Annotated in this window: 53 protein-coding genes (2 of these 53 running past the window's edge); 18 read left to right on the forward strand and 35 right to left on the reverse strand. The window is 44.6% G+C overall.

Annotated elements, in window-relative coordinates:
- The 10 genes from sps_RS06695 to yceD form a co-directional block, all read right to left on the reverse strand.
- Positions 1–395 carry the 5' portion of an acyl-CoA thioesterase gene (locus tag sps_RS06695; RefSeq protein ID WP_077751827.1) on the reverse strand. It extends 85 nt beyond the left edge of the window, so 395 of the gene's 480 nt are visible here — the first part of the coding sequence; its start codon is at positions 393–395; the stop codon falls past the left edge of the window.
- 105 nt (positions 396–500) lie between these two features.
- The gene (locus sps_RS06700) at positions 501–869 is read right to left on the reverse strand and encodes a hypothetical protein (protein ID WP_077751828.1); all 369 of its coding nucleotides are present in this window, start codon (positions 867–869) and stop codon (positions 501–503) included.
- Positions 870–1,083: 214 nt separating this feature from the next.
- A complete protein-coding gene (gene fabF / locus sps_RS06705; protein ID WP_077751829.1) occupies positions 1,084–2,322 on the reverse strand; it encodes a beta-ketoacyl-ACP synthase II in 1,239 nt (412 codons plus the stop codon).
- Positions 2,323–2,492: 170 nt separating this feature from the next.
- The gene (gene acpP, locus sps_RS06710) at positions 2,493–2,726 is read right to left on the reverse strand and encodes an acyl carrier protein (RefSeq protein ID WP_012324673.1); all 234 of its coding nucleotides are present in this window, start codon (positions 2,724–2,726) and stop codon (positions 2,493–2,495) included.
- Between the two features lie 270 nt (positions 2,727–2,996).
- On the reverse strand, positions 2,997–3,743 hold the full coding sequence (gene fabG, locus sps_RS06715; RefSeq protein ID WP_077751830.1) for a 3-oxoacyl-ACP reductase FabG: 747 nt from the start codon (positions 3,741–3,743) through the stop codon (positions 2,997–2,999).
- A 9-nt stretch (positions 3,744–3,752) separates the two neighbouring features.
- Positions 3,753–4,679 (reverse strand): ACP S-malonyltransferase, encoded by a 927-nt coding sequence (gene fabD / locus sps_RS06720; protein WP_077751831.1) that lies wholly within the window; start codon positions 4,677–4,679, stop codon positions 3,753–3,755.
- Positions 4,680–4,752: 73 nt separating this feature from the next.
- Complete coding sequence (locus sps_RS28025; RefSeq protein ID WP_149027233.1) at positions 4,753–5,712, reverse strand: beta-ketoacyl-ACP synthase III; 960 nt, start codon at positions 5,710–5,712, stop codon at positions 4,753–4,755.
- A 9-nt stretch (positions 5,713–5,721) separates the two neighbouring features.
- On the reverse strand, positions 5,722–6,750 hold the full coding sequence (gene plsX / locus sps_RS28030) for a phosphate acyltransferase PlsX (protein ID WP_149027234.1): 1,029 nt from the start codon (positions 6,748–6,750) through the stop codon (positions 5,722–5,724).
- Positions 6,751–6,765: 15 nt separating this feature from the next.
- Positions 6,766–6,936 (reverse strand): 50S ribosomal protein L32, encoded by a 171-nt coding sequence (rpmF, locus tag sps_RS06730; protein ID WP_077751832.1) that lies wholly within the window; start codon positions 6,934–6,936, stop codon positions 6,766–6,768.
- Positions 6,937–6,953: 17 nt separating this feature from the next.
- Entirely contained in the window at positions 6,954–7,478 is a 525-nt protein-coding gene (yceD, locus tag sps_RS06735) for a 23S rRNA accumulation protein YceD (RefSeq protein WP_077751833.1), read from the reverse strand.
- A 337-nt stretch (positions 7,479–7,815) separates the two neighbouring features.
- Here yceD and sps_RS06740 point away from each other — a divergent pair, with 337 nt between their 5' ends.
- Both sps_RS06740 and sps_RS06745 read left to right on the forward strand, forming a co-directional pair.
- On the forward strand, positions 7,816–8,406 hold the full coding sequence (locus sps_RS06740; RefSeq protein ID WP_077751834.1) for a Maf family protein: 591 nt from the start codon (positions 7,816–7,818) through the stop codon (positions 8,404–8,406).
- Positions 8,407–8,979: 573 nt separating this feature from the next.
- Entirely contained in the window at positions 8,980–10,335 is a 1,356-nt protein-coding gene (locus tag sps_RS06745) for a sensor domain-containing diguanylate cyclase (protein WP_077751835.1), read from the forward strand.
- 73 nt (positions 10,336–10,408) lie between these two features.
- Here the strand turns inward: sps_RS06745 and sps_RS06750 are convergent, their stop codons facing one another.
- Together sps_RS06750 and rluC are read right to left on the reverse strand one after the other, a co-directional pair.
- Complete coding sequence (locus sps_RS06750; protein ID WP_077751836.1) at positions 10,409–11,089, reverse strand: HAD-IIIA family hydrolase; 681 nt, start codon at positions 11,087–11,089, stop codon at positions 10,409–10,411.
- Positions 11,086–12,045 (reverse strand): 23S rRNA pseudouridine(955/2504/2580) synthase RluC, encoded by a 960-nt coding sequence (gene rluC, locus sps_RS06755; protein WP_077751837.1) that lies wholly within the window; start codon positions 12,043–12,045, stop codon positions 11,086–11,088. The genes sps_RS06750 and rluC overlap by 4 nt, the downstream gene beginning before the upstream one ends.
- Positions 12,046–12,633: 588 nt before the next feature.
- Here rluC and rne point away from each other — a divergent pair.
- Together rne and sps_RS06765 are read left to right on the forward strand one after the other, a co-directional pair.
- Complete coding sequence (rne, locus tag sps_RS06760) at positions 12,634–16,212, forward strand: ribonuclease E (RefSeq protein ID WP_077751838.1); 3,579 nt, start codon at positions 12,634–12,636, stop codon at positions 16,210–16,212.
- A gap of 128 nt (positions 16,213–16,340) precedes the next feature.
- On the forward strand, positions 16,341–17,897 hold the full coding sequence (locus sps_RS06765) for a SulP family inorganic anion transporter (protein ID WP_077751839.1): 1,557 nt from the start codon (positions 16,341–16,343) through the stop codon (positions 17,895–17,897).
- An 89-nt stretch (positions 17,898–17,986) separates the two neighbouring features.
- On the opposite strand, the gene sps_RS06770 is transcribed toward sps_RS06765, so the two are convergent.
- Entirely contained in the window at positions 17,987–18,883 is an 897-nt protein-coding gene (locus sps_RS06770) for a bifunctional methionine sulfoxide reductase B/A protein (RefSeq protein WP_077751840.1), read from the reverse strand.
- A 302-nt stretch (positions 18,884–19,185) separates the two neighbouring features.
- On the opposite strand from sps_RS06770, the gene sps_RS06775 reads away from it, so the two are divergent.
- Both sps_RS06775 and ylqF read left to right on the forward strand, forming a co-directional pair.
- Positions 19,186–20,025, forward strand: coding sequence for an isopenicillin N synthase family dioxygenase (locus sps_RS06775; protein ID WP_077751841.1), 840 nt, complete (start codon positions 19,186–19,188; stop codon positions 20,023–20,025).
- Positions 20,026–20,135: 110 nt separating this feature from the next.
- The gene (ylqF, locus tag sps_RS06780) at positions 20,136–21,074 is read left to right on the forward strand and encodes a ribosome biogenesis GTPase YlqF (protein ID WP_077751842.1); all 939 of its coding nucleotides are present in this window, start codon (positions 20,136–20,138) and stop codon (positions 21,072–21,074) included.
- Positions 21,075–21,165: 91 nt separating this feature from the next.
- Here ylqF and sps_RS06785 read toward each other — a convergent pair whose 3' ends face one another.
- Entirely contained in the window at positions 21,166–21,642 is a 477-nt protein-coding gene (locus sps_RS06785) for a low molecular weight protein-tyrosine-phosphatase (RefSeq protein ID WP_077751843.1), read from the reverse strand.
- A 223-nt stretch (positions 21,643–21,865) separates the two neighbouring features.
- A complete protein-coding gene (locus tag sps_RS06790) occupies positions 21,866–22,723 on the reverse strand; it encodes a DNA ligase (RefSeq protein ID WP_077751844.1) in 858 nt (285 codons plus the stop codon).
- Positions 22,724–22,974: 251 nt separating this feature from the next.
- Between sps_RS06790 and sps_RS06795 the strand changes: the two genes are divergently transcribed.
- The 3 genes from sps_RS06795 to sps_RS06805 all read left to right on the forward strand — a co-directional run bounded on the left by sps_RS06795 (position 22,975) and on the right by sps_RS06805 (position 25,047).
- The gene (locus sps_RS06795; RefSeq protein WP_077751845.1) at positions 22,975–23,346 is read left to right on the forward strand and encodes a diacylglycerol kinase; all 372 of its coding nucleotides are present in this window, start codon (positions 22,975–22,977) and stop codon (positions 23,344–23,346) included.
- Between the two features lie 403 nt (positions 23,347–23,749).
- Positions 23,750–24,628 (forward strand): DUF481 domain-containing protein, encoded by an 879-nt coding sequence (locus tag sps_RS06800; RefSeq protein ID WP_149027391.1) that lies wholly within the window; start codon positions 23,750–23,752, stop codon positions 24,626–24,628.
- A 239-nt stretch (positions 24,629–24,867) separates the two neighbouring features.
- Positions 24,868–25,047, forward strand: coding sequence for a hypothetical protein (locus sps_RS06805; protein WP_077751846.1), 180 nt, complete (start codon positions 24,868–24,870; stop codon positions 25,045–25,047).
- A gap of 63 nt (positions 25,048–25,110) precedes the next feature.
- Here the strand turns inward: sps_RS06805 and sps_RS06810 are convergent, their stop codons facing one another.
- Positions 25,111–26,337: a nucleoside recognition domain-containing protein gene (locus sps_RS06810; protein WP_077751847.1), complete on the reverse strand. Its 1,227-nt coding sequence runs from the start codon at positions 26,335–26,337 to the stop codon at positions 25,111–25,113.
- A 187-nt stretch (positions 26,338–26,524) separates the two neighbouring features.
- On the opposite strand from sps_RS06810, the gene rsmF reads away from it, so the two are divergent.
- On the forward strand, positions 26,525–27,961 hold the full coding sequence (rsmF, locus tag sps_RS06815) for a 16S rRNA (cytosine(1407)-C(5))-methyltransferase RsmF (protein WP_077751848.1): 1,437 nt from the start codon (positions 26,525–26,527) through the stop codon (positions 27,959–27,961).
- 197 nt (positions 27,962–28,158) lie between these two features.
- Here the strand turns inward: rsmF and sps_RS06820 are convergent, their stop codons facing one another.
- From sps_RS06820 to apbC, 8 genes are all read right to left on the reverse strand, one after another.
- Entirely contained in the window at positions 28,159–28,947 is a 789-nt protein-coding gene (locus sps_RS06820; RefSeq protein WP_077751849.1) for a TatD family hydrolase, read from the reverse strand.
- A gap of 141 nt (positions 28,948–29,088) precedes the next feature.
- On the reverse strand, positions 29,089–29,415 hold the full coding sequence (locus tag sps_RS06825) for a PilZ domain-containing protein (RefSeq protein ID WP_077751850.1): 327 nt from the start codon (positions 29,413–29,415) through the stop codon (positions 29,089–29,091).
- A 7-nt stretch (positions 29,416–29,422) separates the two neighbouring features.
- On the reverse strand, positions 29,423–30,337 hold the full coding sequence (holB, locus tag sps_RS06830) for a DNA polymerase III subunit delta' (RefSeq protein WP_077751851.1): 915 nt from the start codon (positions 30,335–30,337) through the stop codon (positions 29,423–29,425).
- Positions 30,337–30,969, reverse strand: coding sequence for a dTMP kinase (gene tmk, locus sps_RS06835; protein ID WP_077751852.1), 633 nt, complete (start codon positions 30,967–30,969; stop codon positions 30,337–30,339). The genes holB and tmk overlap by 1 nt, the downstream gene beginning before the upstream one ends.
- Entirely contained in the window at positions 30,966–31,973 is a 1,008-nt protein-coding gene (mltG, locus tag sps_RS06840) for an endolytic transglycosylase MltG (RefSeq protein WP_077751853.1), read from the reverse strand. The genes tmk and mltG overlap by 4 nt, the downstream gene beginning before the upstream one ends.
- Positions 31,970–32,797, reverse strand: a complete 828-nt coding sequence (gene pabC, locus sps_RS06845; protein WP_077751854.1) for an aminodeoxychorismate lyase — start codon at positions 32,795–32,797, stop codon at positions 31,970–31,972. The genes mltG and pabC overlap by 4 nt, the downstream gene beginning before the upstream one ends.
- A gap of 237 nt (positions 32,798–33,034) precedes the next feature.
- The gene (gene udk, locus sps_RS06850) at positions 33,035–33,670 is read right to left on the reverse strand and encodes a uridine kinase (RefSeq protein ID WP_077751855.1); all 636 of its coding nucleotides are present in this window, start codon (positions 33,668–33,670) and stop codon (positions 33,035–33,037) included.
- A 9-nt stretch (positions 33,671–33,679) separates the two neighbouring features.
- Complete coding sequence (gene apbC, locus sps_RS06855; protein WP_077751856.1) at positions 33,680–34,795, reverse strand: iron-sulfur cluster carrier protein ApbC; 1,116 nt, start codon at positions 34,793–34,795, stop codon at positions 33,680–33,682.
- Between the two features lie 160 nt (positions 34,796–34,955).
- Between apbC and metG the strand changes: the two genes are divergently transcribed.
- Entirely contained in the window at positions 34,956–37,040 is a 2,085-nt protein-coding gene (metG, locus tag sps_RS06860; protein ID WP_077751857.1) for a methionine--tRNA ligase, read from the forward strand.
- A gap of 89 nt (positions 37,041–37,129) precedes the next feature.
- Here the strand turns inward: metG and sps_RS06865 are convergent, their stop codons facing one another.
- The 6 genes from sps_RS06865 to sps_RS06890 form a co-directional block, all read right to left on the reverse strand.
- Positions 37,130–38,023 carry a sulfurtransferase gene (locus sps_RS06865; protein WP_077751858.1) on the reverse strand — a complete coding sequence of 298 codons (894 nt, stop codon included), beginning with the start codon at positions 38,021–38,023 and terminating at the stop codon, positions 37,130–37,132.
- Between the two features lie 72 nt (positions 38,024–38,095).
- Positions 38,096–38,548: a GNAT family N-acetyltransferase gene (locus sps_RS06870; RefSeq protein ID WP_077751859.1), complete on the reverse strand. Its 453-nt coding sequence runs from the start codon at positions 38,546–38,548 to the stop codon at positions 38,096–38,098.
- Between the two features lie 40 nt (positions 38,549–38,588).
- Complete coding sequence (locus sps_RS06875) at positions 38,589–38,906, reverse strand: YciI family protein (RefSeq protein ID WP_077751860.1); 318 nt, start codon at positions 38,904–38,906, stop codon at positions 38,589–38,591.
- A gap of 370 nt (positions 38,907–39,276) precedes the next feature.
- Positions 39,277–39,789 carry a CreA family protein gene (locus sps_RS06880; RefSeq protein ID WP_237158010.1) on the reverse strand — a complete coding sequence of 171 codons (513 nt, stop codon included), beginning with the start codon at positions 39,787–39,789 and terminating at the stop codon, positions 39,277–39,279.
- Positions 39,786–41,171 (reverse strand): molecular chaperone, encoded by a 1,386-nt coding sequence (gene yegD / locus sps_RS06885; RefSeq protein WP_077751861.1) that lies wholly within the window; start codon positions 41,169–41,171, stop codon positions 39,786–39,788. Before yegD ends, sps_RS06880 begins: the two co-directional genes overlap by 4 nt.
- A 293-nt stretch (positions 41,172–41,464) precedes the next feature.
- Entirely contained in the window at positions 41,465–42,001 is a 537-nt protein-coding gene (locus sps_RS06890; RefSeq protein WP_077751862.1) for an aminoacyl-tRNA deacylase, read from the reverse strand.
- Positions 42,002–42,206: 205 nt separating this feature from the next.
- Between sps_RS06890 and sps_RS06895 the strand changes: the two genes are divergently transcribed.
- Entirely contained in the window at positions 42,207–43,652 is a 1,446-nt protein-coding gene (locus sps_RS06895) for an NfeD family protein (protein ID WP_077751863.1), read from the forward strand.
- Positions 43,652–44,446: a slipin family protein gene (locus sps_RS06900; protein ID WP_077751864.1), complete on the forward strand. Its 795-nt coding sequence runs from the start codon at positions 43,652–43,654 to the stop codon at positions 44,444–44,446. The genes sps_RS06895 and sps_RS06900 overlap by 1 nt, the downstream gene beginning before the upstream one ends.
- Positions 44,447–44,578: 132 nt before the next feature.
- On the opposite strand, the gene trhO is transcribed toward sps_RS06900, so the two are convergent.
- Positions 44,579–45,565 (reverse strand): oxygen-dependent tRNA uridine(34) hydroxylase TrhO, encoded by a 987-nt coding sequence (gene trhO, locus sps_RS06905; RefSeq protein ID WP_077755578.1) that lies wholly within the window; start codon positions 45,563–45,565, stop codon positions 44,579–44,581.
- A gap of 258 nt (positions 45,566–45,823) precedes the next feature.
- On the opposite strand from trhO, the gene sps_RS06910 reads away from it, so the two are divergent.
- Positions 45,824–46,474, forward strand: a complete 651-nt coding sequence (locus sps_RS06910; RefSeq protein WP_077751865.1) for a glutathione S-transferase — start codon at positions 45,824–45,826, stop codon at positions 46,472–46,474.
- Between the two features lie 238 nt (positions 46,475–46,712).
- On the opposite strand, the gene sps_RS06915 is transcribed toward sps_RS06910, so the two are convergent.
- A complete protein-coding gene (locus sps_RS06915; protein WP_077751866.1) occupies positions 46,713–47,321 on the reverse strand; it encodes a LysE family translocator in 609 nt (202 codons plus the stop codon).
- Between the two features lie 187 nt (positions 47,322–47,508).
- Here sps_RS06915 and sps_RS06920 point away from each other — a divergent pair, with 187 nt between their 5' ends.
- The 4 genes from sps_RS06920 to ilvN all read left to right on the forward strand — a co-directional run bounded on the left by sps_RS06920 (position 47,509) and on the right by ilvN (position 53,229).
- Positions 47,509–48,879 (forward strand): aminotransferase-like domain-containing protein, encoded by a 1,371-nt coding sequence (locus tag sps_RS06920; protein WP_077751867.1) that lies wholly within the window; start codon positions 47,509–47,511, stop codon positions 48,877–48,879.
- 440 nt (positions 48,880–49,319) lie between these two features.
- Complete coding sequence (locus sps_RS06925; RefSeq protein WP_077751868.1) at positions 49,320–50,558, forward strand: multidrug effflux MFS transporter; 1,239 nt, start codon at positions 49,320–49,322, stop codon at positions 50,556–50,558.
- A 455-nt stretch (positions 50,559–51,013) separates the two neighbouring features.
- The gene (locus tag sps_RS06930) at positions 51,014–52,735 is read left to right on the forward strand and encodes an acetolactate synthase 3 large subunit (protein WP_077751869.1); all 1,722 of its coding nucleotides are present in this window, start codon (positions 51,014–51,016) and stop codon (positions 52,733–52,735) included.
- The gene (gene ilvN / locus sps_RS06935; protein WP_077751870.1) at positions 52,735–53,229 is read left to right on the forward strand and encodes an acetolactate synthase small subunit; all 495 of its coding nucleotides are present in this window, start codon (positions 52,735–52,737) and stop codon (positions 53,227–53,229) included. Before sps_RS06930 ends, ilvN begins: the two co-directional genes overlap by 1 nt.
- 163 nt (positions 53,230–53,392) lie before the next feature.
- On the opposite strand, the gene sps_RS06940 is transcribed toward ilvN, so the two are convergent.
- The 3 genes from sps_RS06940 to ushA (sps_RS06950) form a co-directional block, all read right to left on the reverse strand.
- Entirely contained in the window at positions 53,393–53,833 is a 441-nt protein-coding gene (locus sps_RS06940; RefSeq protein WP_077751871.1) for an Hsp20 family protein, read from the reverse strand.
- A gap of 293 nt (positions 53,834–54,126) precedes the next feature.
- Positions 54,127–55,857 (reverse strand): bifunctional UDP-sugar hydrolase/5'-nucleotidase UshA, encoded by a 1,731-nt coding sequence (gene ushA, locus sps_RS06945; protein ID WP_077751872.1) that lies wholly within the window; start codon positions 55,855–55,857, stop codon positions 54,127–54,129.
- A 680-nt stretch (positions 55,858–56,537) separates the two neighbouring features.
- On the reverse strand, positions 56,538–57,671 hold the 3' portion of the coding sequence (gene ushA / locus sps_RS06950; protein WP_077751873.1) for a bifunctional UDP-sugar hydrolase/5'-nucleotidase UshA. The gene runs 603 nt beyond the window's last position; the window shows 1,134 of its 1,737 coding nt (coding positions 604–1,737); the start codon falls outside the window, past its right edge; it ends in the stop codon at positions 56,538–56,540.

Genomic DNA, 57,671 nt, shown 5'->3' on the forward strand with positions numbered 1-57,671 from the left:
TCATGCTCGGTCTCAGGCACCCACTCAGGGACTTCTGTCGGATTGCCCGCATCATCCACAGCCACCATGATCACAATACAGTGTGTGGTCAAGTGCCGCTCAGGATTCTTAGGATCACCCGCTTTTACGTCTATACCTAAATGCATGGATGAGCGACCCGTGTAGATCACTTTAGCGCTGGTTTCTACAATATTGCCCACCTGGATAGGTTTCACGAAACGAATACCGCCAGCGTAGGCCGTAATACAATACTTACCACTCCAACCTGCAGCACAAGCATAAGCTGCCAGATCGATCCATTTCATTACGGCCCCGCCATGGACTTTACCACCAAAGTTTACATCTGCAGGTTCTGCAAGAAACCTTAAGGTTATCTCTCTTTCTTTACCAGCCATAGCTTTCTCAAATCAATTTTCTTTAAAATAAGTGTACGTCAAAAAGTCTGCTTAGAGTACTAGTAAAGTCGGTGATTTGAGCTTAAATCAAACAAAACAAACCATTTATCCAAGTTTAGTCACTAATACACAAGCAGCGAGAATAAAAGGAATGGCAAGACGATAGGTCCAAAGCTGAACACCAGAACTCAGTACCCGTGAACCTTTGAGCCATAAGTGTAAACCATAACCTGCCAGAAACAGCACCAGTACCTCAATACCCGCGAGCGTATTGGTATCTCCACCAGTAAAAATAGCTGTCACGAGTAGGGCAAACCAAACGACCGTGAAGCCAGCGGCAGCTAGGGAGAAAGTCTTCACGCCAACATCCAGATTAGGCAAGAATGACTTACTTTCGCCACGGATCAGTTCACTAAGGTTAGCGGTTAATGCGCCAACGATTGGCATTAAAGGGACGACAGCAAGATTTAGCATGGTATTTCCTACAAACAAGTTCACAAGAAACAAGTATCTGCTCAATGGACTTAGCTTCCAAGTGATGTTTGCTTGAATTAACTAAGCTTAATTCTGCGGAAATTTAAGCTTAATCTAGATTTTTCTTATCGATATTTGGACAAAATAAAAAAGCGCCATCAGGCGCTTTTTTATAATAATATCCATCTTGTAAAGATCAATTCATATGACAGGGTTAGATTTTCTTAAACAACAGAGAACCGTTGGTACCACCGAAGCCAAATGAATTACATAATGCATAGTCAAACTTCTGATCCCGCGCTGTGTGAGGAACGAAATCGAGATCACAGCCTTCATCGGGATTATCTAAGTTTAATGTCGGCGGCACAACTTGATCTCTCAGCGCCAACAGGGTAACGATAGCTTCAACTGACCCTGCTGCGCCAAGCAGATGCCCGGTCATAGACTTAGTCGAACTAACAGTGAGATCGTAAGCATGGGCACCAAAAGCAGCCTTAACCGCTGCAGCCTCAGCTTTATCCCCTGCGGGTGTCGATGTACCATGAGCATTGATATAACCAACCAGCTCTTTTGCAATCTTGGCATCATTCATGGCGTTGACCATAGCGGCCGCAGCGCCTGCTCCGTCTGCTGGCGGTGATGTCATATGAAAAGCATCTCCACTCATACCAAAGCCTACTAGCTCACCATAGATGGTGGCACCGCGGGCCTTAGCATGCTCATACTCTTCCATAACCATGACGCCAGCTCCGTCACCTATGACGAAACCATCTCTGTCTTTATCCCAAGGGCGACTCGCTGCCTGGGGATCATCGTTACGTGTCGACAATGCCTTGGCAGAAGCGAAACCACCGACCCCTAAAGGACAGGTAACATCTTCGGCGCCGCCGGCTACCATGATATCCGCATCACCATAGGCAATAGTACGCGCCGCGAAACCTATGTTATGTACGCCTGTTGTACAAGCGGTAGTCACGGCAAAGTTTGGCCCTTTCAAACCATACTTAATCGATAGGTGACCCGCTATCATGTTGATGATGGTACTCGGAACAAAGAAAGGAGATATTTTACGCGGTCCGCCTTTAGTCAAAGCAGCGTGACCCTGTTCGATGAGTCTCAACCCACCCATGCCTGCGCCGATAGCAGTGCCGACGCGAGCAGGGTCCAGTTGATCCATATCCAATCCCGCATCTTCAACGGCTTGAATACCCGCAGCCATACCATACTGGATAAACAGATCCATCTTACGCGCGTCTTTCTTTGTCAAATATTGTTCAACATCAAAACCTTTGACTGAGCCACTGAAACGAGTCGTAAATTCGCTCGCATCAAATTTAGTGATTGGGGCTATTCCGCTTTGACCCGAAACGAGTGCTTTCCAGGATGAATCTACGGTATTGCCTACAGGACTGACTAAGCCAAGACCGGTTACGACTACACGACGTTTAGACACGTTGTCACCTTTTTTACTGAGTTAATTATGAGTGCTGCATGGATACATGCATCTTATTGTAGTTCTGAACTGTTGAAAAATAGAAGTAGTAGTGGTGGGAACACGCAATTTCCAATAGCCAGAAACAAAAACAGGCAGCATAAATGCTGCCTGTTTTCTAGAATTCAGGATTACTGATTCTTTGAAACGTAATCAACCGCTGCTTGAACAGTAGTGATTTTTTCAGCTTCTTCATCAGGGATCTCGGTGTCAAACTCTTCTTCTAGAGCCATAACCAACTCAACCGTGTCCAGAGAATCTGCACCCAGGTCGTCAACGAAAGATGCAGCAGACTTAACGTCCTCTTCTTTAACACCTAGTTGCTCAATAATGATTTTCTTTACACGTTCTTCGATGTTGCTCATTAGTTTTCTTTCCTATTCAAATTACGCACTTGCGCAAGATTGCGAGTAGTTTATTCAATTTGGCTAACAATGCAAGCTTAACTTTTGTGGTCTAACCACGAAAGTATGCATATCTTGATGCCGATCATCAATAGTTGGCTAAAAAAACAGCCTACACCTTAAAAATTTTTCATAATCACAAAACTAGGGATAAATCCTTAACCTTGTGATCTTTTATGAAACATATTTAAGTCCGCAATATATTACAGACTTAAACATACCTCAACAGCCTTAGGCCATGTACATACCGCCATTCACATGGAGAGTCTCACCTGTGATATATGCGGCTGAATCTGATGCTAAGAAAAGCACGGCGTTCGCTATCTCTTGTGCTTGTCCTAGTCTCGCCATCGGCACCTGGGACATGATACCTTGTTGCTGCTCTTCAGTCAGCTCATCAGTCATATCTGTCTGAATAAATCCAGGAGCAATAGCATTCACTGTTATGTGACGAGATGCAACCTCCTTTGCTAGAGATTTTGTAAATCCAAGTAAACCCGCTTTCGCGGCGCAATAGTTTGTCTGACCTGGATTGCCCGAAGAGCCTACGACTGAGCCGATATTGATGATGCGACCATTGCGCTTCTTCATCATAGAACGCATAACCGCTTTTGACGTTCTGAAAATCGAAGTCAGGTTAGTATCTATGATATCTCCCCATTCATCGTCCTTCATTCGCATCAGCAAGTTATCACGTGTGATACCAGCATTATTGACGAGTATGTTTACATCTCCGGCTTTCTCTTTGACTGCTGAAAATAATTCAGCGACAGAATCTGCATCGGTCACATTGAGCACCAAACCAAATCCATTATCGCCCAAATACTCTTGAATCGCCGCAGCGCCGCGTTCACTGGTCGCAGTACCGATAACGGTTGCGCCAGCAGAGACTAGTGTTTCAGCAACTGCACGGCCGATTCCACGACTCGCACCAGTAACCAGTGCTACTTTCCCGGATAAATCTATTGTTACACTCATTACAATCTCCTATTCGGCCAATGCGGCAAGAGATGCCACATCGTTGACCACTTTCGCAGTTAGCGAACGATCGATACGCTTCGCTAAACCGGTTAACACTTTGCCGGGTCCCATTTCAAACAAATTGGTAACCCCTTGCTCCGAGATGGCTTTGACCGTCTCAGACCAAAGTACGGGACAATAGAGTTGACGGACCAAGGCATCCTTAATCTCTGCAGCAGACTCAGGGCTTGCTACATCCACATTATTGATGACGGTTATTTGTGGTGTTTTAAACTCTATGTGCTCAAGCGCGATAGCCAATTTTTCAGCCGCCGGACGCATCAACTCACAATGCGACGGTACACTAACAGGCAGTGCAACGGCCATCTTAGCCCCTGCCGTCTTACATAAGACTGCGGCGCGTTCAACGGCAGCCTTGCTGCCGGCGATAACGACCTGACCTGGGCTATTATAATTTACCGGGCTGACCACTTCACCTTCGGCCGCATCTTCACACGCCTTAGCGATAGCATCGTTCTCGAGACCGATAATGGCGAACATAGCACCGGTACCCGCTGGTACTGCTTTCTGCATTAATTGTCCACGAAGCTCGACGAGTTTTACTGCATCGGTAAACTCCATCACACCAGCACACACAAGCGCTGAATATTCACCTAAGCTGTGTCCCGCCATAATCTTAGGCGAGGTCTTACCACTGGCTTTGAAAGCACGCCAAATAGCTACACTTGCCGTTAACAGTGCAGGCTGTGTCTTATCGGTTTCATTGAGCGTTTCAACTGGACCTTGTTGCACAAGTTCCCACAGATCATAACCTAATACATCACTTGCCTGAGAAAATGTTTGAGCGACGATATCGTGCTCAGAAGCAAGATCTGCCAGCATGCCAATGGCCTGAGAGCCTTGACCGGGAAAAACGAAAGCAGAATTTTCCATAATATTTACCTATGACAATTCATAAAATAATCTTGATGTTTAAAACAGGCTTTACCCACCTGTTTAAACCGAATTAAAAACGAACGAGTGCACTGCCCCACGCAAATCCTGCGCCGAAAGCTTCGAGCAAGACAAGCTGACCGCGCTCAATGCGACCATCACGGACAGCTTCATCTAAAGCAATAGGAACAGAAGCTGCAGAAGTATTGCCGTGTTTTGCTAAGGTCAATACCACTTTATCCAAACTCATATTGAGTTTCTTCGCCGTGGCTTTGATGATCCTAAAGTTTGCTTGATGGGGAACCAACCAGTCGATTTCAGACTTATCAATCTGATTCAGCCTTAACGTTTCAGTCACCACATGGGCAAGCTGAGTCACTGCGACCTTAAACACATCATTGCCTTTCATGGTCATGTAACCAACGGCTTCTGAAGACTCCCCCGGACGAGGCGGAAAAGAGCATTTAAGTAGGTCGCCTTGACGGCCGTCGGCATAGATGTGAGTTGAAATTATGCCTGGCTCGTTCGAAGCACCAATCACTGCTGCACCAGCCCCATCACCAAATAAAATGATAGTACTGCGATCATCGGGTTCACACAGACGTGATAACACATCCGCACCTATGACTAAGACTTTCTTAGCCGCACCAGATTTAACATATTGATCGGCAATAGAGAGGGCATAAACGAAACCTGAACATGCTGCGGCGATATCGAATGCCGGAATAGTATGAACACCCAACATGGCTTGAATTTCACAGGCCGCTGCGGGAAAGGCGTTACTGGCACTCGTCGTGCCACACACTATCATATCAAGTTCAGTGGCTTCTATACCCGCCATTTCCAGTGCTTTAAGTGCGGCTTGATAGCCCATAGTCGACACTGTCTCATCAGAGGCGGCGATTCTACGCTCTGAAATACCTGTACGTTCAACAATCCACTGATCTGTGGTTTCAACCATCTTTTCCAGATCGGAATTGCTACGCACCTGTTCTGGTAGATAACTACCAGTTCCAAGAATTTTTGTATGCATAAGGAGATATCAGCTATTAATGTCTAAAAGAATCGACTCTAGACGTTCTTCAATCATCTGAGGGAGTCGACGTTGTGCCTCGGTCACTGCTAGATTAATCGCTTGTAAATAAGCAGATTCATCAGCACTTCCATGACTTTTTACTACGATTCCGCGCAATCCTATCAAACTTGCGCCATTGTAGTGGTCGGGGTTCATCTGATTCAGTACAGAATTAATACGAGGCGCGATTAATTTGGCCATTAATCGAACAAAAAATCCTTGTTGCAGGCCTTTTTCTAATTGGTGTACCAATAATCTGGCAATACCTTCTGAGGTTTTTAGGGTGATATTACCGACAAAGCCATCGCAAACGATGACATCGACGTTGCCCGAAAAGAGGTCATTACCTTCGATGAAGCCAACATAATTGAGCTGAGGGCTCTGTTGTAAGAGTTGGCCAGCCTGTTGTACCTGATCATTGCCTTTGATCTCTTCTATACCAACATTGAGTAAGGCCACTTTAGGTGAAGGGTTTTTATCTACGGCTTCGCATAAGACCGAGCCCATCACAGCAAATTGAAACAAGGTTTCAGAACAGCATGACACATTGGCCCCAAGATCGAGTAAATAGACAGGCGTTTTATTCACAGCAGGAAGACAGCTAACCAACGCAGGTCTGTCGATCCCTGGTAGCGTCTTAAGTAGCACTTTAGACATTGCCATCAGGGCGCCAGTATTTCCCGCACTCAAGCACGCATCAGCCTTGCCATCTCGGACGAGTTCTATGGCTAATCTCATCGAACTTTGTTTGCGATTTCTTAGTGCATGAACGGGTCTATCTGACATGCTAACGACTTCTGTCGTATGCAAGATCTCAATTCGTGAGCGAACACTGGTTTCAATTTGAGAAAGATAAGGTGTGATTTCTGCTTCATTACCCACGAGGATAATATGAAGAAAGGAAGATAAACGAAGCGCCTGCAGGGTTGCAGGCACTGTGATGTGGGGGCCATGATCGCCCCCCATCGCATCTAACGCGAGCGTCAGATTAGTCATTTAGTTAGCAACAAATTACTTGTTGATAACCTTCTGACCACGGTAAAAACCATCTGCTGTCATGTTATGACGTAGATGTAATTCACCACTCGTTGCGTCTACTGACAATTGAGGAGTGCTCAATGAATCATGTGAACGGCGCATTCCGCGCTTTGAACGAGTTTTCTTATTCTTTTGTACAGCCATTTGACCGGTCTCCTAGGTTACTTGCTCTTCAGTTTTTCTAACACTGCAAACGGATTTGGACGCTCCTCTTGAGAAGGTTCAATCTCGCCTACTACTATATCTTGATCTCCCTGACCGCAACTTTCGCTGACATGCATAGGGATTAAAGGCATAGCGACTATCAATTCATCTTCAATTAATTGATGCAGACGAACCTCGCCTATTTCATTACACTCAATAGGATCATACGCATCCGGGAGCTCATCGATTTCAGCTTCATTCCCGCAGGGACTGAAACTAAAGTCGACCGTAACCTCTGTGGTAAATAGCATCATGCAGCGTTGACAATTCAGAGTGAGCTCCGTCACAGCCTTCCCCTTGAGGTAGACTATCCCCTGTATATCTTCACCGCATTGTAATGACACTGTCACATCGGAACAGTCGCCGGCACTTAACTCATTCAATCGTTTTAATTGCTTACCCGGGATCATACCTTCAAAAGAAAGCAGACTCGAGGCCGCACGTATTGGATCGATTGAAACCGGTATCTTTACTGTTTGCATAAGGCGCGCATATTATAGTTTGAAATCCTCAGAGTCAAAGGAAATTTCCCATCTTCATAAAGAAGAGGAAATCATTTACTCGCTTTAACTCTTAAGAACAAAAATTGATGGATTATAAATTTTACCCAAGCAGCCGAATTTACTCAAGCACTTCATGCTTAAAATAGAAGCGTTCGCACACATTTTAGTTAAGAATTTCTCAAACTGCGTGTTACCTGGACAATAACAAGGCTAAACTCCGGGACATAACCACTGAAACCAACTTATCGAGCTTATTACACATTTATATAATAGCGTTTCAGTAAATCATCTCCTGTCACTCGAGGACATAAATATCATGTCGATACCCGTCATCTTAGCGTCAACATCACCATACAGAAAACAAATTTTAGCCAAGCTCGACTTTCCCTTCTCCTGTTGTGACCCACGAGTCGATGAGACCCACTTAATCAATGAGTCACCTAAAGAGCTGGTATTAAGGCTCGCTGAAGCTAAGGCTAAAGCCGGTGCACTAGCGTATCCTGAAGGTCTGGTTATAGGCTCAGATCAAGTCGCAGTGATCGAGGGGAAGATAGTAGGAAAACCGTTAAACCACGAGACAGCAGTGAAGCAGCTAATGGCTTCATCGGGTAAGATCATCACTTTTTACACTGGCATATCACTGCATAATATTGCTTCTAGCCATAACGAAAGCCTTTGTGAAACCTTTAAAGTTCACTTTAAGCATCTATCTCAGCAGCAGATAGAAAATTACCTATCCAGAGAACAGCCGTACTTCTGTGCAGGCAGTTTCAAGTGTGAAGGGCTAGGCATCGCTCTATTTGAGCGCTTAGAAGGAAAAGATCCAAACACCTTAATCGGTCTGCCCTTAATAACACTCACCGAGATGCTTGATAGGCAAGACTACGATGTTTTAGCCCAGAGATAGTCCCCAAACCAATACCAAGTCATGAATTCATTAAGACAAACTTAGTAATTTAGTATTAGTCATCTTCTCTATGGCTAAAAAAGCATGATAACTGGCCATAAATTGATATGAAAGTAGAGAAGTCATCATCTATTTTACCAAGGAAGTATGAAATCCATCCCGTTTAGTCACACTCTGCTAGATACCCACTACACTTAACCTTTATCAATAATGAGAATCACTATCGAGTACCTTGACGTACTCGAACATATCATCTTGAGTCAACAAGGAGGTCTGACTTATACCACCCTATTAAATATGTGATCGTTCAGCGGGAGTTAAAAGTGCTGTAGACAAGGCGGATGTTTGAAGCTAATAGTTATTCTATATCGAGAACATGTAACGCAGCACAAAGTGCTTTAAAGCCCGCACTACGTGAGCCTCTCAGGCATTCCACTTCTGTGTTGCACTCACTTAAAAAGTGATAACCATTTCTACATCACTGCGCCTTGAATTGAAAATCCTGAGTGGCTCTGAACTGAACAAATATTTAATGAGGTTGGTATTACTGGTTAGATTTTTTGGGAATTGCTAATGACAGATATTGAGGAAGCGCTCGCGCTATTAGCTGCGCCGTGTACGGATGAACGTTTTTTCCAACGAGCCCTTAAGGCTCTCGCCCTAGTCACTCAATGTCGCTGGGCCGCATTTGGACGCCCCTCTAATAAAGACGGTATCATGGACATTGTGGCTTTTTGTGATTTAAAACATAATGTCCCTGGGTTTGAGTTTGATCTCAAAGGTTCTCCATGTGAATCTATCTACCAGCTAAAATACCCTAATTGCCACATTCTTTATCCCTCAGATCTACAAAAGACATTCCCAAACTTCTCCTTAATTAAGAATCTCGGTGCCAACAGCTATCAAGGCGAATTAATCCTCAATGACGATGGAACGCCGATTGGCCATATTCTCGTCATGGATACGCTGCCACAAACCGAGACAATGAAATCCAGAGAGTTTTTTCGATTACTCGCCCAAAGAATAGGTATCGAATATAAAAGGTTACTCATTTCTCGCGAGCTGGATTTGCACAAACAGATGATAGCCCACACAGAGCAGTTGATGTCATTTGTGGATCGAAACTATCAATATCAAGTGATTTCGAAAGGCTACGAAAAAGTGTTTAACCGAACAGCTAAGTCTCTCATAGGAAAATCTGTGTCTGAGGTCCATGGAGAAACAATCTTTATCGATCATTTAAAGCCCTTATTGGATAGGACACTTAAAGGAGAAACCATAACGGCACAGAGTTGGATCCATCCCCCTCACCTCTCAGAACCCATTTATCTCAATATTCATCATAATCCCTATTATAATGAAAAAGGTGAGGTCGTCGGTGTTATCGTCTCGGCACATAACATCACAGAACTTCACCATGCCAATGAAAAGATAGCCCATTACGCCAGTCATGACCCTTTAACTGGGTTACTAAACCGCAGAGCCCTGTTTGAGCAAATGGAACAAAAGTTACTGGCACAACAAAAAGGTAAACTGCAGTTGGCGGTGATCTATCTCGACTTAGAAGGCTTCAGACAGATAAACGATACCTATGGTCACCACCTGGGAGATAGAATTTTAAATGATGTCGCTAAACGCATTAAACAAGCGGCAGGTACACGTGAATTGGTCGCAAGAATTGGAGGTGATGAGTTTATCGTCTTAGCCAGCTTAGACTACGGCGCAAGTAAGGCTAATTATAGGGACAAATTAACATCACGTTGCAAACAGTTTTTGAGTGATTTAAAAATGACGATTGATATCGAGGGCCATAGCTTACCCATATCGGCAAATATTGGCCACTATGTGGTCGAAGAGTTCAATATGGACCTGTCCTCTATCATATCTCAGGCCGATAAAGATATGTACGATAATAAGAAGATCCAATGACTCCGTTTTCCTCTTATGACAGTGGAGAAACCAGCTCACAGCCTCCCCCAGAGCCTAAACGGTGGTTATTGCTTCAGAGGTTATCTCTCTGTAAGTAGAATTGTTTAGTGCTTAAGTGCTTAAGCAACTCCATGGGTGAACTGATCACCGCCTTAGGATTGGCCTGGCTCAATTTATTTTGATCATGGGCACCATAGTCTACGCCAATAGCATGGATACCCGCATTATTGGCCATGTTCAAATCATGAATAGAATCGCCAATCATCACCGCTTTATCCGGTGATATATCGAGTTCCTTTAATAGCTGTAATATCATCTCAGGGCTAGGCTTACTTGCCGCTTCGTCTGCACAGCGGCTTGCAACAAAGTATCTACCAAGTTCAGTTGCCGTTAACACTCGGTTGAGCCCTGCCCGTGCTTTTCCTGTCGCCACAGCCAATTTATAACCTAGCCCATTCAAAGTCGTGAGCAAATCTTCTACACCGTCAAACAAGGGGCTTGGAGTCTGATTAAGCTCTAAATATTGTTGACGGTAGACCTCTTTCATATCGGCTTGTAACTCGGCGCTACCATTAGGGTGAAGAATCGTGAGTGCTTCATCCATGGATAAACCAATAATGTCACGAACCGCCTGCTCCGTTGGCATAGGCATATTCAAAGTCAGAGCAGATTGCTGCATACAGTCCACAATTTTCCCGACCGAATCCATGAGGGTGCCATCCCAGTCAAAAATGACTAATTCATAATGCCTCATACTTTCACCAATTTATCTAAAGTTTGAGTGAGTACCGGATCGAGTGGCGCTTTGACAACCATAATTTCCTCTGTTCCAGGGTGAGTGAATCTAAGCTGGGCAGCATGAAGAAATAAACGATTTAAACCATGAACTCCCATGGAATCATCAAATTTCTGTTCACTGTATTTGTCATCACAGGCGATGGGATGGCCCGTATACTGACAATGAACACGGATCTGATGGGTTCTGCCTGTTACCGGACTGGCTTGAACTAACGTCGCACCTTGATAGCGCTGCAAAATTTTGAAGCGCGTCTCACACTCCTTTCCTTCTTGATTAACCCGAACAATACGCTCGCCTGATTTTAGGGTCAGTTTAAGTAGCGGGGCTTTAATGACTTTATCACGGGCTTGCCAGGTACCTTTAACTAGTGCCTGGTAATCCTTTTGCATCTTTTTAAATCTGAGTTGATCATGCAAATGCCTTAATGCACTGCGTTTTTTCGCAATCAACAATACCCCTGAAGTATCTTTATCGAGACGATGCACTAATTCAAGAAACTTCTGAGTCGGCCTTAAGGAGCGCATGGCTTCTATGACTCCGAAATCGACGCCACTACCTCCATGAACCGCGATACCTGAAGGTTTATTGAGTACTATGATGGATTTATCTTCGAATATAATCCGACTTTCCAGTTGTGACACCTTAGTTAATTTAGCCGAAGGGCCAGGACGGTCAGATTTATCAGATACTCTAACTGGCGGGATACGAACGATATCACCGTCTTGTAACTTGTACTCAGGCTTGATGCGCTTTTTATTCACCCTGACTTCCCCCTTGCGCACGATCCGGTAGATCATACTCTTAGGGACACCCTTTAACTTTGTCAGCAAATAATTATCAATTCTCTGCCCAAGATGGTCTTCATCGATAGTGACTAATTGAACTTTTTGTTTAGGTGCTTCGGTATTCATGGTGGGCCTTATCTACATCAGGAAGCGTATTGTACATCAAGTAACAATAATTTTATGCCTTTCCATTTGCTGATTTAATTGATTATTGCTATATTTCATCGGCGGTTGGGGATAATAAGTGAATAAAGTGTTCATAAAACCCTCACCCATAACGCAAGAAGTAGAGACTAAAATATTTTTCATCTGTCGTAAACAACTAATTTACAAGTCGTTTTATGAGTATAAAACCGAAAAAATATGCTAACGACTAAACGGATAGGAAAATCCACATTACAAGGTGGTTTCTCTAAGAAATGCGTCCCAAATTCGAAGATTAATTTTAACTTATCATCAAACGATCTCAATTCGATTTTGGCATTACCGGAAAGTACCGAATAATTTATGGGGTTAGTTGTCGTTTTACAACGAATTCCTTGTTTTTGTAGATATTAGAAAATAAGCCATAAATGGATGCGACACGCAGAGACTGCGTCTAACAGAGATGCGCACCTTGCCTAGACCTAGCCGTGAGGCTCTATTTTAATGCTAGGCCCGTAATGCAACGAAAATAGTCGTTTGGTGACCTCATTTTAGAAGAAATACGTCATCATGAAACGGATGTTAATCAATGCAACTCAATCTGAAGAGTTGCGCGTAGCCCTAGTTGATGGGCAACAGCTATATGATCTAGATATTGAAAGTCCAGGTCACGAGCAAAAGAAAGCCAATATATACAAGGGTAAAATAACCCGTGTAGAGCCCTCTCTTGAAGCGGCATTTGTCGATTATGGTGCAGACCGTCATGGATTCCTGCCCCTCAAAGAAATCGCCAGAGAATACTTCCCTAAAGGTTACTCTTTCCAAGGTCGCCCAAATATTAAAGAGGTGATAAAAGAGGGCCAAGAAGTTATCGTTCAAATTGATAAAGAAGAACGTGGTAATAAAGGTGCCGCGTTAACGACTTTTATCAGTTTAGCAGGCTCATATCTGGTATTAATGCCAAACAACCCTCGCGCCGGTGGTATCTCCCGCCGTATCGAAGGTGATGAGCGCACAGAACTAAAAGCGGCATTATCCGAATTAGAAGTCCCTAATGGTATGGGATTAATAGTACGAACAGCCGGTGTAGGCAAAGACTCAGCAGAACTTGCCTGGGATCTAAAAGTTCTGGAACATCATTGGACAGCAATTAAAGAAGCGTCTGTCGGTCGTCCTGCGCCTTTCCTCATTCATCAAGAAAGTAACGTCATCGTTCGTGCGATTCGCGACTACTTACGTCGTGATGTGGGTGAAGTACTTATCGATCATCCGCGTATTTTCGAAGAAGCGAAACAGCATGTTGCCTTGGTTCGTCCCGATTTTGCAGACAGAATCAAACGTTATGATGCTGAAGTGCCTCTGTTCACTCATTTCCAAATTGAGACACAGATTGAATCTGCATTCCAACGTGAAGTTCGTTTACCATCTGGTGGCTCGATAGTTATCGACCCGACAGAGGCATTAACTTCAATCGATATCAACTCGGCTCGTGCCACTAAAGGCAGTGATATTGAAGAGACTGCATTAAACACCAACCTAGAAGCCGCCGATGAGATTGCTCGCCAATTACGTCTTCGTGATCTGGGTGGTCTTGTGGTTATCGATTTTATCGATATGACTCCCGTACGTCATCAGCGTGAAGTTGAAAACAGAATGCGTGATGCGGTTCACCTCGATAGAGCCCGTGTTCAGCTAGGACGCATTTCTCGCTTTGGCCTAATGGAAATGTCACGACAACGCCTCAGACCTTCACTAGAAGAGTCTGCAGCACATCTATGTCCTCGTTGTCACGGCCAAGGTACCATTCGTGGCACTGAGTCATTAGCACTCTCAATTCTTCGTCTCATGGAAGAAGAAGCGATTAAAGAGAATACCTCTCAAATCGAAGCGATTGTGCCAGTCGATGTCGCGGCTTTCCTACTCAATGAGAAACGAAAAGCCATTCGCATCACAGAACAGCGCCATGATGTAGAAGTCTATGTGATCCCAGATCCAAATATGACGACACCGGATTACCGAGTTTCACGTCATCGCAAAGACGATCAGATAAGCGAGTCTAGTTATAAGTTACTAGAACAGCCTGAGACTAATTTGTATGAGCCTAGAAAGCTTGAGCGCGCAGCAGCACCTGAGCCCGCGTTAAAAGGATTCACGGCGCCAGTAAAAGCACCTGAGCCCAAAGCTAAAGTTCAAGCCGCACCTAAGGCTACTGAAGAACCAGGTTTAATCGCTAAATTCTTCACAGCTCTTGGTGGACTGTTCAAAGCAGAACCTCAGCAAGAGGAACCTAAGAAACAAAACGAATCACGCCCTCAGAATCGTAATAATCGTCGCCCAGCTCGCAAGAATGATTCACGCCGCAACGAAAGTCGTCGTACTCGTGATGATAAAGAGCAATCTGGCGATAAGAGCGAGCGTAGTTCACGTCCTAATCGCAATAAGCGTGCAGATTCAACTGAAGAGCGCTCAAACAGAGATAAAGGCGAGCAAAGCAAGCGCCCATCTCGTCATGAGAGCAAGTCGACTCATGAGAACAAGTCGACTCGAACTCGTCCACAAGATGATGCTACTGATGAAAACCCTAAACAGGAAGTTGCCAGAGAGCGTCGTCAACGTAGAAATATGCGCAGAAAAGTGCGTATAGATAATGAGAAGTCACAAAAACTTGATGAGCAAAACACTGCTGTAGTTTCTGATGAAGTGGTTGTAGAAACGGCTCAGGCTCAGGTTAAAGAAGACAAGCAATCTCGTCCTAAGCGCCAGCCTCGCAAGGCTAAGCCTAGAACAGCAGATAGCCAAGTGAAAGATGATGTTCAAGTTGAAAAAGCAGCTGAGAATGCTACAGCCGAAGTAGAAGCTAGCGCACAAGAAACTCAGCAAGATAGTAAACTTGATGCAGTTCCTCAAGATAGCGTTACAGTTGAAACAGCCTCAACTGAAGCGGGCTCTGCTGAAGCTAAACTTGATGATGCAGATGATAAGCCACGTGAAGGTCAGCGTCGCAGTCGTCGTAGCCCACGCCATCTTCGTGCAGCGGGTCAACGTCGTCGTCGTGAAGAAGATGACGGTGAGAGTGCAACGGATGCAACGCCAGCTTTCATACCTAATGAAACTGAAGTTGAATTCCAGGCGAATCAAGTAGAAGCGATGGCTGAAGCTCAATCGGCACCGACTATACCTGTAGCTCCTGTACAAGCGGAAGCCAAAGTTGAAGCTCAGGTTAGAGTCGAAGCTAAAGCTCAATCGGCAGCTGCTGCACCGACCAAACCTGCAGCTCCGGTTCAAACTGAAGCTCCGGCGAAAGTTAAAGTGAAAGCAGAGGCCCAATCAGCATCTGCAGCGCCGGCTAAGCCAGCGGCTCCAGTTAAAACTGAAACACCAATGAAAGTTGAAGTAAAAGCAGAAGCTCAATCGGCATCTGCAGCGCCGGCTAAGCCAGCGGCTCCAGTTAAAACTGAAACACCAGTGAAAGTTGAAGTAAAAGCAGAAGCTCAATCGGCATCTGCAGCGCCGGCTAAGCCAGCGACTCCAGTTAAAACTGAAACACCGGTGAAAGTTGAAGTAAAGGCTGAAGCTCAATCTGCAGCGGTAGCGCCGACTAAACCTGCGGCTCCAGTTAAAGCTGAAGCACCGATAAAAATTGAAGTGAAAGCGGAAGCTCAATCTGCATCGGCAGCGCCGACCAAACCTGCAGCTCCGGTTCAAACTGAAGCACCTGTGAAAGTTGAAGCTAAGGCTGAAGTTCAATCAGCATCAGTAGCACCGACTAAACCTGCTACTCCAGTTCAAACTGAAGCACCAGTGAAAGTCGAAGCTAAAGCTGAAATTAAAACAGCCACCGCTGCAGCAACTAAACCTGCTACTAAGGTTAAAGTCACAGCACCAGTAGCCGTGGAAGCAGCAAGGGAAGTCATTACAGCGGCGCCGGTCCAAGCTAAACCGGAAACACCTGTAAAAACGGCCATTAAAGCTAAAGGCGCTAGCCGCTTTGGCACTATGGTGAGTTCAGACATGATAGCTCCTATAGTAGAGACCAGAGAAAACGTAGATGTCCCTAAAGGACGTCAATACGAGGCATCGGAATCTTTACAAGCCGATGCTAAGCCGAAAACGGCAAACTCAGCTAACTCTGGAATGGTTCGTCCATAAACTACAATTAAGCTGTTGTATAAAAGCCATGCCTTAGTGCATGGCTTTTTTATTCTCTTACTGCGGTTAATTTGTTAGAATTCGCCGCCGCAACTCATTAAAAACAACAATTTGTTAACAGAGGCTAAATGTTCGATATAATTCGTCACAAAACTGCTAGCAGTAAGGCTGATATACTTTCAGGCTTAACTGTTGCTCTCGCACTGGTACCCGAAGCTGTCGCCTTCGCTTTTGTCGCCGGTGTTGAGCCTATGGTGGGCTTATATGCCGCATTCATCATGGGCCTGATCACCGCACTCATAGGTGGTCGCCCAGGCATGATATCAGGTGCGACAGGTGCTATGGCAGTCGTCATGGTGGCACTGGTTGCTGAGCATGGCGTTCAATACTTGTTTGCCGCTGTCGTCTTAGCCGGACTGATTCAAGTCACATTTGGTTTACTTAAATTAGGTAAATTTATTCGCATCGTGCCCTATCCTGTGATGATAGGTTTTGTGAATGGTCTCGCTATCGTGATTTTCCTCGCCCAGCTGGGGCAATTTAAGGTACCTGACGTCAATGGTGTATTGACTTGGCTACCTCAGGGTCAATTACTCTTGATGTTAGCTCTAGTCGCATTGACCATGGCTATTATTCAATTCTTACCTAAGCTCACCTCCGCAGTGCCCTCTTCGCTCGCAGCCATAGTCACGGTAACAGCGCTAGTGGTCTTCTTTGAGCTTGATACCCGCACAGTATTGGACTTCCTCAAGTCCATGAGCGGTGATGAGAACGCAACGATTGCTGGTAGTCTGCCTAGCTTTTCTATTCCAGCTGTGGCCTTTAATTTCGAAACCCTTTACATCATATTGCCATACTCACTCATTCTGGCTGCGGTAGGTTTGATTGAGTCCTTACTCACGCTCACAGTGATCGATGAGATGACCAACAGCCGCGGTAAAGGTAATAAAGAGTGTATTGGACAAGGCGTAGGTAACATCACCAGCGGTTTCTTCGGTGCCATGGGTGGCTGTGCCATGATTGGTCAGTCGATGATCAATATCAACTCAGGTGGACGCGGTCGTCTGTCTGGTGTTACTGCGGCCCTGACGCTTCTTGGTTTTATCCTGTTCGGTTCGGCCATGATAGAGATGATCCCACTAGCAGCACTTGTCGGCGTGATGTTTATGGTTGTTTTGGGTACATTTGAATGGGCCAGCTTTAAAGTCATGAGTAAAGTCCCTAAACATGATGCCTTCGTCATCATCTTAGTGACCGTCGTCACTGTGTTCACCGACTTGGCATTTGCTGTGTTTGTCGGTGTCATAGTTTCAGCCTTAGTATTTGCCTGGGAACACGCCAAGCACATCAATGTAGAGATAACTGAAGATACTAATGGCTGGAAAGTCTATAAGCTTAACGGGCCTTTGTTCTTCGGCTCTGTGGCTGATTTCTTAGACCTATTCCACAACAATACCGATCCCGATGACGTGATAGTCGACTTCCAGAACTCACGCGTGTGTGATCACTCGGCTCTCGATGCTATTGATACCCTCGCTGAAAGATATGTGGCATCGGGTAAGAAATTACACCTGCGTCACTTGAGCAATGACTGTAAACAGTTACTGCATAAAGCGGGCGACCTTGTTGAAGTTAATCTCATCGAAGATCCTCACTATAAGATTGGCGACGATAAGTTAGATTAATTTTTACTAGCGGATCTAGATCCAAATATGAAAAAGGCGAGCTAAGCTCGCCTTTTTCATGCGCAATTCACACCGTTTTTTATACAGAGTTACTTAAGTTTGTCTGCAAATGCCGCCCTAAACTTTTCGACCTTAGGCCTCACAACCAGCTGACAATAGGCTTGTTCACCGTTTTTCTGGTAATAGTCATTATGGACATTTTCTGCAGCATAAAAAGTGTTGAAAGCGGAGATCTCGGTAACTATCGGCCTAGACCAAACCTTAGCCTGGGTTAGCTCCTCTATCATCTGATTAGCCAGCTGACTCTGCTCTTCATCATGAGCGAAGACTACGGAGCGGTATTGAGGACCGACATCATGACCTTGCTGATTCAAGGTAGTCGGGTCATGACCCTGCCAAAACACGGCCAGTAAATCCTTAAAGCTAATGACTTCTGGGTCAAATTCAATATGAACAACTTCTGCATGGGCTGTCATGCCAGAACAGACGGCGTTATAATTTGCACTCGCCTCATCACCGCCGCAATAACCGGAGCGAACTGAGATAACCCCGCTAAGTTGAGTAAACATAGCTTCGAAACACCAGAAACATCCGCCGCCTAAAGTCGCAAACTGATGCTTGATGAGCCCATCGATTTCAGACTTGGCCTTAAACACCATAGAAACGGAATTAACGCAGTGGCGAGTATTTTTCTCGGTTAGATATTCCCCTTCAAAAACATGCCCCAGATGAGCGTCACACTGAGCGCAGACTATTTCGACTCTATGACCATCAGCAACTCGTTTGACGGCTCCTTGGATCTCATCATCGAAGGCAGGCCAACCACAATGGGCGTTGAATTTATGTTCAGATAAATACAGGGGTGCCTCACAGCGTTTGCACACATAACTCCCTTGGGCATCATGCAAGTGGTACTCCCCACTAAAAGGTCGTTCAGTACCCTTTTCTTCAATCACATGTCGTTCAAAATCGGTGAGTTCACGCATACTTCATACTCTTAATTCATTGTGTAGATTAGACCTGAGTTCTTTATCATCTCTTTCAAATATAAACGACGCAAGATAAACCGTTATTTATTGTCTTCTCTGACAAATTTCTCAAAACTATTTTATCTAAGTTGTTCTCACATATCTCTTTATTTTACAATTATAATTCCCAACAAGTTTCAGCACTTACCTCTACAAAAAACAATGGTGAGGTGATATTTATCACACTTAATTGCCCCTTAGCCTAAGCCTAGATAAACTATCCTTGAGTTTATCAATTATAAAAAGTTAAGAAGACAGAGATGAAATTAGAAACAATCGATTATCAAGCATCCGATAGTGCAGTAAAGTTCGTCCAATCATTGAGAGATACTGGCTTTGGCGTACTGTCTAATCACCCAATCGATAAGGCCTTAGTCGAGAATATTTACACAGAGTGGCAAGCCTTCTTCAACAGTGAAGACAAACATGACTTTCTATTTAAACCTGAGACCCAAGATGGCTTCTTCCCAGCAGAAGTATCAGAAACGGCTAAGGGTCACACGGTTAAAGACATTAAAGAATACTTTCATGTTTATCCCTGGGGACGTATTCCTGAATCCTTAAAAGAGAACATCTTAACTTACTATAAACGTGCAAATGAACTTGCCGAAGAGTTGCTTCAGTGGATAGAAGAGCATTCACCTGAAGATGTTGCAGTAAATTACTCCATTGCATTACCTAAGATGATCGAAGGCAGTCATAAGACTTTGCTGCGTATATTACATTACCCAGGAATGACAGGGGATGAAGAAGTTGGTGCTATCCGCGCCGCAGCTCATGAAGACATCAATCTGATCACCCTGTTACCTGCTGCTAATGAACCAGGTCTTCAGGTTAAAGGCCAAGACGGTGAATGGATTGATGTGCCTTGTGACTTCGGTAACCTGATCATCAATATCGGTGACATGCTCCAAGAAGCGTCCGGTGGCTACTTCCCGTCTACTACCCACAGAGTCATTAATCCCGAGGGCACTGATATGTCTAAGCCTAGAATCTCCTTGCCGCTATTCTTACACCCCAATCCTGAAGTTGTCCTCTCTAGCCGTTATACAGCGGACAGTTATCTTATGGAGCGATTGAGAGAGTTAGGTGTGATTTAATCACCTTCACTTCATCATGATATTAAAAAAGCACCTGAGTGTGCTTTTTTAATGAAATTTTCCCCTAACAAGGTAAAATCCCCACATCAAAACTAATACAGAGCAATAAAATGGCTATTCAGTGGTATCCCGGACATATGCATAAAGCGCGTAAAGAGATCGAAGAGGTCATGCCTCAGGTCGATCTTGTGATCGAGGTACTCGATGCAAGGATCCCATACAGCAGTGAGAACCCTGTCGTTTCAACACTTCGTGGTGACAAGCCCTGTATTAAACTATTAAACAAATCAGACTTAGCCGATCCTGAAGTCACTCAAAGATGGATAGAGTATCTGGAAAGGGAGCAAGGCGTTAAAGCCATGGCTATTACCACCTTAAAAGCGGCTCAAGTGAAGAAAATTCCCGACCTATGCCGTAAATTTGTCCCGAGCCGAGATAAACTCGAAAAAGATATTCGCACCATGATCATGGGGATCCCAAATGTCGGTAAATCCACCATAATCAATACCCTTGCTGGTCGTATGATAGCCAAGACAGGTAATGAACCGGCAGTAACAAAAGTGCAGCAGCGTATCAACTTAAGAAATGGCATCGTCTTGTCTGATACGCCGGGGATTCTCTGGCCTAAAGTCGACAATGAAAAGAGCAGCTATCGCCTGGCCATCACTGGGGCGATTAAAGATACTGCCATGGAATATGAAGATGTCGCCATGTTTGCTGCCGAGTACTTTTTGAAAGCCTATCCCGAAGCGATTGCCGAGCGTTACAAACTTAAAGCGCTCCCCGATACGGATATAGAGTTACTCGAGGCCATAGGCCGTAAAAGAGGCGCACTGCGCCCAGGTGGCCGTATTGACTTGCATAAGGTATCAGAACTCGTCCTTCATGAGTTCCGCTCAGGAAAAATGGGCCAACTTTCATTAGAAACACCTGAAATGGCTGAAATAGAAAAAGCAGAAGTCGCGGTGATAATGGCAGAAAAAGCCGCTAAAGAAGACAAAAGAAAAGAAAATGAAAAACTGAAACTTGCAGGAAAGCGTCATAGGTAATCCGTAGCACTTTCCCTTAGTTTAGAATGGGAGCAAGGCTCCCATTCTAATATCAAACCCACAAATAAAACTGTAAACGCTCAGATTAGTATTATTTTTTTGTGCTAAGTATTCTCTGTATAAGACTATCACAGCTTACTTCCAGCAAATCTAAAACCAATTCGAAGCCATCACCCGTGCCGTAATAGGGATCGGGTACCTCTTGCACCTCACTTTGTTCATCAAAGTCCAGTATCAAGGCCAACTTTGCCTGATACTGTTCTGGACAACGTTCACTTAGATCCGCTAAGTTCTGCTTATCTGCAGCCAGTATCAGATCAAAATTGACAAAATCAGCCTGATTTACCTGCCTCGCCTGCATATTACTGAAATCAAACCCTCTTTTTATACCAGCAGCCACCGAGCGTTTATCGGGAGCTTGGCCCTGATGATGCGCTATCGTCCCTGCCGAATCGATTCTGACATTGAGGTCTTTCTGCCGTGCTTTAAATCTAAACACAGCTTCGGCACTAGGCGAACGGCATATGTTGCCCATACAGACAAAGAGGACGGAGTCGATTGGTTTCATATCAATAAATATCCCTTAAAACAATTAACTCAAACATAGCATTTATCCCTGTGGTGATTAAGATTTTCTTCCTCAAGGAAGGTGACAACAATTGAATCTACATCCACCTCTATTACAGACAGCTCAATTACTCTTAAGACGGACTGTTCTTAATGTTGGGTAATACCGCAATAAAACATGCAATTGAGCCTGCGGATGTGGTAACTGGTGCCTTGTCGACTCACTACTCAAGGGCTCTGGTCCTCAAAAATCGGGCAAATCTGGGGGTTCCTTTCTGGGTAAGGCCTGAATACAGATAGGTCACAGTCGAGCCTATCTCTGGTGGGTGCCTCCTTTCTTCCATGCTAAACCCTGTTCCCAGCTTGAATCTGACTCCCTGCTGGTTTTCAACCAACATTGCCCCCATTACGCCGTCAAGCTTTCCCTTTCCCGCTTGGTAGGCAATGACTCTAGCCTCGGCATCATAATAGGGTTTAAGTTTAATCAGATTCGGGTTTCGACCCGAAACATACAAAGAGCTACGCCTATGCAACATCAGGCCTTCACCGCCAGCAGCCACGACCTCTGTGAACCAAGTCTCGAGCTGATCGTGATCATCTAGCCTCTTTTGCTCTATCAGCGCTAAAAAATCAGAGACTAAATGCAAATCTTTGCTTGCCTCGCGATACCTTTCGATGAAGGAGCCCGGATGAGATGGCAGATCGAACACCATAAACTTGACCTTCTTCCACTGTGCCTCGATAGGTTCTTTTCTTCTTACTAGAGATGACATCTGCTCGAAAGTTCCTCTTCCCATCCAAAGCTCTCCGTCTAAAGGGTAAGTGGGGAAATCAAGAATAAACCAGTTAGGTATAGCGATTAATCGACCGGAACGAGAGCTCATCTGATGGCCATTCCAGAACCCTCTGACACCATCAAGTTTCTCACTGACCAGATAGCCCGATATAGGGCCTTCAATATCTGAGTGAACAGCCAGTTGAGCCCTGCTTTCCATAGGTCTAGACAGGCTAAATTGAGGGTATATGAAAATACTGCAGAAGATAACAATCAGTGCTGAACAGTTAAATATGCGTCTATACATGGAACGCTCCTTCGTCTGGTTTAAGCAGGTAAAATCCATTAACCTGTAGGGATCACTTTATTTATATAGATGGTCTTAAACAAATATCAGTGTAGAACATGAACCAATTTAATTGAAACTGGTCTCAAATATTCCAAGTGATATACTCGGCGAAAATTTAGCTAACATCTTTAGCAATCAGCTTATCAATTTGATAACAACATAAGTATTACCCCTATAAAAATAGGGGGTAAAATCTTAAACGGAAAATTATGAAACCAGAAAATAATCATGGCATAAAGCGAGTTTTTAGAGCTACAGGTTTTTCAATGAAAGGACTTAAGGCTGCCTGGATCCACGAAGCGGCATTCAGACAAGAGCTCATGTTAGCCGTCATCATGCTACCTATCGCAGTGTTAGTGGATATCACGACGCTTGAAAAGCTATTGCTTATCTTTACCCTCTTTATCGTACTTATCGTTGAATTGTTAAACTCTGCCATTGAGGCAGTTGTTGATAGAATAGGCGATGAGATCCATACCCTAAGCGGACAAGCCAAAGATATTGCCTCTGCGGCCGTATTTATGAGCCTAACTTTATGCGGTATAACCTGGGCGGTTATCTTGGGCAGCAGATACCTTTAATTGTCTGCTGTACAGATGTCTCTTTAACAAGGTTCACTCATCAGTATCTATTACAGGATATTGCCAGTTGAGGTGCAGGCTTGTCTTAAGCACCTCACAAACACTTCTAATCTATTCCCTTAATCTTACAGAATATTACTCCTTCTCTTACATCATTATTAGCAGTAGCTTCCACTTATCACATCTTTTTCAGTATCTGACTAATTACAGACACACATAAAATAAACAGAATCAGCACTCTTTTTGGACATTTTTTGATACAAATCATTCACAAATAGACACAGTCTGATACTATAGTATTACTAAATGATTCGAATCGAATAGAATCAAGTACTTATAACTATAATAAATTTTTACGGAGTCGCCTTTGCTCAAAAAATTAGGCATCTTATTTACATGTCTCTTGGCCGCTTGCCAAACATTTGCAGCTGACAATGGTCAGATTTTGCAAGATTCTGCATCTACTATAAGTGATGTAGATAACCAAATTGTGCTCCGGATCGGTGGATTTTACTCCAACTCTAATTCGAGTATGGATGTCACTAATCCCATCTTAGGTCAGGACTTTAAGATCGATTTCGAAAAAGATCTTAAGCTGGAAGAATCACAATTCTTACCTTTCTTTGAGATGTTTTACCACTTCAACGAGCGACACAGCCTGTACATAGACTGGAAGCAGTTACACCGCACAGCCGAAGTGATGGGGATCACCACGCCATTTCAAGTCAATCTCGAAGATAACATTTACGACATAAAAGCCGGTGCCAAGCTTAAAACCACATTAAATATGGATATCGCCAGATTAGGATACGGCTATAACTTTTACCAAGGTAATAGCTATAACCTTGGCTTGTCCGTGGGCCTGCATACCATGTTTATCAAAACAGGCTTTGAAGGTGATATCGGTGCCTGCATTGAACAAGACCTTGCTATCAAGTGTGATAGCCAGCCACTCAACAGGGCCATAGATGAGAGTGTAACCGCTCCTCTTCCCGATATTGGCCTTTATGGTGACTATGAGTTTAGTCCGGGATTCAGGTTCACCGCTCACGCACAATACTTCTATATCAAGCTTGACGATCTCAAGGGCAGTCTAGTCGACATACGTGCAGGTGTCGAAGCTGAGATCACAGAAAACTGGCACATGACAGCGGCGTTTAACTATTATGAAGTTGATGTCGATTACAGCCAAAAGACAAGTGTCGGTGATATTCATGTGGCCGATTACAACCTCTATTATAGCTTCATAGGTCCCATGCTTTCGGTGAGTTATCGTTTTTAGCCATCAAAAACACCGGCAAACTCATCATGGCTTGCTGGTGTTTTTACTTTATTCTTTTAATGATTAATAGTTCAAACTCACAACGCTAAACAATCTAATAACAACCAGTCGCTAACACACTGATATTCCAACCTAAATAGGTGGAAAAACCTCAAAAAATAATGTTTAAATATCCCCTTACTGATACCATTGAAACTTCCTTAATCAATGTCTACATTCAAATAGAATAGACAGGTAAGATGTATAAACTAACTCGCTTACTCACCACTATCGCACTAACAGCAAGTCTAAGCTGGCTTGCCCCTTCAGCTTATGCTGTCGACTCCTTTTTCGATGTCTTCTTTGATATAGAGGTAACCTCTTCACCTTCTTCGCCACTGGATTCAGATAAGGGACGTATTCTAACTTTTATAGACTAGCAAGCAAAAAGGCTAAAATAGGGAGCGATAATACTTCCTATTTTAGTGCTATTGATTCTGGCATTAACCATAAAACTGATAACAAACAACAATCGCCGCTATGATCCCCGCCAAATCTGCCGTTAAGCCACAGAACAATGCATGCCGTCCGTTACGTATGCCTACGGCACCAAAATACACAGCTAATACATAGAAGGTCGTTTCGGTACTGCCTTGAAATATTGCCGCCAATCGGCCAGCAAAGGAGTCTGCACCATGGTGATCCATGGTTTCTAGCATCATGGCTCTGGCACCTGAGCCGCTAAATGGCTTCATTATCGCGGTAGGTAAGGCATCAACAAAACGTGTGTCTCCACCAATCACAGAGACAATGACAGAGATTAGATGCAGCAGATAATCCAATGCTCCAGAGGCCCGTAATAAGGCTATGGCCAGTAACATGGCCAACAGATAAGGAATCAACTTTATCGATTGAGCAAAGCCTTCTTTGGCACCTTCGATAAATTCATCATACACGGCGACTTTGCGCATGCCGGCGACCAAGATAAAGCTAAAGACCAAAATCAATAAGATACCATTACCCATGGCCGTGGATAAAATCCCTATCGCCGAAGTCGTCAAGGTGCCCAAATAGAACACCAAGGCTGTTATAGAGCCAAAAATCAAGGCTCCGTAGCCCATAACGACGGCATTGAGTAAGGATAGGCGCTGAAACAGCGCAACCACAAGCACTCCGGCAATGGTCGAAGCCGAGGTCGCCAGTAAAATGGGCAAAAAGATATCGGCTGGCGCCTCAGCACCTTGTTGGGCACGATATAGAAACACAGTGACAGGCACTAAGGTCACTGATGAGGTATTCAATACCAGAAATAGGATCTGGGCGTTTGTCGCCACGGTTTTATTTGGGTTTAAGGTTTGTAAATCCTGCATCGCCTTCAAGCCTAAAGGCGTTGCAGCATTATCTAATCCGAGCACATTGGCGGTGAGATTCATAGTCACACTACCATAAGCCGGATGACCTCTTGGCACTTCCGGCATCAGCCGAGATAGGAGAGGCTCAAATATCCTAGCGAACACGCTGACAACCCCCGCTTTCTCCCCAACACGCATCAGCCCCATCCACAATGAGAGTACACCGATAAGACCAAGCGCAATTTCAGCCGCCAGCTTGGCGCTGCTAAATAGAGCCGCTACCGATGCCGATAACACTTCAACATTTCCATTGAATAACTGAATACAGATGGCAAACAATGCGGTGGCAAAAAAGAAATACCAAATTCGATTTAACACAAAACTTCCTTAACGAGGCGAAGGTAAAATAATCATCTGGAATGCTCAATTAGCAATCCATGTTTTTAAATTAACAAATCTTGAACTTAACCTGAACTCAAGCCAGTCGGCTCTATGGTATAATCACGCAAATTTTAGCTCGTCACTATGCTTTAAATTAGCATATGGCTTTGTACATGGTTCCAAAATGGCCCTTCTAAATCAAGACTTTATCGATAGCATAACCCAAGATATGCCACCTCACCTCTCTATAGATGACTTCATTCAATACAGTAACCGTCCATTGAGAGCTTCGATCCGCGTCAACACGCTAAAAATATCATCGGCCAATTTTATTGAACTCATGAAGCCTAAAGGTTGGAGACTCGAACCTATTCCATGGTGTACAGATGGCTTCTGGATATCTCTCGACAGTGAAATCCAATTAGGCAACACAGTAGAACACCTTCAAGGTCTATTTTACATTCAGGAAGCCAGTTCAATGTTGCCACCAACGGCGCTATTTTCACAGCTAAATGAAGCAGATAATGCCACAATTCTCGATATGGCTTCGGCACCAGGGTCTAAAACGACACAAATAGCCGCCTTAATGAACAACTCAGGCTTGCTTATCGCTAATGAATATTCTTCTAGCCGGGTAAAAGTTTTACATGCTAACGTTCAGCGTATGGGAGTCAGTAATACTGCCCTCACTCATTTCGATGCTCGGGTTTTTGGTGAATACCTCTATAATACATTCGATGCTATCTTGCTCGACGCCCCCTGCAGCGGCGAAGGCACCATACGAAAAGACCCTTCAGCATTAAAGAATTGGAGCCTAGAATCTAGCCAGTCGATTGTTGCAACACAGAAGGCCCTTATTGAGTCTGCTTTTCTGGCGTTAAAAAACGGCGGAACTCTGGTGTATTCGACCTGTGCACTCAGTCGATTTGAGAACCAAGCCGTTTGTGAACATTTAAGAACTTTGTACCCCGATGCTGTCGAGTTTGAATCCCTCTCTGATTTGTTTATGGATGCAGATAAGGCCTGTACAGAAGAAGGTTTCTTGCATGTCTGGCCTCAAATCTATGACAGTGAAGGCTTCTTCGTCGCAAAAATAAGAAAAACAGCAGACATAGATAGGCAAGTTGCCGAGCCCAAAAAGCAAACAAACTTCCCCTTCACATCGGTATCCACTAAAACAGATACAGAGTTGAGGGCATACTTTAAACATACCTTTGCCATTGAGCTGCCAACCCAAAGCCAGATAATGGTGAGGGAGCAAGAGTATTGGTTGTTTCCTGAAAAAATGCAGAACTTGATCGGCCGAATGCGTTTTCAACGGATAGGAATGAAAATAGCCGACGCCCTTAAGCATGGTCTAAAGGCACAACATCAGGCAATACTGGCATTTGGTGCTGGGGCCAACATGGTTGAGCTATCGCAAGCACAGGCAACCGAATATCTAATGGGACGGGATATTCCTCTCGAAGCTGGACTTAAACCACAAGGTGAAGTGATCGTTAGCTACCACAACAGTCCGTTAGGGCTAGCGAAACATCTTGGTAAACGATTGAAGAACAGCTTACCCAGAGAATTAGTCAGGGACAAGATAGTGGATTCTGATGCAAGTAAAGCCCAATGACACATTTACTTACAAAGGTGTATTAATAATATTGCATATAGCCGCTGCAAGCCGATTCTGTCGACTACACTCATAGCCAGAGAGTTAATTCCTAGTGAGGATCTCAACAGTAGCGCACGGCTCTTTAATTAGAGCCATTCCCCTGGACCCAGAACAATCGGAATAGTTTTGGGTCTTTTTTTGCCTAAAATTCGAGCTTAACGTCCGGCTAACTTAGCCGCATCGGTGAACAAATTAAAAAAGTTCTCTGAGGTGTATTGGGCCAGCTCTTCATAAGACTCCCCTCTCAACTCGGCGATAAACTCGGCAACGTCACGTACGAAGGCGGGTTGATTTTCCTTGCCTCTATGGGGGACTGGAGCCAGATAAGGGGAGTCAGTTTCAACTAATAGCCTATCCTTAGGCACTTTTCTCATCACTGTGCGTAAATCCCCAGCATTCTTAAAGGTTGCAATGCCCGAGACTGAGATATAGAACCCCAGATCTATAGCCGCTTTAGCCATTTCCCAATTTTCAGTGAAACAATGTAACACGCCGCCTACCTTGTCGGCATGGCCATTTCTTAAGAAATTTAGCGTGTCTTCTCTGGCATCTCGGGTATGTATGATTAACGGTTTGTTGACTTGCACAGCGAGTTCGATTTGCTGTTCAAAACATTGCTGCTGCAGTGCTTTAGTTTCATTGGCATAAAAGTAGTCCAGTCCAGTCTCGCCGATTGCGACAACCTTAGGCTCCTTCACAAACTCATTGAGCTCTGTAGTATCTAGCCCCTCTTGCACGTCCAAGGGGTGCACACCGGCAGAGAGGAACACTTGATCAAACTCCGCCATTCTATCCCGCATGGAAATAAAACCTTGTTGACGCACATTCACACACAAGAAGTAATCTACGTCCCTAGCTTTGGCATCACTGATGATCTGTTTGAGTGATTGTTGGTCGGGGGCGGCTTTTAAACGGTCGAGATGACAATGAGAATCGATGAGCACGTGAATTTCCAGCAGAGTTAAGGATTTTAAAAGAAGTAACAGAATACAGAGCTAGGCGACAAGGGTCAAATCTGCCCCCTTCATGGGTCATAGATTAAAAAGGTACAGTTGAAAAAAGCTAAAGGATGAAAGCAGCAGAAATTACATGGTACAGGTCAAATCTCCAGAGGAGAGTTCACGCGCTAAGAGGGTTTCTATATGTTGTTTATGGAGTTCTGCATCGGACAAGATCTTGATGCCAATTCCTGCCGGACGACCACCAGATGCACCAAGAGGATTGATCCAAACCACCACGCCTTGAAACTCATGCTTATTGACCGAACCAGGGAGTTGGTAGGCTATAGTTAACTCTTGCCCTAAATAATGACTTTCACTGGTCGCAATAAATAGACCTGCCGGCTGAATAAACGGCATATATGCACGATAAAGCTGATGTAAGGTATCAAAATTAACAACTAGGTCTATCATAAAACAGCTATCTCGTTAACTTATTATATTCTAAGATAAAACCATTAAAAAGAGCTAAATAATTGACATTCGGCATGACACTTAACTTGTGATAGGTATCCATAACCTTCATTCCAAACTCCGTTATTTTAACTCTTAACAATGCGTCTAAATCTGTCTGTCTTACTAACTTTTGCCTCAAGATTAAGTATAAAACCTTAAGTGCATCAGATGCTTGCTTTTCATTAACACTAATTAAACTAGCACAGAGGTGACCGGAGGACAAACTTTGAGCCCAGTCTTTTCTAAATTGTAGCAGTTGCTTGTATCGTTCGCTTTCTAGCGCTAGAGCCAACTCCAATGGGCCTCCCATCACAGGTAGGCACCAGGTCACGTCAGTTGCAGAATCAGACTCTTTCGATAACCAAACTTTGATCTCCTCCATAGATGGCGTTTCAAAGTGGACTCGCAGACAGCGACTCTTGATCGTCGCCATGAGTCTGGCTGGGGTATCTGACTGCAATAGCAGTAGAGTCTCTTTTCCAGGCTCTTCCAGTGTTTTTAACAACGCATTGGCCGATGCCTGGTTTAGCTTCTCACTATGATAGATCACCGCGACTCTTCGGCCGCCTTGCTGCGATGTCATCGTCAGTTTTTGACACAGCTCTCGTATCTGATCAACCTTAATCTGATTCCCGTCGGCGATGATTCGATAGAGATCCGGATGAGTATTCCCATCCAGTAACTGACAAGCCTTACAAAAACCACAGGCTCCTAGTTCACTCGGACTCTGACACAGAGCAGCTTTCGCCAGTGCAAGCGTTAACTCCTCGCCGCCATAGCCTTTATGTACACCCACCAGGTAGGCATGGCCTAACAATCCGGACGTTATCTGTTGACTAAAATCACTTACCGGAGCCCCAAGCCAGGAGATATTTTGCATTACCAGTCCTGAGTCTGTAACAGAGCAAGGATGTCTTTATGCACCTCGGCCATAGTCTGACCGGCATCGATAACGGCAATAGTGTCATCGTCTTCAGCAAAAGCTAAGAAAGTAGCCCTGGCTCGTTCGAAAAAATTCAGCGCCTGCTTCTCTATTCTATCTAATTCGCCTCGACTGGCTGCACGCTTTAATCCTTGTGCAGGGTCAATATCTAAATAGATGGTTAAATCTGGCTTAAAGTCGCCTAATGTCGCTTTGCTCACAACTTGAACTAAGGACATGAGACCGCGCCCCCCACCTTGGTAGGCCAGTGATGAAAGATTGTGCCTGTCGCCCAGCACCCAAGAACCACTGTTAAGAGCAGGCTTTATCACATTAGCAACCAATTGCGCTCTGGCAGCATAAAGCAATAGGCACTCGGCTTCATCACACAAAGGATCCGTTTCATCGGCAACCTTAATCAGATCTCTCATACGTTCGGCGAGTGGTGTCCCACCGGGCTCACGGGTACACACGGGCACTTGACCCGTATGCTTCTCGATAAAATCACCAACAAGCGATATCGCGCTAGATTTGCCTGCGCCTTCTAATCCTTCGATAACAATAAATTTGCTGTTGTTTTCTCTGTTCATCGATTTCTCTGATATTTATTTACGGCACGATTGTGCTCGATTAAGGTTCTTGAAAACACATGACTACCATCATTTTTAGACACAAAATACAGATAATTTACATCGGCAGGTTGCGCCGCAGCAATAAGAGATGCCCCGCTAGGTGCCGCTATGGGAGTCGGCGTCAAACCATTGATTCTGTAAGTGTTAAAAGGCGTCTGTTCACGTAACGCTTTACGTGTGATATTGCCCTGATAACTGTCCCCCATGCCATATATCACAGTAGGATCAGTTTGTAGACGCATGCCCTTGTTGAGTCGATTGGCAAACACGGCGGAGATCCATGGGCGCTCACTGGCTTTACCCGTTTCTTTTTCTATAATGGATGCCATGATCAACAATTCATAGGCAGATTTAAGTGGCAGGTCTTCCGCTCGTTGAGCCCAAGCTTTCTTTAGCTCTTGCTGCATTTTATTGTAACTCTGCAGCACGATTGAATGGATGTTATCACCAGCGACATAATGATAGGTATCAGGGTAAAACTTACCTTCAGGTAATCCTGAGTCATCACCGTTGTCACTCAAGACCTGAGTAAAAACACCTTCATCATATTCGCTGTGGGGTAAAGCTTGGAGTATTTGGGTCCACTCCTTGATATTTTGCCCTTCAATTAAGGTCACGCTAAAGACCTTTTCTTCACCTTTGACTAATTTGGTGAGTAACTCATCCACAGATTCACCTGGGTGCAGCTCATAAAATCCGGAGCGGATCTTGGCCAATTCAGGTTTTAACTTAACCAGAGCCTTTAATTTCCAGCCTTCGCTAATGATCTGTCTTTGCTCTAATGTTGAAACTAAGTATGAGAAAGAGGTGCCCCTTTTCAACACTAGCTCCTGTGGTTCTGTCATATTTAAGGGCGAAAGACTAAAATCCATAACCGTTTTATAGCCCCAAATACCCAGCCCTCCAGCAAGAGTGAGTAAGGCAAAGCAGCTAGCTGTTAGTGTAATTATTACTTTTTTCATAATGTAAGGTGTAGAGCCCGTCTTATCTCGTGAGTGAAATCGGCATGAGTAAAGTGAATATCATCGACATTATTGATATCCAGTATACCGACTAAGCTATTGGTCATAAATACATGTTGGTAACGGCACAAATGTGAATAGGCGATAGGACGAGCTTCAACATCATACCCAGCCTCGATCAGCGCATAGATGACTTGCTCTCGCATCACTCCGGCCACACCAGAGTGCGATATTGAAGGAGTGACAACATGCTTATCCGCGACAAAAAATAAATTCGCCATGGAAGACTCGACAATATTATCCAGACCATCGATCACTAACCAATCTTCATAGCCAACTAGCAAAGTTTCCGATTTAATCAACACCTGCTCGAGACGATTGAGATGTTTTATCCCTGCGAGTCTCGGTTGCTGAGACAGCTTGATCGGTGAACATGTGAGGGATATGCCGGTTTGTTGCCAAATTGAATAGTGACTAGGAATAGCATGAAGCGAAATAACCTCAGTTATCACACAGGTCTCGGGTGCGGCGTAACCTCGCCCTCCAGTGCCGCGACTCAACAACAGCTTTAAACAGCCTGTTACTTCAGTCTTAGCCAAGTGTTTAAGCTGTGTTACTAGGTTCAGGGAAGGAGACCAAGAAAACCCCAGACGTTTCGCTCCTTGCGTTAACCTTTCGAGGTGCGCCGATAAGAAAGCAATCTTGCCTTGTACTATTCGCATCGTCGCGAAAAGTCCGTCACCATAAGCTAAGCCGCGATCTAAGGGGGCTATGTGACCATAAAACTCGCCATTGACCCAAACTTTAGCTGGTCGTTCAGTCATATGTTTGCCATCTATTAACCATCCACACCTATGCTTGCCTTACCATTACAGCGCCGTGTTTACTTAGCTTGACTAATTACGCTTACCGTTAGACCGCTAAGATCAATAAAAGGCGCAGTATGATCCTAGAATACAGGAAAATGGTCGCCAAGTTTAACGTCAACACTGACTCCACTGGCGTTTATATGTTTAAACTTACCAGGAATAAATAAGATGCAGGGTCAGTCTTAAAACGAGCTATTTGTCTAAAAGGTGTTGAATTCTAGTCTTCAAAATATCGGTCGCGATACGGTTCTTACCGCCACGAGGCACGATAATGTCGGCATGTTGTTTAGACGGCTCGATAAACTGCAGAAACATAGGACGAACAGTCTCTGTATATTGAGACATCACAGACTCCATGGTGCGACCACGCTCGGCAACGTCACGCTTCAAACGACGCATAAAACAGATGTCCAGTGGTGTATCCATAAACACACTGGCATCCATCAAGTCGCGTAAATTAGGGTCGGTAAGCAATAAGATCCCTTCTAAGATGATCACCTTTTTCGGTGTCATTTTAAGCGTCTCATCCATACGCGTATGCTCGCTGTAGCTGTACATAGGGATCTCAACCGCTTCACCGGACTTCAATGCTTTGAGATGACGACACAAGTGCTCGTGATCTAACGCCTTGGGATGATCGTAATTAGTCAGTACCCGCTCATCCATAGATAAGTGGCTCTGATCGTTATAATAAGCATCTTCGGCGATGACTCCGATTTGATCTGTGCCTAGATCTCGACACAGCTCCTCATAGATAGTTTTTGCAATTAAACTTTTACCCGAGGCCGAGGCCCCTGCGATACCTATGATGACACACTGAGAATTCATGCTAAAACCTTATTCGTCTTCTGAAATACTGATTGATACACTAGATGTAACTTTGGTGAGCGCCAATTGTGCACCGACTTTACGAGCAACCTCACGATAGATAGCCGAAACATCACTATCGGGATCGGCAACGACCGTTGGCACGCCTTTATCTACATCTTCACGTATGTTGAGCTTAAGTGGTAACTCACCTAATAAGGGGACATGGTAACGCTCGGCCATCTTGCTGCCGCCATGACTGCCAAATGGATGTTCCTTGTGACCACACTCACTGCAAACATGAAAACTCATGTTCTCGACAATACCCAGTACAGGAATATTGACCTTCTGGAACATGTTGATGCCTTTTTTTGCATCGGCTAAGGCAATATCCTGGGGAGTCGTAACGATAACGGCACCAGTAACGGGTACCTTCTGCGACAGCGTGAGCTGGATATCGCCCGTTCCCGGCGGCATATCGATAATTAAGTAATCGAGTTCAGGCCACTGTGTCTCATTGAGAAGCTGAGCGAGTGCGCCAGCCGCCATTGGACCACGCCATACAGCGGCCTCTTCTTGGCCAAGCATAAATCCAATCGATTGCGCCACAATGCCATGAGCCTCTGCAGCCGTCATCATCTTACCGTCGGGAGACACAGGTTTAAAATCGCTAACGCCCAACATCAAAGGAATAGAAGGCCCATAAATATCGGCATCTAAAATGCCCACCTTGGCACCTTCAGCGGCTAGTGCTAAAGCTAAGTTAACTGAGGTCGTCGATTTACCCACACCACCTTTACCTGATGCTACCGCAATCACTTGCTTCACATTCGCAAGTGGTTCAACGGCACCGATAGCGGAGATAGCAGCCGGCTGGAAATCGATTTCACACTCGACTTCATCGATAGCATCTAACACGGCTAACTTCTTGGTTATGGCCATCACAGTATCGCGATATTGAGTCATACATGGGTAAGGGTATACAAGGCCGAGAAGCAGTCGCTTACCCTCTATGTCGAGTTTGTTAACACACCCGGCACTGACTAAACCTTGTGCTAAATATGGATCTTGATAAGCGTCTAAGATGGCCAAAACAGGCCCGAGAAGATCGTCACTGAGACGATACTGCTGAGAAGCTGAAGACAAAAGTGCTACCCCCTATAAATAATTTGCCCAAGTGTACCAGAATCAGGGTAAATATTCGTGTAGATTTAACCCACTTAAATCACCTTTTAATGAAACTCTCAGAAGGATCGGTTAGTATCTATGCCATTCTTTATGGGCCCTTAACTGATTTTGAGACAAGATGGCAAATTCACAACGTAAAATCCTAGTCACCAGTGCACTTCCTTACGCTAATGGACCTATTCATTTGGGCCATATGCTCGAATATATCCAGACTGATATCTGGTCACGATTCCAAAAGCTTCGTGGCCACGAGTGTCACTATATCTGTGCAGATGATGCCCATGGCACGCCGATCATGCTCAAGGCTCAACAGCTAGGCATAGAGCCAGAAGAGATGATTGCTCAAGTAAATAAAGAGCATCAACAGGATTTTGCTGACTTCAATATTCAGTTCGACAATTTCCACAGCACCCACAGCGTTGAAAACCGTGAATTAGCCAGTGAGATATACCTCAAATTGCGCGACTCAGGTTACATTAAAACGCGCACTATCTCTCAGTTGTTCGATCCTGAAAAGTCTATGTTCTTACCCGATCGTTTCGTAAAAGGCACTTGCCCTAAGTGTAAGAGCGAAGATCAGTACGGTGATAACTGCGACAACTGTGGCGCAACCTACAGTCCGACGGACATGATTAACCCCAAGTCTGCCGTTTCAGGTGCTACGCCAATCATGAAAGACTCCGAGCACTTCTTCTTCGACCTGCCCGCTTTTGAAGGCATGCTCAAAGAATGGACCCGCTCAGGCGCCTTGCAAGAAGAAATTGCTAACAAGCTAAATGAATGGTTCGAACAAGGCCTGCAACAGTGGGATATCAGCCGTGATGCGCCTTATTTTGGTTTCGAAATTCCAGATGCGCCGGGTAAATATTTTTACGTCTGGCTAGATGCACCTATCGGTTACATGGGCTCATTTAAAAACCTGTGTGATAGACGTGAAGACTTAAACTTCGATGACTTCTGGGCAAAAGACTCAACCGCCGAGGTTTACCACTTCATAGGCAAAGATATAGTCAACTTCCACAGTTTATTCTGGCCAGCCATGTTAGAAGGTGCGGGATACCGTAAGCCGAACAATGTCTTTGCTCATGGTTATGTGACGGTCAATGGCGCTAAGATGTCAAAGTCTAAAGGCACCTTCATCAAGGCTCGTACTTATCTCGATAACTTAGATCCTGAGTATCTACGTTACTATTATGCCGCTAAACTGAGCAACCGCATCGACGATCTCGATCTTAACCTCGAAGATTTCGCTCAGCGTGTCAACTCAGATCTAGTGGGTAAACTCGTCAACTTAGCATCACGTACCGCAGGTTTTATCAGTAAACGCTTCGATGGAAAACTGGCTAAGGTTGCCGACACGAGTCTGGAGCAAGCCTTCTTAGGTAAGCAAGACACTATTGCTGAGCTCTACGAGGGTCGTGAATTCGGTAAGGCCATGCGTGAGATCATGGCACTGGCCGATATGGCTAATGCTTATGTCGCTGAAGCGGCACCTTGGCAGCTGATCAAGCAAGAAGATAAGCAAGAGGAAGCCCATCAGGTTTGCTCTAACGCACTTAACTTGTTCCGTATCCTTGTGACTTACCTCAAGCCTGTACTGCCCAAATTAGCAGACGATGTTGAGGCCTTCCTGCAGTTCCCTATTACTTGGGATAACTTGAATGCCGATCTTGCAGGACACGAGATAGCCAAATTTAAAGCCCTGATGCAAAGGGTTGATATGAAAAGTATCGAAGCTATCATAGAAGCGTCTAAAGATAATTTGCTTGCTACGACCGATGCGCCGAAGAAATCCGATAGTGTAGCAACAGCAAGTAAAGCGGAGTCTAATGCTGCACTAGCGAGTGGCAACCACTTAGAAAGCGATCCAATCTCGGAAGAGATAAGCTTCGAAGATTTTGCCAAAATCGACCTGCGTATCGCTCGTATCGCAAAAGCTGAGCATGTCCCCGAAGCGAATAAGCTACTTAAACTTCAGCTGGATTTAGGCGGCGAGACTAAACAAGTATTTGCCGGAATAAAGTCAGCCTATTCTCCTGAAGAGTTGGAAGGCAAACTAACCGTGGTGGTGGCCAATCTGGCACCACGTAAGATGCGTTTTGGCATGTCAGAAGGCATGGTACTGGCAGCAGGCCCTGGTGGTAAAGATCTGTGGATCTTAGAGCCACATGAAGGTGCCCAGCCAGGTATGCGGGTTAAGTAAACTTAACGCCATGTCCAAAAAAGGCCGCACTCAGTGCGGCCTTTTTGTTTTATCTGTCTTGTCCTGGAATGAACTTCTACCAGTAGGGCTTACTCTATCGGCAGTTTACTATCACTGCCCCACTCAGCCCAAGATCCGTCATAAAGGACATTGCGCTGATAACCCGCCTCTACCGACGCCAAAATCAAGATACAGGCGGTGATACCTGAGCCACAGCTGAAAATGCGCTGAATGTCTTGCTCATTTGCAAGCCCAGTAAAAACCCGTTGCAGTTCCTCAGTGCTTTTTAGGCAATGACCATCTAAGACTTGAGAAAAAGGCAAATTGACCGAGTTTGGTATATGGCCGCTACGTACGCCTTCTCTTGGCTCAGGTGCTGTTCCAGAGAAACGCGCCGCGCCCCGAGCATCAAAAATGCTGACTTGTTTATCTGACAGCTTATCGAGCAGGTAACTTGACTCACATACCCAAGTATCTTGCACTTCAAGCCTAAGCTGACAGGGACGATTTATAACAGAATTTATAACAGAATCGGCTAAAGTTGAATCCGCTCTATCTGAAGGTGAAAAACGATGAGCAGTCGCTCTGCCTTCGGCTAACCATTGGGGTAACCCCCCATTGAGCACATAGACATTAATAAATCCCATCACCTTAAAAATCCACCAGGCTCGAGGAGATGAGTAAATGCCTTGATTGTCATAAATAACCACCAAACTTTCCTGAGAGATCCCTAAGCCAGAGGTAATTTCAATAAACTGCTGTGCTGTTGGGAATGCATGGGTTTGGTTCGATGTCAGATCGCAAAGTTCATTTTCAAGATCGAGTTTCTTAGCACCAGGAATACAGCTGAATGTGTCATAGATGATAGGTGATTTACCTACGACCTTTTCCATGCTCGCATCGAGTAAAATGAGCTTATCATTATCCAAGTTTTGTTCGAGCCACTGTGTTGTGACCAGTGGGGGATTAGTACATTGTTTCATTTAACTCTTCTTTTATCTAATCTGAGCAGTAAACAGATATCCGAATGGATGTCTGAGCGATAAATTGTGCCTTTAGATAAACGCATCAACTTGACCAAGAGCCATATGCAACAAAGGGAACGGCTTACCTTGACTATCAGTTGATGAACGCCCCACACGCTTAAAACCAATATGTTGGTAAAAGCCTAAGGCTTGAGGGTTTTGTTCGTTGACATCCACCTTGGTTGCGCCCTGATACTTAACCGCATATGCTACCAGTGCAGTGCCTACGCCGCTGCCCATATTATCAGGCGCGATGAAGAGCATCTCAATATTACCATCGGCAACCCCACAAAACCCCAGGATGTTCCCGGCGATGTCTTTGACGCAGCGTAAATCGACGGCATCGAAATAGTGAGCCAAAATTAATGGCTTCAAAGCAGCAATATCTTGCTCACTCAAGAAGTCATGGCTCTGACGCACCGAGGCCTCCCAAACCCTTAGGAGTTCTTCATGGTCAGTGTTAGTAACAAGCTCTATTTTCATGGTACTATTGGAACATAGAGTATTTAATCTCTTCATATCATTACATCTTCATCTGAACCAGCTCTGATACTTCTAAGGAGCCATCAATGTCAAGAAAGGGACAAGCTTTCGCATGGCCCAACGCCTCCTCCATGGATTCAACTTGAATAAGCGTAAACCCTGACATACCCGTTATACCACCACTGGTCACCGAGCCATCAGGGTTAACGGTATGAACCTGTTTCAAAGGATTTGCAGGACTCAGCGCTGCACTTCCCAGTGAAGCTAACCAGGCCTTATACTTTTCAAAATGCTGCTTACCCTCTTCAGGTGTCGCTGGCTGATTTCCGCCAAGATAGCTGATCATATACTGAGGCATATCGAACTCCTTCCATGAACGTTAAGCTACTCACTCTAGTATAAAAAGCATCAAAGAAAAAGCGGCCAGACCCACTCATTTCACAATCTAAAAGCACTTAAATACCCCGAGGCCGAACACGAGTCTTCAAACTGAGTTCTTCGATTGATAGTGGTTGCAAAATATATAGGGCTCTACCACAGCATCAGTAAATAATCAGTCAGACCAATGAAAAAAAGAGCGACCAAGTAAGTAGATCCCTTCATGGAGTCCACGAAGGGGAACCCTAAAAATATCGGTGAATAGAAAGACAACCACTGCAGAAAGCTGTACAGGTTTGACACCCTGAACTAAAAAGCATGACGCCAAAACCTGTCACAGCTTTAATTCCCTATTGAACAGGGACTCCAGAGGCCTGCCATGCGCCTGTGTTATACAATGGCACGGTTGATAAGGCATGCTTATGGCTGCCTTCCGTCTCTTTGGTTGAATATGAAAGGTACAATAACGTTTGGTTTTCGGCATCGTATATTCGGCGCACTTTCAATGATTTAAACAAAATGCTCAATGATTGTTTAAAGATGATTTCACCATTCTTACTCTTATCTATGCCCGCAATATCTTGCGCCGATATCGGCCCTGTCTGACGACAAGATATGCTCATATCCGATGGATCCGCTAGACTCAGATTTGCTTCTATGCGGCTAATATGGCAAGTGACACCTGGGAGTTTTGGATCGTGACGGGCATCGATAATCACATCTTTAGTGGTAAACAAGCCCAGACTAACCTTGCCGACATCATCGCCGCCACAAGCTGTTAAACCAAACAAAATAAATCCTGCTGCTATTAATTTTCCAGACGCTTTGATGAGTGGAGTACCAAACTGATTTCCAATTTTCATTTTTTCTCCTCTTTAAATACTCTTTGTGCCCAGCGAGTTAATCCTGCCGTAACACTGCCGAAGTGATCGCCCACCACTATGGGGATCTCCGGATGCAAGCCCGCTATTTTATCGTAGATGGCCGGGCTCCTGGCGGTACCGCCAGTCACATAAATTACATCCGGTGACACACCAGCGACATTAAGTGCTTGCTGCATCAAGGCCTGTATTTTGGCACTGGGCACGGCAATCGCCTCACGAAATAATTCTCGACTCACAGGGGCATTAAGCTGTGGACAGATATAATCTAAATTTGAAGTAATCAAATCAGCATCTGTTAACCCAATCTTGGCTCGCTCAGCACTACGGACAATACGATAACCTAACTGCTCTTGCTGAACCTTGAGTAACCTTTTAAGTAACTCTGGTTTTTCGGCATCTTGAATCAATTCTTCAATCAATTTCCGCGAACTCAGAGAAACAAAGTCACGCTGGGCGCTAATATCATTGACTGCTACGGCATTCCAGAATGGTTTACTCGGCACAGGAAGGCCGTTAACCATGTGGCAGCCTAAACCTAGGTGCCTCATGAAAGCTTTCATCGATAACGCGATATCTAAATCATTACCGCCTACTCTTTGCCCGCTGTGACCTAAGAAATCCTGACTACGTTGACTCGCATTTATATGTGATGGTCCCATTCGCACCACAGAGCAATCTGTGGTTCCGCCACCAACATCAACCACCAGCACAACTTTATCTTCAGTGAGGTTCGCCTCATAATCCATGCCAGCGGCCAGAGGTTCAAACAGAAAATCGACATCGGTAAATCCGGCACGTTTAGCCGCGAGTCTTAATATGGACTCGGCCTGTAGATTGCTTTCCTCACCACCTATGGCCTGAAAATTAACAGGCCTGCCAATAACGGCATGGGTTATCACACCTTTATTATTGAGCCCTGTATCCGACTCGGCGATCGACTTTACATGTAGCATCATCATGGTGACGATATCTTCAAACAATGCCACCTGATCGACTCTCAGTCCACTGGCACCCAAAAATGATTTTGGCGAACGGACATAAAATCCCTCTTCGGGCATGTCTAAGTAAGCCTTGACTGCTTGTTCGCCAACAAATACCGCTTGCTCATCCCTATCGAGATCTAATTCACGACGCGCTTGTTGTGCTCGGCTAAACTGAGCACCACGTAATTTAGCAAAATCGGCTCTTAAATGCTGCGGCATCTGTTGGTACACAGCTTCGGCTATAAGCTCCCTGTCGAGCGCATAAAGCGTTGAGGTCAGATATTTGGAATCTGCCGACAAAGGTAGTAATCGTACTTCGTTTTCATCCATGACACCTATGGCACAGTTGGCACTGCCATAATCAAAACCAACAAACATTCACTCGCCCCAAAAATTTAAATGATCGGTTAAACAGTAAGAATTAACAGATAAAGATAAAAAGCCGTGAAAAATACCACAGATTGTGAGGAGTAAAAAGCGTATTTAAGCTTATCGATGAGTTTGTCAGTCATTCACCGTACTCTTGCGCATAAAATGCTAGCAAAGATGCGCTCCCAAAACAGATAACATGCACAGGCACTAAAACAGGCATCAACTTCAAGGGCGGGAAGTTAATGTTGAGCTAATAAGCTTACGGCTCTCTCACTAAACCACTCCAGTGTCAGAAGTGATTAGAAACTGTTTTCGTAAGTTTTATCATAGCAGTTATCATAATCGCCAAATTTAGGTGTGCCTATAGGTTCACCAATAAGATCGGCCAGTAGCGTCCCCGAGAGCAGAGGCGTATATTGCAGATGCCTAATCTTGATCAAATGACAATGATCGCCAGCTTCGATATACACCATATCTTCATCGATGAGTCGCTTATCTAGCATCATCTTAATGCCATAGGCTTCGGCTAACCCGGGAATAGCCCCTTTAGCACAATCATGAAACAGCACTTGTAAGTCTTGCTCATCGGCTAGCTGATACACCTCTCCCATTAACTCACTCACCTTTAATACCGATAACCTGTGACCAGAACCTATGCCTGCTAACATGTAATCGCCCTCCCCATTAACCAGCAACACGGCTTTTATGACCTGAGCACTGGGAATATGAGCCGATGCGGAGGAATCCAGCGAAGAGAGGGTCTTACGATGTTTGACGATGGAATATTCGACCTTATTGTGATTAAGAAATGATGCCAGAGTGATCGCGATACCCATATATGCCTCCTTGACCGAGTCGAGACGTTAAACCACCAACCTGCAATAAAGACAGCACCCGTTAACGTTACTTCCAAGTCAAAGTCGATGATGAATCCGTTCTTTTAGTATAGTTAAATCCGAGTCAATTCACTCATCGCAATATCATTAAGCAGACACAAATTATTTTGGCTAGACTTTACAATAATGGCTGTGAAGTTCCCTTATGATGATCCGCTTTCGAACGATAACCGAGTCTATATATGCAATACTTTCTATTGCATTGTTTTTTCTGTTATTTATTACACCTTCATCCCTCGCCATCAGCGATACTTCATCACAGACACAAACCAATACTGCACCTAAAATCCCGGTACTTACCATTAAAGGTGCCATAGGTCCCGCCATCAGCGATTACTTAACCACTGAGATGGCTATCGCAAACCGAAACGACGCGCCTCTGATCATCATTATCATAGATACTCCCGGAGGCTTAGTATCGAGTTTGCGTGACATCAATCAAGCCATACTTAACTCTCAAGTTCCCATCGCCTGCCTTGTTCATCCTGCTGGTGCCAGAGCCGCCAGTGCGGGTACTTATATCTTGTATGCTTGTCATATTGCCGCCATGGCACAGGCGACCACTCTAGGGGCCGCAACCCCCGTCAGCATAGGCGGTTCTCCCAAAGGAGCCCCTCAAGACAAGGACAATAATAAGGCAAGCTCACCCTCAGCCATGGAAAAGAAGATCCTCAATGACTCAATCGCTTATATTCGCTCTCTGGCTCAGTTGCGTAGCCGCAACGAAGAGTGGGCCGAGCTAGCAGTCAAAGAAGCCGCGACCTTAACCGCCCAGGAAGCCTTAGAGAAAAATGTTATTAATCTTATCTCAAACTCTACAGCTGACTTAATTAAACAGCTCGATGGGTGGGAGGTGGACATCAACCAGAATCCTCACCGACTTGAGCTATCAAAGGCCAAATTGACTCCAATACAGCCAGACTGGCGCAACCAATTTATAGCCACGATCACTAACCCTAATATCGCCTACATTCTCATGTTAATCGGTGTCTACGGCCTTATTCTAGAGTTTTACAGCCCAGGCATAGGCGTGGCAGGCGTCACTGGTGCTATCGCACTGGTTATCGCTATGTACGCCTTTCAGATGTTACCGGTTAATTATGCCGGTTTGCTCCTGCTCCTGTTAGGCATAGGCTTGATGATCGCCGAAGCCATGATGCCCAGTTTCGGCATTTTCGGCATCGGCGGCGTTATCGCTTTTGCATTGGGCTCAGTGTTTCTTATCGATACAAAAAATGCAGACTTTCAGATCTCCCTCCCCGTTATCGCAGCCTTCACCTGCGTCAGTGCAGGTTTTGCGATCTTCTGCCTAGGCTATCTCTGGCGTTCACGGCATAACAAGGTGGTCAGCGGTCAAGAAGCCATCGTAGGGGCTGAAGCCACAGTATTGGAAGATTTTATCGACGAAGGATTTGTCTTACTTGACGGCGAACGTTGGGCGGCGAAATCTGATAGCCCCCTACAAAAAAATCAGCTGGTTAAGGTGGAGCAGGTCGACAATTTAACCCTGATACTTGGTCGAGCAATTGACAACAAACTTGCCCCTAACTCTAGCCCTAACAAAAACATCGAAGCAGAAGGAGAAAAATAATGGATCCCATCTTGCCCAGTGGCGCCATGTTTGGCTTAGCCGTACTGGTGCTGATTTTTGCAATTATACTCAGCGCCTTTCGAATTTTAAGGGAGTATGAACGCGGGGTTATCTTCCTGCTCGGACGCTTTTACCGGGTCAAGGGCCCGGGACTAATCATAGTCATTCCCATCATCCAACAGATGGTCAGGGTCGATCTCAGAACCATAGTGATGGATGTACCAACCCAAGATGTGATCAGCAGAGACAACGTATCAGTCAGAGTCAACGCCGTGATCTATTTTCGGGTGTTGGACTCTCAAAAAGCCATTATCAATGTGGAGGACTATCTGCAAGCTACCTCCCAACTGGCTCAAACCACACTGAGATCTGTTCTTGGACAACATGAACTCGATGAGATGCTAGCCAATAGAGAGATGCTCAATACCGACATTCAGAGCATTCTCGACAGCCGTACCGACGGTTGGGGAATAAAGGTGTCTAATGTTGAAATTAAGCATGTTGATCTTAATGAAACCATGGTCAGGGCCATAGCTAGACAGGCTGAAGCCGAACGTACCAGAAGAGCCAAGGTGATTCACGCCTCAGGAGAGATGGAAGCCTCCGCTAAGCTAGTGGAAGCCGCCTGTAAACTGGCGGAAGAACCCAACGCCATCTTACTCAGATATTTGCAAACCTTAACAGAAATCGCTAGCGAAAAGAATTCGACCATACTGTTTCCTCTTCCCATGGAGTTATTACAGGGAGTCATGAAAAAAAATACCGAAGGTCAAAAAAAGAAGGCTGATGACTAATTAGGGCTTGAGCAATATCTGCAGTAAGTAGAGTCTAGCCAATAAAAAGAGGTATTAATCGCCCGATACAGGGTTAATAAGCTCGAAATGCCAATTAACTATAGCAAGTAGTAGTAACTACGCCATATTGATTTATTTTTTATTCAGTTCCAGCTGAGCTTGCTTCAAGCTCTCTTTCTCACTACGGCGTATTTGAATCACCGACTTAACGTCACTGCCGATATGAGCTTCACCACGCTTCTCGGCGAGCTGCATCTGACGTTCACGCTCTTCAAAACGCTGACGTTGCTTATCAGAGATAGAGTCGATGCAATGAGGACAGCTAACACCCTGAACATAAGCTTCGCTGGCTTTCTCACTCTCAGTGATAGGCATACGACAGGCGTTACACTGGTCATACTGACCTTTTTCCAAATCATGGTTAACCGCAACGCGATTATCGAAAACAAAGCATTCGCCTTGCCACAGACTCTCTTCCTGCTTAATTTCTTCCAGATACTTAAGCACACCGCCTTCTAGGTGATATACCTCATCGAAGCCTTGCTCTTTCAAATAAGCCGTCGACTTTTCACAACGGATCCCGCCAGTACAGAACATGGCGATCTTCTTATGTTTGCTCGGGTCTAAATTCTCTTTTACGTATGCTGGAAATTCGCGAAATGTATTTGTCTTCGGATCGACCGCATTCTTGAAGGTACCAATCTGCACCTCATATTCGTTGCGGGTATCGACTAAGATGACGTCGGGATCTGAAATTAATGCGTTCCAGTCTTGAGGCTTCACATAAGTGCCTACGACTTTAAGGGGATCTATGCCTTCGACACCCATGGTCACAATCTCTTTCTTTAATTTTACTTTGGTGCGATAAAACGGCATATCATCATCGAAAGACAGCTTATGCACGATATTGTCTAAGCCCGGCTGAGTATTCAACCAATTGAGCAGGTCATCTATAGCGTCTTGAGAACCAGCAACCGTACCATTAATGCCTTCGCTGGCCAGTAATAAGGTGCCCTTGATGTCTTTATCAATCATGACATTAAGCAAAGGCTTTTGAATAGATTCAAAATGTGGCAGAGAAACAAACTTATATAGGGCACAAACGACAACTTGGGACATATCAACCTCAAATGCTGGCAGGAGCTTAATCTCCAGCGCATCATAAATAGTAACAACCGGACTCAGGTTTGAGCCAAGTAACAAAATCGCGACGAATTCTACCTGAGTCACACTCCAAAAAACAGGTAAAAAGTAAGCTTATTCATAAAGTGCTAATTTTCACCCGCTTTCCCCTTCACCACCGTTTTATTCGTTGTTATTTCTATTCTGACGGTTAAGAATAACTGACATAAGCATTCATAAGATGAAATAACACCTATGTCTTTACCCACCCTCTATTCTTTCAGACGTTGCCCCTATGCCATGCGCGCCCGTTTAGGCATTTTACTTTCGCAGACACCTGTCTCTTTACGTGAAATAATCCTTAAACATAAACCCGAGCCCATGTTAGCCGCTTCACCTAAAGGCACAGTTCCCGTACTTATCTTGCAAGATGGCAATATTATAGATGAGAGTCTGGACATCATGCGCTGGGCACTGAGCCTGAACGATCCTCACAACCTCTTACTAGCAGACCAGCCTCAGCGGCAAGAGCAAGCTAAAGCATTAATTGATAGTAATGATAATGAGTTTAAATCTTGGTTGGATAAGTATAAATATGCCGATAGGAACCCAGAGCAGAGTGAAATTTTTTACCGCACTGAAGGCGAAAAGTTTATCGCTCAACTTGAACACTTGTTAGGGAAAAATCAGCAGCTGTTAAGCGATTCTGCCAGTATCGCCGATTTTGCCATCTTCCCGTTTATTCGCCAATTTGCCGGGGTCGACAGCACTTGGTTCAGCCAGGCTCCCTACCCAAACGTGCAAGCTTGGTTAGCCGATCACCTTGAAGGCGCAATATTTTCCAATATTATGAAGAAATATCCAACCTGGCTGGATAGCGGTGAATCTTTTCAATTTGGACAATAAATGACAGCTCCGAATTTCGACAAGCAATCAACTGGTATGGAAATTACTAAGAGGAAAATACCATGACATGGACAATTAACCCCGTTAGCCAAGTAAATTCGCCTATCACATACCTTATGAATACAAGCGAAAAGCCCAATCCCTATATGAAAGCTTGGTTTTGTGCGGGACACAGAGTTGTACTCTTATAGTTTAGCAGCAAGCTAGAGGCTGACATTTATCTACAGCGATATAAAAGCTACTTAATAACCATTGGAATTGAAGCGACTAAGAGTGCAGCCATTAACCAATTAAAGTGCATTCGCCTCTTGGCTGAATTTAGCAGTTTACGTATTGCCGCCCCAAGAAATACCCAAGTAAAAGAAGCTGGAAAGCCGACCAGATTAAATACAATCACCCCAAGAATGGCACTGAGCCAAAATGCTTCACCCGCTAAAGTAAATGCACTGCACAGTGTGATGGTAGCCATCCATGATTTAGGATTCACCCATTGAAAAAGTGCAGCCTCTCTCAGTGTCATAGGTCTGGCATCACTATCTTGTTGTTTATCACCCACACATGAAGTAGCCACCCGATAGGCGAGAAACAGCAGATAAGCGATCGAAAGATACTTAAGCACTTGATGAAATATAGGCCAGCTCTCAAATAACGCGCCTAGTCCTAATAAAATGGAGACATGTAGCGTCGTCTGCCCCACCCTGATCCCCAAAATATGGGGTAAGGTACTTTTAACGCCATAGTTTGCCCCCGATTGGGCCAACAAAATGTTGTTAGGTCCTGGTGTCATTGTCATAGTGGCACCAAATATTCCCGCCGAGATCATGAGCGCCCATAAAGATTGATCCATATTCTCTCCTGTTTATTCGTTTTTCTATTGATAGACTTATTAATCATGTGTAACTGCATGCCTACAAAACGAGATTGACTAACTCAACAATTGTTACAAACACAATTGTACGCATACAATTATTGACACAATTAAATCTAAAACGCATAATAACCATAACTAAAAATGGATCAATGGTTTTATTGTCATGGGTACAATGTGGAATCCAGACTTAGATGCCTATTTAGGGCCTAAGTACTTACGTTTATTCGATGCTATTGAAGCGGCAATAAATCGAGGTGAACTCGAGTCAGGAGTTAAACTTCCTCCTCAACGAAGGCTGGCGGATAATGTGGGGTTTACCATAGGCACAGTGACGCGCGCCTATGCATTGGCTGAGCAAAAGGGTCTGGTTGAGGCTAGGGTTGGTGCTGGCACCTTTGTCAAACCACAATTTAAACCGGCAAGTGCACAGCAGCAGGCGAACTTTGCCACCTGTCAGCAACCTTTGACCAATCAGATAGGGGCTCTTAGTGACGCCTTAACGCAACTTGCCAAAGACCCACACAAGCTCAGTGTGTTACTTGGCTATCACCCCAATCCATTGCCTGAGCAGCAATTTGTATTCCATCAGTGGTTATCTAAACGCGGAATAACCCAATCCAGTGAAGACCTACTCTTTACTCATGGCGCCCAGCAAGGCATATATGTCACTCTTAACGGCTTACTTAAACCCGGTGATACTCTGCTTCATGAGGCGAACTGTTATCCGGGGATCAGGTTAGCCGCCCAGCAACTAGGGGTTCACAACATAGGCGTGCCCTTAACTCATGATGGGCTCGATCTGGAAGCGCTTGCTCAGTTAGTCGTTGAACATCAACCTAAAATCATCTACCTGACACTGAATAATCAAAATCCAACCTGCATCCAATATAGCGATGCCCAAAGAGAAACCCTACTCCACCTGGCTCAGCAACATGACTTTTATATTATCGAAGATGATGTGAATTACTGTTTACCCCAAGAGTGGAAAGCACCGCTATGGAACCTTGCTCTGACTAAAAAAAGTAGCTCAGCCCCCCAGAGGGTGATCTACCTCTCCAGTTTGTCTAAATTATTCTCTGGTGGATTGAGACAAGGTTTCCTATTGATCCCCGAACAGCTCAGGCCACAGATTAAACTTGCGCTCCATAGCCAATGTTGGATGATCTCACCACTGAACATCGAGCTGGCGACTAAGCTTATCACTACAAAATCGTTGATGGGTGACAGAGAAAAGCTCATCGCCCAGCGGCAAGCAATGTGTATAGACATGAGTGAAAGGCTGGGACTTAAAAACAGATGGCGTGGACTCACTGGTTGGTTACAGCTCAAGTCACCGGTAAAGGCCCATCATGTAGTGACCTCTTTGGCGTCCAGTGGGATCTTGATCCGCAACGGCGACGATTTTGACAATCACGATAACTATATTCGATTGAGCATTGGTGGTGCCAGTAGCAATGTCGAGTTTGAAGCCTCATTGCTCGCAATTGAATCTTGTATCTTAAACTTGACTCAAAATGCCTATTCAATCATGTGAAGTCCTCCTTAATGGAAACATGGAGAGATACTTTACAGACACTAATGCTAGGCTGCATTTAGTTACAATTATCTATGCTTAAACTAAACTTAAATTCAGGTTAGTCATGGCTAATTTTAGTGATTAGTCGTACAATAATTCTTCTCTCAGATAACGGTCCTCAAGCTAGTTATCGATATCAAGAATATTCAACTAAATCTATGCGATTAACGTTCTGATAAACGGTTTCTACACGGAACTGTTTCATCGTACTTTTCATAGCACTTTGCTATAGCAGTAGGCTCACCGATGGTTTTCCGTCGAACCGAATAATTTGCTGTTATTGTGCAAAATGCGCAAGAAGAGTAGCCCGGTTTCCTAGTCTAAATTTAGCCATCTAACTTGATAGTAATCATCTGTGCCTATTTAGGGCTCATTCTCACTGAATTAAAGAGGTATTAGTGAAAACGGCATCCAACCAAACAAGCCCGACAACAAACCCTGCAGTCAATTTAAACCTTGTTATCTTGATCCCCATGTTGTCAGCGATAATCGCAATCACACCTTTAGCTATCGATCTTTACCTGCCCGCCATGGCGACAATTGCCGCGAGTTTCCATACCGATATCACTATGGTGCAGCAGTCACTCAGCATCTATTTAGCAGGGTATGCATTAGGCATGCTCTGCTTTGGCCCCCTGGCCGATAGAATTGGCCGCCGGCCTTTGGTCATTGCGGGCCTAACCGGCTTTGCCTTAATGAGCTTTCTATTAGCCTTTGTCACCAGCATAGAGTCGTTTTTAGCCCTCAGGTTCGGTCAAGCCTTCATCGGCGCCGCGGCTACTGTCGTCGTCCCAGGTTATATCAAAGAGGTATATGGGAAAAACACGGCTAAGGGTATGTCTTATGTCAGCCTTATCATGATGCTAGCTCCATTAATTGCCCCTAGTATAGGCAGCTTAATTCTGGAGTTTGGTGAATGGCACCTTATCTTTTTCATCTTAGGTTTCTACGCGATGATCATGCTGGTTTTGGTGTTTTGGAAGTTGAAAATGCCCAGCGATACAGATTTAAGTAAGCGTAGTCAAAAGTCTTTTTTCGGGGCCTACGCCGTGGTCTTTACTAAGCCCGGAGTCAAACTGCACATTGCCAGTGGCGTATTGACCTCCTTTGCATTCTTCTGTTATCTGACGGCTTCTCCATTTGTCTATATGGAGGTTTTCGGCTTAGATAAATCCCTGTTTGCCATCTTGTTTAGCACCAATGTCGCCGCACTTATGCTGGCCAATGTCGTCAATAGCCGTATTGTCGTTCGTTATGGTTCTCGCAGAATACTCAAAGTGTCCACCTTGCTGGCTATCATCGCCGGTTCGGCCCTCTTCGCGGTAAACTGGTTGGGGATGAGCTATCATTTTACCGTGATCACCCTACTGCCATTTATGGCGTGCCTCGGCGTAATGTCTGTCAATGCTGATGCGATTGTGTTGATGCAGTTCCAGCAAGAGACAGGTACAGCCACCGCAGTCGTTGGCACTTTGAGGTTTGGTTTCGGCGCGGTAGCCGGCCCTCTATTAGCCTTGTTTTATACAGGCACAGCTGTGCCTTTCTCCGCCTTAATGCTAAGTGCGGTAGTCTTGGTCGCTTTTTGTCAGTTTTTTGCTCATCGGCGCAGCCAGAACGAGTTAACACAGGTGAATTAAGCCTGCTTATACTGTGAAATAGACCCTTATGCTCAGCCTCAGCATAAGGGCCTATTTTCCCCAACTGTGTAGATGCAAACATCTGAAAATACAGTGAATCCCATATCAACCAGAATCAACATTCTCATTCAATTCGATAAAGACTCATGAAGTTATTCTTGATTTCTTCACTAAAAATTCACTTTTTTAGCATTATCAGCATTTTTAACCGTATTTTTTCTCATAATCGGCGTTATTTTAAAAAATAACTTGAATAGATCTGCTTTTTTTATATGATGAAATTCTGTTTATTTGGAAACAGGTGTCGCGCCTTACAGGGTGAAATCAACTTTAAACCAAAAGTTATTCGACATTTCGAGAGCAAGGATCACCATCCACGCTCATTTTATTCAAGCGATTACCGTCGCTGTTGCAAGATACTGCATACCGTAGCGGTAACTTATGAGGGTTTACAAATGGAGAAGTTATCCGGCGCCAGCATGGTTGTTCGATCTCTTATCGACGAAGGCGTGAAACATATATTTGGTTATCCAGGCGGATCTGTGCTGGATATCTATGATGCCCTTCACGAAAAATCAAAAATTGAACACATTCTAGTACGTCACGAACAAGCTGCCGTACATATGGCCGATGGTTATGCTCGTTCAACCGGCGATGTAGGCGTAGTACTGGTGACATCTGGCCCAGGTGCTACCAACACCATTACAGGTATCGCCACCGCTTATACAGATTCTATCCCACTGGTCATTATATCGGGTCAGGTGCCCAGTAACTTGATTGGTAATGATGCATTCCAGGAATGTGACATGATCGGTATCTCACGCCCAGTGGTTAAACATAGCTTCCTGGTGACCGACGCTAAAGATATCCCTACTATCATCAAGAAGGCCTTCTTTATCGCTGCCAGTGGCCGCCCAGGTCCGGTTGTCGTCGATGTACCTAAAGATTGTATGAACCCTGAGATATTGTATGATTATGAATATCCTAAAGATATCAGCATGCGTTCTTATAATCCTACGACTTCGGGTCATAAAGGCCAAATCCGCCGCGGTTTACAAGCCCTACTAAAAGCCAAGAAGCCTGTACTGTATGTGGGTGGCGGCGCCATCATTTCAGAATGTGACAAACAAATTCTAGCGCTATCAGAAAAGCTCAATATTCCGGTAGTCAGTACCCTAATGGGACTCGGCGCCTTTCCGGCCAGCCATGATAACAGTCTGGGTATGCTAGGCATGCATGGTTGCTATGAAGCCAATATGGCGATGCATAATACCGATCTTATTTTCGGCATAGGTGTAAGATTCGATGATCGCACCACCAACAATGTCGAAAAGTATTGCCCTAACGCCACCATTCTACACATAGATATCGATCCATCATCTATCTCTAAGACGATCAGAGTCGATATCCCCATAGTCGGTTCAGCCGATAGCATACTCGATGAAATGTTGGCGCAATTAGCTTCAAGCGGTGATACTAATGCCAATGAAGCCGCCATCGATTTTTGGTGGAGCGAGATCAATCAATGGCGTTCGCGCAAGAGCCTGGCCTATGACACCAGTCCAGATAAGATTAAACCCCAACAAGTGATCGAAACACTGCATAAGCTCACCGATGGAGATGCCTATGTGGCATCGGACGTGGGTCAACACCAGATGTTTGCCGCACTCTATTACCCATTCGACAAACCACGTCGCTGGATAAACTCCGGCGGACTGGGCACCATGGGCTTTGGACTCCCCGCCGCTATGGGCGTGAAATTTGCCCATCCCGATGCTACCGTGCTGTGCGTCACAGGTGACGGTTCCATTCAGATGAATATTCAAGAGCTGTCGACGGCTCTTCAATACGGTATCCCGGTCAAGATCATCAACCTGAATAACCGTTTCCTCGGCATGGTGAAACAGTGGCAAGATATGATCTATTCCGGTCGTCACTCACATTCTTATATGGATTCGGTGCCCGACTTTGCCAAAATTGCGGAAGCTTATGGCCATGTAGGCATCACAATTAGCGATCCTGCTGAACTCGAATCGGGTCTGAAGAAGGCCCTGTCGATGACAGACAAGCTGGTATTTGTCGACATACATATCGATCAGACTGAGCATGTGTACCCCATGTTGATCCGTGGCGGCGCGATGAACGAGATGTGGCTGAGCAAAACGGAGAAAAGCTAATGCGTCGTATTATATCTGTATTACTGGAAAACCAACCCGGCGCCCTATCTCGCGTCGTTGGCCTATTCTCTCAACGCGGCTACAATATTGAGAGCTTAACCGTCGCCCCCACCGATGATGTGACCCTGTCTCGCCTTAACATCTGTGTGGTGGCTGATGAGGCTGTGCTTGAGCAGATTGAGAAGCAACTACATAAATTGATTGATATTTTGAAAGTTTCTAATGTAACCGAATCTGATCATATTGAGCGTGAGATAGCCTTGATAAAAGTGAAAGCCAAGGGGAATGTTCGTGATGAAATAAAGCGTACTTCTGACATTTTCCGCGGTCAAATTGTCGATATCACTGCCGAGCTTTATACTATTCAGTTAGCTGGTACATCCGACAAGCTAGATGCTTTTATCTGCGCTGTGAGTGAGGTAACTAAGGTTGTTGAAGTGTCTCGTTCCGGTGTTGTAGGATTGTCGCGCGGTGAGAAAGCAATGCGAGCTTAAGTCATAGATATTTCATAGACTTTATTTGAAAGTCGGACACTAAAAAGGGAGCTGATGCTCCCTTTTATTATGGTGAATGCCTCAAGCAATAAACGAGTACTGAGTCCAGGCAGATATTAAACTCGCTATACTTAACTTATCACCCTATTTCAATCTAGTGCAGTTATTCAGACTCAAGCACCCGTGACTTACCTATCTCAATTTTTCTTGGCTTTAATGCTTCGGGGATCTCTCTTTGCAAGTCGATATTGAGCAGGCCGTTCTCAAGATTTGCACCTGTCACTGTGACATAATCAGCCAACTGAAAAGTACGTTCGAAGCCGCGCTCTGCGATACCTTGGTAAAGATACTTACGTGTCTTGTCTTCTGCAGCTTTCGTTCCCTTAACAACTAACTTCTCACCTTCGCTGGTGATATCGAGTTCATCCATAGTAAAGCCTGCAACAGCCATGGTGATGCGATAACGATTCTCGTTAAGTAGTTCAATGTTATAGGGAGGGTAGCCTGAATTGCCTTTATTCGAAGCCGCATGCTCTGCAAGCTGGGCTAAACGATCGAAACCAATGGCACTGCGGTATAGGGGAGTAAGATCATAATTACGCATAGTTATATCCTTGTCTTAAGCAATATATTTAATTTAAGTTGGCCGACTCGACTGCTTCTGCAGTGATCTGTCGCACCAGTTTGTTAATCGTTAACTCTTATGACCCCGAAGGCATCACGCTTTAAGTTAACTCAGGAACCTCATCGAGCGTTCCATAAACTATATATGTAGGCGTATTTAAAGTTTTCAAGGGAAATGCATAAATAATTTAAATAATATTAATGAAGCTCAATCAAAGTCCATAAAAAAGGTCGCCATCGGCGACCTTCACGTTCTAATAGAGCAACTAACGATTAGTTAGTTGCTATCTCACAGCCCAATGGGCTATCTGAGTTTTCATATACGATATCGCCAACAGGGTTGTAATCGGCAGCAACTATTGAACCTTTCTCTTTAAAGAAAGTATAAAGTACTTCTGCATCAACATAACCCGTTTGCACCGGATTTAGCTCAGGATAACCGTCACCGCCCGCAGCGTTAAAACTAGGAACAGTAAATGTGTAAGAGTCAGTTGCACTAAAGTCTTTACCATTGATTTCACTAATTGCAACAGTGCTGGCAGTACAGTCGACAGCCATCTTAACACCAGTGATCTGAGCATAAGCCCCTGAACCACGTTGCATAGACGCAACAACATTTAGATACTCAGTCACTTCAGCACCAGTCATAGTACTTAGTGTGACCATGTTGCCAAACGGCTGAACGGTCAATACATCGCGATAAGTGATTTCACCCGCTTCAATTGATGCACGCACGCCACCTGAATTCATGACAGAAAAATCTGAACCCACTTTTTCACTGTGTGCCATTGCGATCAGACGACCTAAATTAGTCTGCATCCAACGAACGTCACTACGCTCACCATTAAGCAGATCATCGGTAGTCGCAATCACTTCGCCTAGCTTTTCCTGGCCTTTATCTTGATATTGCTTAAGAATTTGCTGAACAGTAAGATCTGGCTCAATCTTCTCACCCACTAGCTCTTTAACTTTATCGCCATTCTCATCACGTACAGCATCGCCATTCTCATCGACAACGGTCTGAACTAAGTTAACAGGGATTAGCTTGTAGCTAGCTAGGTGAAGTTCGTTGTTGAAGTATTCGAAATCTGCACGGCCAACATACTTGCCCCATTCATGGGCTTGCATGATATAAGTACCATTTTGCTGATCCGGTGCACATTCATCACCTGGGTTAAAGTCGGCATACTCGTCACCTTCCATACAAACAGGGTTTTGTGAGTGACCACCGATAACGGCTTGCAGTAAACCCGCTTCTAATGAGCGCGCCATCGCGACATCACCTGGTGCATTACTACCATTTTGGCCATCTGCATAATGGCCCATGTGTGTTGTTGCAAAGATAATGTCCGCTTCGTCAGCGTCATTGATCTCTTTAATGACTTTAGCAATCTCCACTTTAGGATCGGTAAAGGTCAACTCGCTAATAAACTCTGGGTTACCGATTTTAGCCGTGTCTTCCGTCGTTAGACCGATAACAGCAACGCGTAGACCATTAATATCGAATACTTTGTATGGTTCAAAATAGCGTGTCCCATCGGCTTTGTAGATGTTAGCAGCCAACATTGGAAATTCTGCTAATTCGCGCTGGATATCTAACACAGATAATGGGTTATCGAATTCATGATTACCCACAGCCATCGCATCATAACCAATAAGATTCATACCAATAAAGTCAGGCTCGGCATCTTGAAGATCTGACTCAGGCACACCTGTATTGATATCACCACCAGAAAGAAGAATGGTTTCGCCGCCATTAGACTCAACTTCGGCACGTAACTGTTCAATCAGTGTTTTACGAGCAGCCATGCCATACTCGCCATCACCGTTTTCCCAGAAACGACCATGATTATCGTTAGTGTGAAGTACGGTGAATGTTGTACATGCATCACCCGCTTCGGCACATGTCTTAGGTACCATTACATCGTCGTTGTCACTACCACAACCAGATAATGCAGCTAAAACTGCTGTCGCAACTAAACCTTTAATTAGTTTATTTGTCATTACTATCAACCCCTTGATTTTTTATAAAATATCTTTTTTGGTAACCATCATTTTTTACAAACACGGATTCTACGATCTCGCTGGCAACATCATAGCAAAGAATATTTGGCTAATGTGTCATTTTAATGAATTTATGTGACGTTAATGTTTTTAAATACAGTGATTTATATCGACAACTGTTCTCAAATAAGAACAAGCCAAACCAGAGGTTAAAGCAATTAATATAAAATGACTTTTCAAAGAATACAAACAGCGAACCTCCCCTAGATATTCAATGAGTTAGCAAGACAACCAAAAATCATTAGCCACAAAAAAACAAGAACAGTGGTAAGGCGCAACCATGATGTTTTTGGATTAATAAATATCGATATTTGAAGGTATGTTAGGTACAGAATCGTTAGCTATGTCTGTTTTTAGTAGTTTTTGGTTCTCAGGATCGAAAACGATCATATTTAATTGGCGGGATAACTCACAATTGTTAAATTAGTGTTTTTAAATATAACAAAAGGAGGCAGAGTTGATGGTACATAAAATATGACTAATGACCTTGCCCCTGAAGCGCTAAATTCTCGCTGAGTGACCACACCTTTATACTAATTGTGTATGACTTGTCACCAGACACAAAAAAGCAGCCTTGTGGCTGCTTTCTCTAATTAACTTTAGTGATGTTTTAAAGCTGTTTATTTAGCGCAGCTCTTAACTATATCACTACCACGCATAAAGACCGGATGTCCGCCATTAGCAGGGGCATAATCGGCAACCTTAATACTTGGATTTTTTTCAAAGTATTCGCGAAGCACCGATGCATCACTGCGCTGGGTATCAACATAGTTAGTGTGATCTGTGATAACCGGATAATCATCACCGCCTGAAGCGCTGAAGTTAATCAAAGAGAAAGTGTATTCACTTTCCAAGTTAAACTCACGGTCACCGAGTGAAGTGATCTGAACTATATCACCAGATGTTGCTTCTGGGTTTATTTCAACTGCATCACACCGCACCGTCATATCCATAGGGTAAAGCTGCGGCATGCCGCCACCAGTCTTTTGAGCTACATCAGCAAGGTACGCTTGTACTTCTGAACCCGACATAGTGACAAAGGCCACATCATTTCCGAATGGCTGTACGGTCAGTACATCTCGGTAAGACACATCACCAGGAGCAATAGAAGCGCGGACGCCCCCTGAGTTCATCACACCAAAATCAACTGTTGGCTTGAAATTAGCTGTCACCCAGTCACCATAGGCACGAGTGAGCAATTGACCCAAGTTGGTTTGCTCGGAGCGAACCATATCACGGTCACCCTCGAGCTTGCCATCGGTATTGGAGATAACCACATCTAGAAGCTCTTGCCCTTCATTTTGGTAGTGCTGCAGTGCATCGATCACTATTTGATCTTGCTCTATCTCCTGAGTATAGAAGTTGCCTTCATCATCTTTAAGGTTAATAGGGATCAGGTTATAACTAGCGAGTGTTAATTTACCATCCATATATTCAAAATCGGCACGACCAACATACTTGCCCCATTCATGGGCTTGCATGATAAAGGTGTCATTTTGCATATCTGGTTTACACGCATCACCCGGTGTAAAGTCGGCGTACTCATCGCCTTCCATACACACTGGGTTTTGTGAATGACCACCGATAATAGCCTGTAGCTGACCAGGCTCCACACTATGGGCTAAGGTATAATCCCCCGGCGCTTCAGTACCATGGTTACCGCCAGCGTAGTGCCCCATATGGGTCAGGGCAAACACCATATCGACAGTTTCATTTGCGTCAATCTCAGCAAGCACTTTCTGGATCTCATCTTG

The organism is Shewanella psychrophila (genome assembly GCF_002005305.1).
Classification (GTDB): Bacteria; Pseudomonadota; Gammaproteobacteria; order Enterobacterales; family Shewanellaceae; genus Shewanella; species Shewanella psychrophila.

Bases quoted from the DNA above. Each gene is read 5' to 3' on its own strand.
- sps_RS06700 (WP_077751828.1), bottom strand. From the start codon at position 869: ATGCTAAATCTTGCTGTCGTCCCTTTAATGCCAATCGTTGGCGCATTA.
- acpP (WP_012324673.1), bottom strand. From the start codon at position 2,726: ATGAGCAACATCGAAGAACGTGTAAAGAAAATCATTATTGAGCAACTA.
- fabG (WP_077751830.1), bottom strand. From the start codon at position 3,743: ATGAGTGTAACAATAGATTTATCCGGGAAAGTAGCACTGGTTACTGGT.
- fabD (WP_077751831.1), bottom strand. From the start codon at position 4,679: ATGGAAAATTCTGCTTTCGTTTTTCCCGGTCAAGGCTCTCAGGCCATT.
- sps_RS28025 (WP_149027233.1), bottom strand. From the start codon at position 5,712: ATGCATACAAAAATTCTTGGAACTGGTAGTTATCTACCAGAACAGGTG.
- plsX (WP_149027234.1), bottom strand. From the start codon at position 6,750: ATGACTAATCTGACGCTCGCGTTAGATGCGATGGGGGGCGATCATGGC.
- rpmF (WP_077751832.1), bottom strand. From the start codon at position 6,936: ATGGCTGTACAAAAGAATAAGAAAACTCGTTCAAAGCGCGGAATGCGC.
- yceD (WP_077751833.1), bottom strand. From the start codon at position 7,478: ATGCAAACAGTAAAGATACCGGTTTCAATCGATCCAATACGTGCGGCC.
- sps_RS06740 (WP_077751834.1), top strand. From the start codon at position 7,816: ATGTCGATACCCGTCATCTTAGCGTCAACATCACCATACAGAAAACAA.
- sps_RS06745 (WP_077751835.1), top strand. From the start codon at position 8,980: ATGACAGATATTGAGGAAGCGCTCGCGCTATTAGCTGCGCCGTGTACG.
- sps_RS06750 (WP_077751836.1), bottom strand. From the start codon at position 11,089: ATGAGGCATTATGAATTAGTCATTTTTGACTGGGATGGCACCCTCATG.
- rluC (WP_077751837.1), bottom strand. From the start codon at position 12,045: ATGAATACCGAAGCACCTAAACAAAAAGTTCAATTAGTCACTATCGAT.
- rne (WP_077751838.1), top strand. From the start codon at position 12,634: ATGAAACGGATGTTAATCAATGCAACTCAATCTGAAGAGTTGCGCGTA.
- sps_RS06765 (WP_077751839.1), top strand. From the start codon at position 16,341: ATGTTCGATATAATTCGTCACAAAACTGCTAGCAGTAAGGCTGATATA.
- sps_RS06770 (WP_077751840.1), bottom strand. From the start codon at position 18,883: ATGCGTGAACTCACCGATTTTGAACGACATGTGATTGAAGAAAAGGGT.
- sps_RS06775 (WP_077751841.1), top strand. From the start codon at position 19,186: ATGAAATTAGAAACAATCGATTATCAAGCATCCGATAGTGCAGTAAAG.
- ylqF (WP_077751842.1), top strand. From the start codon at position 20,136: ATGGCTATTCAGTGGTATCCCGGACATATGCATAAAGCGCGTAAAGAG.
- sps_RS06785 (WP_077751843.1), bottom strand. From the start codon at position 21,642: ATGAAACCAATCGACTCCGTCCTCTTTGTCTGTATGGGCAACATATGC.
- sps_RS06790 (WP_077751844.1), bottom strand. From the start codon at position 22,723: ATGTATAGACGCATATTTAACTGTTCAGCACTGATTGTTATCTTCTGC.
- sps_RS06795 (WP_077751845.1), top strand. From the start codon at position 22,975: ATGAAACCAGAAAATAATCATGGCATAAAGCGAGTTTTTAGAGCTACA.
- sps_RS06805 (WP_077751846.1), top strand. From the start codon at position 24,868: ATGTATAAACTAACTCGCTTACTCACCACTATCGCACTAACAGCAAGT.
- rsmF (WP_077751848.1), top strand. From the start codon at position 26,525: ATGGCCCTTCTAAATCAAGACTTTATCGATAGCATAACCCAAGATATG.
- sps_RS06825 (WP_077751850.1), bottom strand. From the start codon at position 29,415: ATGATAGACCTAGTTGTTAATTTTGATACCTTACATCAGCTTTATCGT.
- holB (WP_077751851.1), bottom strand. From the start codon at position 30,337: ATGCAAAATATCTCCTGGCTTGGGGCTCCGGTAAGTGATTTTAGTCAA.
- tmk (WP_077751852.1), bottom strand. From the start codon at position 30,969: ATGAACAGAGAAAACAACAGCAAATTTATTGTTATCGAAGGATTAGAA.
- mltG (WP_077751853.1), bottom strand. From the start codon at position 31,973: ATGAAAAAAGTAATAATTACACTAACAGCTAGCTGCTTTGCCTTACTC.
- pabC (WP_077751854.1), bottom strand. From the start codon at position 32,797: ATGACTGAACGACCAGCTAAAGTTTGGGTCAATGGCGAGTTTTATGGT.
- udk (WP_077751855.1), bottom strand. From the start codon at position 33,670: ATGAATTCTCAGTGTGTCATCATAGGTATCGCAGGGGCCTCGGCCTCG.
- metG (WP_077751857.1), top strand. From the start codon at position 34,956: ATGGCAAATTCACAACGTAAAATCCTAGTCACCAGTGCACTTCCTTAC.
- sps_RS06865 (WP_077751858.1), bottom strand. From the start codon at position 38,023: ATGAAACAATGTACTAATCCCCCACTGGTCACAACACAGTGGCTCGAA.
- sps_RS06870 (WP_077751859.1), bottom strand. From the start codon at position 38,548: ATGAAAATAGAGCTTGTTACTAACACTGACCATGAAGAACTCCTAAGG.
- sps_RS06875 (WP_077751860.1), bottom strand. From the start codon at position 38,906: ATGCCTCAGTATATGATCAGCTATCTTGGCGGAAATCAGCCAGCGACA.
- sps_RS06880 (WP_237158010.1), bottom strand. From the start codon at position 39,789: ATGAAAATTGGAAATCAGTTTGGTACTCCACTCATCAAAGCGTCTGGA.
- yegD (WP_077751861.1), bottom strand. From the start codon at position 41,171: ATGTTTGTTGGTTTTGATTATGGCAGTGCCAACTGTGCCATAGGTGTC.
- sps_RS06890 (WP_077751862.1), bottom strand. From the start codon at position 42,001: ATGGGTATCGCGATCACTCTGGCATCATTTCTTAATCACAATAAGGTC.
- sps_RS06895 (WP_077751863.1), top strand. From the start codon at position 42,207: ATGATGATCCGCTTTCGAACGATAACCGAGTCTATATATGCAATACTT.
- sps_RS06900 (WP_077751864.1), top strand. From the start codon at position 43,652: ATGGATCCCATCTTGCCCAGTGGCGCCATGTTTGGCTTAGCCGTACTG.
- trhO (WP_077755578.1), bottom strand. From the start codon at position 45,565: ATGTCCCAAGTTGTCGTTTGTGCCCTATATAAGTTTGTTTCTCTGCCA.
- sps_RS06910 (WP_077751865.1), top strand. From the start codon at position 45,824: ATGTCTTTACCCACCCTCTATTCTTTCAGACGTTGCCCCTATGCCATG.
- sps_RS06915 (WP_077751866.1), bottom strand. From the start codon at position 47,321: ATGGATCAATCTTTATGGGCGCTCATGATCTCGGCGGGAATATTTGGT.
- sps_RS06920 (WP_077751867.1), top strand. From the start codon at position 47,509: ATGGGTACAATGTGGAATCCAGACTTAGATGCCTATTTAGGGCCTAAG.
- sps_RS06930 (WP_077751869.1), top strand. From the start codon at position 51,014: ATGGAGAAGTTATCCGGCGCCAGCATGGTTGTTCGATCTCTTATCGAC.
- ilvN (WP_077751870.1), top strand. From the start codon at position 52,735: ATGCGTCGTATTATATCTGTATTACTGGAAAACCAACCCGGCGCCCTA.
- sps_RS06940 (WP_077751871.1), bottom strand. From the start codon at position 53,833: ATGCGTAATTATGATCTTACTCCCCTATACCGCAGTGCCATTGGTTTC.
- ushA (WP_077751872.1), bottom strand. From the start codon at position 55,857: ATGACAAATAAACTAATTAAAGGTTTAGTTGCGACAGCAGTTTTAGCT.